Origin of the sequence: Kordia sp. (assembly GCF_965283645.1) — a bacterium.
Classification (GTDB): domain Bacteria; phylum Bacteroidota; class Bacteroidia; order Flavobacteriales; family Flavobacteriaceae; genus Kordia.
Map to the genome: position 1 here is coordinate 1,888,701 of NZ_CBDIPG010000001.1, position 57,671 is coordinate 1,946,371.

A 57,671-nucleotide genomic window follows, 5' to 3' on the forward strand; every position below is an offset into this window, starting at 1 on the left:
TTCTACATCTTCCGCAGACGAGTTCGGAATGTGTCCATACACTTCTCCATTGGACGGATTGTAATTGTCAATCCATTCGTTGCTTTTGGGTTCAACATAACTTCCGTTGATATAGTTTAGAATCTTTTTCACAGGTTTTATTTTATTGTTTTTTGTACGCTACCACCTTTATTTCAACAACCAAATCAGGATGCGGCAATTGATGCACGGCAACTGTCGTTCGTGTTGGCCCTGTAGCTTTGTCAAAGAATTCGCCATACGCTTCATTGTATCCTGCAAAATCATTCATGTTTACTAGAAATGAAGTTACATCTACCACATCAGCCAAACTTGCACCGACATTTTGTAAATTTCTGTCTATGTTTTTCAAGACTTCGCGTGTTTGTGTGCCAATGTTTAGGTGTTTCGTGCCCATTTCGTCAATGATATCGACTCCAGCAATCGTATTATCTGGTCGTCGTGAACTTGTTCCTGATACAAATATAAAGTCGCCCACACGCTTTGTATGTGGATATGCGCCTCTTGGTGTTACTTTTTTTTCTTGCATTTTTTGGGTGTTTGGTGTTAAAATATTCTTTTCAATTTAAAATTCAACATTTGACATTTAACATTTTAACTTCGTTATTCGTTATTCGTTATTCGTTATTCGTTATTCAAAAATACTTTTACATTTAAAATTTAGCATTCAACATTTATAATTTAAAAATCATTCCTCCATTGCTTCCGCGAGATGTAACAATTTATAAATCGTTTTCCAGTTTCTTGTCGTTGCTTGTGTGTTAAGTTTGCGTTCGAAGAGATTGTTTGTCAATTTACTTCTTCCGAAACCGTTGGGACAATAGAGATATACTTCCGAATTGATGATTTGAAAACGATCTTCTTTGCTATCAATTTCAATCGTTGTTTCTTCTGGTGTTGTTGCTAAAAACGTAATCGCTTGTTTGGAAATGTCTGCTTCCGTAAAAGGATTGTTCGCCATTGCCGTTTTCCATTGTGCAATTGTTTTTACCAATACAGGCACCTCATAATCGTACTGATTTTTGATGGCTTCCGCAATTTGACTTCCTAATTTTTCTTGATTTTTTTCTTCTGACTCAAATACTGCGTTTCCACTTTGAATATAGGTTTGCACTTCCGTTAAACCTAGCTCTGACAATAAGGTACGAAGTTCCGCCATAGGTAGTTTTCTACTTCCTGAAACGTTGATTCCGCGTAAGATGGCAATGTAAATCATGTTGGTTGGTTGTGTGCGTTTCAAAGATACATTTTTTTGGTTGGATTGTTTCGACTTTCAGATCATTGGAATATTAGACCGTGATTGCTTAGACGTTTTAAAATCCTATTCCTTCGAGAAGGTTTTGTAAATGATTTCATTGAATTTGTTGGTGATTACGGAAAACCACATTGTGTATGTGTAATCTTTGGTTTACTTTTAATAAAATGACAAGAGATTATTATAAAAAATGCTTCCGTTATTTCTTAAAATTTGATATTAACAAGACATTTGTTACCAATAACAAAATCATTACTAAAGTAGGAAAAAATATCCGAGAATTATTAGATTTGGATAGATTTGAATTAAACTTCTGAGTGAGTATTGTTTACAACAATATATATATAAAACTTAAAACACACCACAAAAAAATAATTCTTATCTTTTCATCAACATTAAAACCACCACTTAAAAACGTTGCCATGAAAACCTTTACTACTATTCTATGTTCGCTATTTATATTATGTAATCTGAATGCGCAAAAAAAGACGAAAGATGTAAAAGTTGATAGTCATAAACTCCGTTGGCAATTAGATTATAATAAAGCAAGAAAGATTAGTCTGGAACAGAAAAAACCTATTTTGTTATTCTTTACAGGTTCCGATTGGTGTGGCGCGTGTATTCAGTTAGAAAAGGAATATTTTTCTAAAAGCTCCTTTATCAAACTAGCGCAAGAGTTTGTGCTTGTGGAGCTTGATTTTCCTTCTAAAGAAGAATTTGTCCGCAAAGCATATATTGAAGATTATATGATGCTCCGCAAAAAATACAATGCAAAAGCCTTTCCAACCGTACTACTTTTAGATACAAAAAGCAATGTTATTGGGCGCGTTTCAGGATTTAGAGGAAAAGACACAAAACGAATTTACACAAACTTACTCAAAGCCGCTTTGGAAGCTATTTTGTAATTTTTTGATATAAAGCCTAAGACACACTAAAACAACGTGTTTATTTCAACAATCCATTTACATTCGCTTTATACAATTTTCCAATAGGAATCGTATGATCAGCAATATGAATACGATTGCCTTCAATACTATGAATGCGTTTTGTTGCAACCGCAAACGATTTGTGCACTTGTAAAAAGTCATTAGTTGGTAATAAGGCAATGACATCCGAAAGCTTTTCGCGAATGGTAATCGTTTCTGAATCTGTACTAATTTTGGTATAATTTCCAGAAGCTTCCACATATAAAATAGTATTCGTGAAAACTTGCACATATTTGTTTTGTGATTTTAGAAATATACTTTGATGTGTTTCATCTTGTTTTTCCACTACTGTAGCTGTTACTTGCGCCGAAACATTCACCGTTTTGTTGATCGCTTTTAAGAAACGTTCAAAGGAAAATGGCTTGAGTAAATAATCTGAAATGTTCAGTTCGTATCCTTCCAAGGCATATTCTTGATATGCCGTTGTGACAATTACTTTTGGTGAATTCGCTAAAGTTTTTAAGAAATCGAAGCCTTTAAGTTTGGGCATATTCAAATCGAGAAAAATCAAATCAACAGAATGTTCATGTAAATATTCCATTGCTTCCAACGCGTTGTAACACTGTTTTTTCAATTTCATATTTGGCAACAAATCACAATATCCTTTTATAATGTCGTGCGCAATGTGTTCGTCATCTATAATTAGATATGTAATCATGAAAGTTTAATAGTTAGTTCCGATGTGTATATATTTTCTTTGCTCGTAAAAGATAGCGAATGTTTTTTTGGATAGACCAATTCCAATCGTCTTTGCAAATTTTTCAATCCAATTCCAGTTTCGTCTGCAACATCTTCTTCATCAAAATTGTTCTCAACAGCAAACTGAATTTCATTCGCATTTGCAACTAAATGAATCTTTACAAAAGCGTTTTCATGTAAATTTTCTACACCATGTTTAAAAGCATTTTCTAATAAAATGATAAACAACAACGGCATTATTTCACGGTTTTCATCTTGAATATCTGTGTTAAATTTGACATCAATTTCTTTGTGATAGCGCATTTTATGCAATTCGATATAATTCTTCAAATATCCAATTTCTTCCTTAATAGTCACACAACTTTTCTGTCCATCATAAATACTATACCGCATCATATCGGACAATTTCAAAATCAACGCTTGTGCTTTTTGAGAATCTTTCCCAACCAAACCGTATAAATTATTCAACATATTAAAGAAAAAGTGCGGATTTACCTGACTTTGCAAATGTGACAATTCCATTTGTTGCTGTTCCTTTCTTAATGTCAATATAGATCGAATTCGCTTATATAACCAATACAAACTAGATAATACTATGCATCCAAATACCATCATGTATCCATCAAGAATCCTTAAACTAATCGCAGGATTATAATCTCCTAAGAAGGTTACCGAATTTTTCCCTGAAGTTATAACTTCAAACACAGTAATGACTATCGGATACAGCAATATCGCGCTTCCGATACCAAATAGTATTTTTTTATAGTGTTTTATGATTGACATAACACAAATGTAACCGAAAACCATTCCACCACAAAAGAAGTTGACAAACGGCTAAATTTTGAGGTTCTTTTGATCAAAATATGTGATGAAATCATTTCAACCTCAGAAAAAATTTGTGCGTCACGCGTTACATGTTGTTGAACACAAATTCTTTTTTGACAAATATCCTACACATAGGTTTGCGGTAATCATAAATATTCATCATCATGAAAAAACGAATCTTACGATATGTCAAACATATCACAGTTACCATTTTATTTTTAGCGCTTAGCGCGATTTTTCTCGGATTGTATCATGGCGCTTCACTTCACTATGGCGATCATCCTTCGCGCATGAATTTGGACAAAGATGGTCCGTATGTTTTTTATGAAAATGATTCTACACTTAGCGTGAATTATCTCAGAGGAAACAAAAACGACGGTTTTTATACACAAACAAAAAACTATGCAAGCAACGGTTCAATTTTGGGTAGTTGTTATTTTCCGTTAGAAGATTCTTCGTTTGATTTTACGATTAATACACAGCTTGAAACTCCAAAAACAATCTACACTGACGGCAATCCGATTGTAGCAATTTCAGACATTGAAAGTGGTTTTAAAACCTTTCGCGATTTCCTGATTCAACACAAAGTGATTGACAAAAATTTAGATTGGATTTTTGGCAAAGGTCATTTGGTATTAGTAGGCGATTTTGTCGATCGTGGGTTTTCAACCACACAAGTTTTATGGTTTGCATACAAACTAGAACAAGAAGCCAAAAAACATGGTGGATTGGTACATTTTATCATCGGGAATCATGAATTAAAAAATATGCAAGCAAAATTTGGTGCGGCTTCTCAGAAATACCTAGCAGTTTCGGCAATTTTAGACAAACAACAACACGATTTGTACAGTCAGGAATCATTTTTAGGCAAATGGTTGTCAAGCAAAAACGCGATTGAAAAAATTAACGGGCATATTTTTGTCCATGGCGGTATTCATCCTGAAGTTGCTGCATTAGGGTTGTCATTGGAAGAAATCAATGATATTTCGCGAAAGCATTATTACAAAGCATATTTTCCGAAACCACAAAAAACTTCTGCCGAATTAATTAGTTCTACACGCAAAGGAATTTCTTGGTATCGTGGGTATTTTAGAGAAAATTTATCACAAGTACAGATTGATGCACAATTGGAAACTTTCAATGCAAAATCGGTTGTAGTTGGACACACATTACAATCAAAAGTAAAAACATTTTTCAACGGAAAAGTTATTGGAATCGATGTTCATCATCCAAAAGATTATAACAAAACTTGGCCAAATACACAATCGGAAGGTTTATTAATTGAGAATGATATCATGTATCGTTTGTTGCATGATGGAACTAAAAAAATGCTGTGATTATGATTGTTTTTGTGTATTATCTTGTGAATGTAATTATGAAATTAGTCTGAAACTAAAATAAAGCTGTCTCAATTTATTTAAAATAACTCTCGAATTGCTTAACTTTAGGACAACCTAAAAATTCTACAATTATGAGCGAGTTAAAAAAAGAAGATATTAAACAGGAAGTATTTGATTTGTATGACGATTATGCACACAACAAAATTGGGCGTCGTCAGTTTGTAGAACGCCTTTCGTTGTATGCCGCAGGAAGCATTACGGTTGGCGCATTGATGAGTTTTATGTCGCCGAATTACAAGACAACTTCGGAAGTTGCAAAAGATGATCCAAATTTACAATCGGATTATATTATGTATGATTCTCCAAAAGGTGGCGGAAAAATTAAAGGATTGCTTTCGTTACCAAAAGATATAAAAACCAAAGTTCCAGGTGTTATTGTTGTTCATGAGAATAGAGGTTTAAATCCATATATTGAAGATGTTGGCAGACGTACGGCGTTGGATGGTTTTATCAGTTTGGCACCAGATGCATTGACACCTTTAGGCGGTTATCCTGGCAATGATGATGACGGACGCACTATGCAAAAGAAACGTGATCGAAACGAAATGTTGGAAGATTTTATTGCCGCATTTGAATACTTAAAAAAACATCCAAATTGCAACGGAAAAGTGGGCGTAGTCGGTTTTTGTTTTGGCGGTTGGATTTCGAATATGATGGCTGTAAAATTAGACGATTTAAAAGCGGCTGTTCCTTTTTATGGAAGACAACCAAATGATGAAGATGCGGCAAAAGTAAAAGCTCCATTATTGCTTCAATATGCTGCCTTGGACAAACGTGTAAATGCAGGTTGGGAAGCGTATGAAAAAGTACTAAAAGCCAATAAAATAGATTATGCCGCACATTTTTATCCAAATGTAAATCATGGCTTTCATAACAATACAACTCCGCGTTATGACAAAAAAGCGGCAACCTTAGCTTGGACACGGACAATTGACTTTTTTAAGGAGAAGTTGGTGTAGATTTCGTCTATGATTGTGAAATGGATACCGAAATGAATTTATCTTTAGTTACGGCTTCCACGCTTTTAAACATTCATGAAGCATTTAAAGAATCTAGGCATGAAAAGTTTCCGCATGTATTATTCCGCGATATTGTATTAAACGAAGAACGCATTGTAAAAGCACTCAGTAAATAATTTATAAACAGTATAAAATTAATTGATATTTTCCTGTTTACGAACTCAAATGTAACATTCACTCATTCATCATTTTATCTTTTCAAAAAACCCTATACTTTTTAAATAAAATAAATATTTAATCGTTATATGTGTAAACCGAATAGAGATGAAAAAACAATTACTAATTTTAATCATTTTGGCATCTAGTGTAGAAACATTTGGTCAAAGTGGAGAATTTACCACGCATGAAAATGGCTTGATTTATAACAAATTAACCATGAATAAACTTTCGCACATTGTAGATTCTTTAAATCTTCAATACAAATACTGTGATCTTACGAAAGTGTATTTAGCAAAAAGTCAGACCATTGGCCATTATATCGATCTTTCCAAAGGAGACCTAAAAAGTGCTATAAAGGACATTGAAAATAAAATTGATTTTGAGGCATTTATCAAAAAATATCCAGAAGCTACCGTTGAAAAAGAAGTGCTTTTTGTACGGTATGAATATGAAAATTATAAGGATGAAACTGTCATAGAATTTAGTGAGGTTGATATGGCTCACGGTTCTGGAATTGAAATTCAGAAAACTAAGAACTTAGAGCAATACAGAAACTTAAAAGCTGGAAGTTGGGTGCTTCAAAAGTATGATAAAAAGTACTATTCAAAAGAATCAATAACTGCATTTTACTTTCCAACTACATTTACATCAGAACCACTAGTTGAAAAATATGCTACAATGGTTGGTTATGCAAATTGCTTGATTGATACAACAGCGACCAAATTTAAGGAAGATGCCGAACTTGGTTTCTATGCGGGTTTGCCAAAAAATTGGCAGCAACTTCCCAAAAAAGAAAAGTCAGCTTTATTAGAAAAAATGCGAAACACCAAAGTAATGGGAAGTTGTAGTATGGATTCAAGTCCAAGAGATCATGCCGCAAATATTGCTGTGTTAGCCGCTGAAACCATTAATTGGGAAATTTTCCTTCGATCGCATTTAGACATTATGAACGATCGTTTTGATAGAGTTTCAGATGGAAGCTATGCGCAAGCAAGACGAAAAACCTATATCCGCGAATTGGAAGAATTAAATATTAATGTATCTGATTTAATTTTTGGTATTAGTTTGCGCATTGAAAATCCTGTCGAAAATCATTACTTTGGAAGTATCAGTAGAACTGGAAGAGCATTATCTGAATCGAAAAATAGAGAACAGATTGAAAAAGCAATGTCGGAAATGATCAAAGACACACAATTGGATGATTACAATAGAGTGTTGATTTATTTCTTATATAGAAATTATATTCATCATCTTGAAGATGAAGGATTGAAAAAGCGAAATACCGAAAAGTTGAAAAATGCTGTGGCAATGCTTCCAGAATATTTAAATACAAAGGCTATTTTTGAGGAAAATTAAAATAGAATCTTTTGATAGAAACTAATTCGTATATCTCCAGTTTAGAGAAAAATGGTTTTGCTGTGTTAGATCGAATGTATTCAGATACAGAAATTGAGGCCATTAGTTCATGTATTGAAAAAGCAAGTACCACACAAAAACTTGCTGAAAGTTCGGTAAATTTATTTGCGATAAGACAAGTTGTTACCAGAATTCCTGAATTGAAATCGTTGTTATTTACTGAAAAGCTTCACAAATTGTTAGCTTCTCTTTTTGATGAATCTTATTTTTTGACAAAAGCTATTTATTTTGATAAACCAAGCGAATCTAATTGGTTTGTTGCGTATCATCAAGATATAAGTATTTCGGTTGACCGAAAAGAAGCCGTTTCAAACTATAAAAATTGGACGTTCAAAAAAGGGCAATTTGGTGTACAACCACCAATTGAAGTTTTGGAAAACATCATAACTCTCAGAGTACATTTAGACAAAACCGAAAAAGAAAATGGTGCCTTAAAAGTGATTCCAAATTCACACTTGAAAGGAATTTACAGACCTGAAACTATTGATTGGAACACCGAAACCGAACATGTTTGCGAAGTTGAAAAAGGCGGTATTATGCTCATGAAACCGTTAACACTTCATGCTTCCGAACGCACTACAAATCATAAACAAAGACGTGTTTTACATTTAGAATTTAGTACTAAGAAGTTGAAGAAACCGTTACAATGGTTAGAATATTGTAAAATTTAATGCAGATGATATTAGTATGATATCTACGCCTATTTTTAAAGGAAATTTTAAAACAGAAGTACACTTCAAAGTTGTTGGAGCGTATTCAAATGTATGTATAGGAAGGATTAATGAGCAACAATTTATTCTTTCTACATTCTAAAACTTGCTAATGTTTGCAGGAATTCCCTATATTGCAATTACCCAAATTGATTTTAATAGCCCTATAATGAAATTTAAAAGCCTACTGCTTTGCCTGTTGATTACGTTTAGTATCAGCTGTGAAGCAACACACAAACCTCACTATGATGCACTTTCAGGTCCATCACATCCTGATACTGTATTCCCTATTCCTGTTGGATTTATAAATGATTTTGATAATATTTTATCAGATGAGCAAGAAGCAACTTTGCTGCATTTAGTAAAGCAACATGAAGCAGAAACAACCAATCAAATTGCAATTGTAACACTTACGTCCATTCAAGGATATGAAGGGTTGGAATCGTATTCCTTAGATTTAGCTAATAATTGGGGAATTGGTCAAGAAGACAAAGATAACGGCATTCTCATTGCCTTATACATGAAAGATCGTCGCATTTGGATTCAGAATGGAAATGGTGTCATGAATAAGCTTACCGATGACAAAACGCTTCAAATCATCAATAAAATAATTGTTCCTGAGTTTAAAAAAGATGACTACTTCTCTGGTTTTGAAAAAGGAATTAAAGAAATTATTCGTGAGCTGAAATAATCATGAGAAAATCTGGTTGCTACGCTATCCTACTTTTTCCATTTACAATTTGTACTGAAAAAGTAGTAAAACGACTCGGAAAATAATTCGAAAAACTTCAAATTAAACTTAGTGTTTCTTCAGTTAAAAAAAATACACATTCAATTTTTCATCTTTTTTAATATTTTAAACTTCAACAAATCAACCATTTAATAGACTGAATTATTAAAAAAGACAGCCCGTTACGGAAATCCACAAAGAAAGCATCTTAGATCATGATAAGTTTGTAATTGATTAATTAACACGAACAAATCAATTATTAAAAATTACTTGATCTCATGAAGAAAAAACTACTTTTCTTATTCATTCTATTCTTTACAGCTTTTGGATTTGCACAGAAAAAAACAGTTGCCATCTCCACTTTTGAAGCTTCTAACAACGTTACCATTGCCAATACATATGTAAAAGCAATCGAAGACAAAGTGAAAGCAGCTATCAAAAACACCAATCGTTTTAAAATTGTCGATCGTGCAAACTATAAAAAACTACTTGCAGAAAGAGAGTTTCAAAAGAAAGAGGAGTTCATTGATGGTAAAGTTACTTCGGAAAGTTCTTTTGAAGGAGCAGAACAGATTGTTACGGGTAATATTAGCAATGTAAGCATCACAAAGAAAACATCAAAAAGCTCTATATATTACGTCTGTAAAATATCATTCTCGTTAGAAGTAATAGACATTGCCACTGGAAAAGTAATTGCTAGCGAAATGATAGAACCTAAGCAAACATTCTTGGGTAGTATTGTAAGTTCATACGATACAAAAACTCCCGAACAAGCGTTTTTCAACTCACTCAAAGGAACACAAAAAGCAATTGACAAGTTTGTCGCTGAGAACTTCCCTGTGACGACTCAAATTATTGAAATTACAAAAGCTTCCTCTAGTAAAGCGAAATCAGTATTGATTAATACAGGAACTATTAATGGCGCAAGAAAAAAGCAAGAATTTAAGGTTGTTGAACTTGTAAAATTGATGGTGAATGGTAAAGAGCTAACAAGAAGAAAAGAAATAGGAACATTAAAAATTACGACGGTTGAAGGTGATGAAATTTCAGAAGCAAAAGTTGTGAAAGGTGGCGATCTTATTTTAGCAAAGTTTAACTCAGGCACAAAAATTGAATGCTACTCAAAAAATTAATCTTATGTATAAAAAACTTATCATTCTAAGTATCACAATGCTTTTCGTTGCAAGTTGCGGACAAAAAGTGTATACACCACTAACGGCAGAATTGAGCGTTCTTACGGAACAAAAACATAAAACAATTGAAGTCCGAAGTTTAGGATATGGAAGTACGGAAGGCGAAGCTATTGGTGATTCAGAACGAAAAGTATTTGAAATTATTTTCTTTAGAGGCATTCCAAATACAAGTGTTGAAAAACCATTAATCGGTTCAAACGAAGCGTCTATAACTTCCCAACACAAAGCATATTTCACAAATTTCTTTAAAGAACGGTATCGTTCTTTTATCACTAGTTCGTACGTAAGTTCTGCATATAACAAGAGAGATAAAGTATTTACAGGAACAAATGATGTGAAAATTAACCTGCTTTCACTGAAGAAAGATTTAGAAGAATATAAAGTGATTAGAAAATTTGGACTTTAATACACAAGCAATCATGAAAATATATATATCATTACTTTTTTTAACGATTATCTGTGCTACGACAACACTTCAGGCACAAGAAAAAGTAACACAAGTTCAACCGACAATCATGGTCATTCCTTGGGTGAAAGAAGGACAAGATATTCGTACCATTCTCGAAGATGATTTTAACAAACGAATTGCAATCGCGAAAGTGAAAGAAGCTTTTGATGATCGTGGTTTTACGACGTATGATTTTACACAAAAACTAAAACAAGCTTTGAATGAAATGGCATTAAAATCTGACGAGAAGACAGATCTAAAATCCGAAGTCATTCGTTTGTCTACTGCTGATATTATTATAGAAACGGAAGTATTTGTACAGAAATCATCAACGGGTAATTCTGTGAAGCTGATTTTAGAAGGAAAATATGCTATAAATGCACAGTCGCTTTCAAATAAAATTGGAGAATCTGGAAAATTCTATACAGATGATATTGCCAAACTATCTAAAAAAGCTGTGGAGAGTTGCATCGAAGATTTTTTAAATACGATGAATGATAAGTTTGGGCAAATTGTAGAAAATGGAAAATCAATTCGAATCAATATTGGGTTCATCGAAGATTCTGAATATGACATGGATTCTGAAATTGGTGATGAAGGCGATATATTATCTGATCTCTTAGAAGAATGGCTTGAAGAAGAAGCTCACAACAATTATTTTCATCTTGGAGGAATCACTCCGAATTCTATGATCATTGATGATTTTAGAATTCCACTAAAAGATCCAAAAACAGGACGAAATTATAGAGCAACAAAAGTATCAAGCAAGTTGCGGAAATTCATAAAAAACAAATTCGGTTTAGCCGTGAAACAGGGAAAACGAAGCGAAGGCGAAATTAACATTATAATTCAATAGTCATGATTAAAAAAACAATACTATGCCTGTTATTTCTAGTATTTAACAGTGCTTTTTCGCAAAATTCAGATGCAGATTTAAATTCTCTTTCTTTGTCCGTGATATTGCCTGATAATTCTGAGTATTTGACACAGAAGACGTTATCAAAAATAGAGACAAAAATTCAACATATTGTCACAAGAAATGGTATTTCGGGAAGTGGATATTCGAATGAATTTTTAATTTATCCAAAATTTGAAATCTATGATGAATCTACCGTTACGGGAATGCGAAATTTGATTTCTATTGAAGTCGATTTTAGTTTGTTTATTCAACAATATAGTACTAGAAAAGTATATGCTTCGTATTCAAAATCGTTGAAAGGTAGCGGAACTTCTAAGCAAAAAGCGTTAAACAATGCCATTTCAAAGATTTCTACTTCCGATCCAAAACTGAAAGATTTTATCCTATCAGGAAAAGAAAAAATACTAGCGTATTATGAAAGTAATTGTGATCAGCTTACAAAAGATGCTGACGCGCATATTCAAATGAAACAATACAATCGCGCCATTGCTGTGTTGTCAACAATTCCTAGAGAAGCAAAAAAATGCTACGAAAGTGTGCAGCAAAAGTCTGTGGAAGCATATAATGCCTATCAAAAACAATTGTGCAAAAAGAATATGTTAGCCGCAAAAACGAAACTAGCTGCAAACGATTACAAAGGAGCATTACACACACTTCGCTATATTGATCCAAGCTCGCCTTGCGCTAAAGAGGCTGAGAGTTTAATCACAAAATCAGCGAGTAAAATAGATGAAAAGGAACGCAAAGAATGGAATCTGAGATTAAAAGTATATAACGATAATTATAATCTTAAGAAATATCGATTGCAAACCATTAGAGATATTGCTAAAGCATATTTCAATTCTAAACCACAAACCGTTATTTATAAAAGTCTTTTTTAATGTTTCATAGTCTTCGCAACATTATCTTCGTCTAAGATTTCGTTGGTTTCGGCTTGTACTTTTTTAAGGATTTCTTGTAAGTTTCCTTCTGTATCAATTTCATCATCAGCAATTAAATTAAGCAATGCTTTGTCTTGCGCACGCCCGATTTCCATGGCTTTGCTGTATGGGATGTCTTCGTTGAAGGTAACCATTGAGTATTTAGAGAAATACTGATCAGGGAAGTTTTTTTCCAAATCCATTTCTAGCTTTCGCTTTTCTTTAAAGATCGGATTTGCCACATGATCGCGCATTTCATAATAGTTATCAATTGCTAAATCGGCAATAGCATCTGTGTCTTTTTTACGCGCTTTTTCATACGTTTTAAAGACCGTTTCCCAATCGCCTTCATGTTTGTCTAAGATTTCATTAAAAACGACCACATCTTCAAAAGAAGCATTCATACCTTGTCCGTAAAACGGAACAATCGCATGCGCTGCATCACCCATTAAAAGTGTGTTATTCTTATATGACCAAGGCGAACATTTAACCGTTCCTAATGGTGCTGTTGGGTTTTCGAAGTATTCTTTTGTGAGTTCTGGAATTAATGGCACTAAATCTGGAAATTGGGTTTCAAAAAATTCCTGAACTCTTTCGTCTGTTGTTAAATTATTGAAATTGTATTCGCCTTCATCATACGACAAGAAAAGCGTTACCGTAAAACTACCATCTAAGTTTGGCAAGGCAATGATCATAAAATCACCTCTTGGCCAAATGTGCAAGGCATTTTTTTCTGTACGGAATCCGCCTGTTTTTGTTGGCGGAATGCTTAATTCTTTATAGCCATGACTAAGGTAATTCTGCGAATAGCTAAATAAAAATTTACGCTCTAAGTAATAACTTTTACGCAAAATGGAACCTGCACCATCTGTTCCGATAATTACAGCTGCTTTGACTTTTATTTCTTTTTTAGTCTCGTAACAATAGAAAGTTGCAATATTCTCTTCAATATCAATTGCCGTACATTTTTTGTTGAATGTAATATCAACCGCTTCATGTTCTTCTGCTTCTGTAAGTAATAACGCATTTAAATCGCCTCTAGAAATAGAATTGATATATTCATCATCACGACCTGAGTAGTTTGACATGAATGTATTTCCTTCCACATCATGAACCAAACGTCCGTGCATTGGAATACACAATGGCATTACTTTGTCGGTAATTCCAACCATATTCATGGCTTTGATTCCTCTGTCTGAAAATGCTAAATTGATTGATCTTCCTGCAGAAATATCTACTTTTCGTAAATCGGGACGACTTTCCATCACCGTAACTTTATAACCGCGTTGTCCTAAACGTAGTGCTAAAAGTGAACCGCATAATCCTGCGCCAACAATAAGTATATTTTCTTTCGTTTGCATATTACAAGCATTTTTTTAATTCGTCTACCATTCTGTAAACATCTTCATAGGTATTGTATAATGGAACTGGCGCGCAACGAATTACATCTGGTTCACGCCAATCGGAAATGATATGTTTGTCCATTAATTTTTGATGTAATGATTTATCAGCATTTTTAACTTGAATTGATAGTTGGCAACCTCTTTCTTCAGGATTTGAAGGTGTAATTATTTTGATATGATCTGTACCAATTTCATTAATTAAGTATTCAAAATAGGCTGTTAGTTTCAGAGATTTTTCGCGTAAAGCGTCCATTCCAACTTCATTAAACATATCTAATGAAGCTTTGATTGCCGCCATTGATAGTATTGGCGGATTGCTTAATTGCCAACTTTCCGCACCAGGAATTGGATTGAACTCATGACGCATGTTAAAACGTGTTTCCTTATCGTGTCCCCACCAACCAGTAAATCGATTCAATTCTTTATTGTGCGCGTGCTTTTCGTGTACAAATAATCCGGCTAAACTTCCTGGTCCAGCATTGAGATATTTGTACGTACACCAAGCCGCAAAATCCACACCTGAATCGTGTAAGTTTGGTTGAATGTTTCCAGCACCATGTGCGAGGTCAATTCCGACCATAGCGCCTTTTGCATGTCCAAGTTCGGCTATTTTTTTAATGTCAAAATATTGTCCTGTATAATAGTTTACGCCTCCAATCATTAACAAGGCAATTTCGTCTCCTTCTGCTTCTAATATTGCTTCTAGGTCTTCCATATGAAGCAATTCTTCACCGTCTCTTGGTTTCCATTCCAGCAAACCTTCTTTAGGATCGAAACCATGAAATTTGAGTTGTGATTCTACTGCATATCGATCTGATGGAAATGCATCACTTTCAATAACTATTTTGTATTTTGTTTTTGTAGGTTGGTAAAACGAAACCATCAATAAATGTAAATTCGTAGTAAGCGTATTCATAATTACGACTTCAATTGACTTCGCTCCCACTATTTTTGCCATGTTTTCTGTTAAGAATTCATGGTATGGCATCCACGGATTTTTTGCATCAAAATGTCCTTCTACACCTAAGTTTGCCCAATCATTTAATTCTTGCTGAATGTATTCTTGGGTTACTTTTGGTTGCAGTCCGAGTGAATTTCCACAGAAATAGATCCATTCGTTTCCGTTTTTATCTTTCGGAATGTGAAATTTATTTCGGTAACTTTTTAGAGGATCTTCTGCGTCTTGTTCTTGAGCGTACGCCAATGTATTTTGAAACATATTGAATGCTATTTTCATCAAAAATACGTATTCCATTTTGTAATAAAAAGATATCTATTATTTTATAAATCACTTTTTATTGTAATCGTTTTTTAATTGATATTTTTGCAGAAACATTTATGCTATGCACTTTATTCCAGAAGCTTTAGATAATTATGTTGTGGCGCATTCTGCCGATGAACCTGAATTATTGAAAGCGTTGACGCGTGAAACGTATCAGAAGGTTTTACAACCACGCATGCTTAGTGGACATTATCAAGGTCGTTTGTTGAGTATGTTGTCTAAATTAATTCGCCCAAAAACCATTTTAGAGATTGGAACGTATACAGGATATTCTGCTTTGTGTTTGGCGGAAGGAATGCAACCTGAAGGCGAATTGCACACTATTGATATTAACGAAGAACTGCACGATTTTCAACGCAAGTATTTTGATGCTTCTCCATTTGGAAACCAAATCTATCAATACACAGGAAATGCCTTGGAGATTATCCCTGACTTAGACAGAACGTTTGATTTGGTGTTTATTGATGCCGATAAGCCAAATTATCCTGCTTATTTTCATATGATTATGGAGCAAATGAATCCGAATGGAATTATTCTGTCGGATAATGTATTGTGGAGTGGAAAAGTGATTGAACCTTTACAGAAAAACGATATTTCTACGAAAGCTTTGTTGGAATATAATTCACTTTTAAAAAATGATCCACGCGTGGAAACCGTTGTGTTGCCTATTAGAGATGGGTTGACAATTAGTAGGGTTTTGTAGGTGTTTGGAGTTTAAAAATTCAATATTTATAATATAGCATTTTAACTTTGTTGATTTTTGGAGAAAACTGTATCGAGATCCTCTATGATACGATGAACATTTTACATTTAAAATTTTCAAAATTTGATATATCATTGTAAGGAAGAATGACGAAGCAATCTGTATCTACATCGGATACAACGTAGTTTTTGGAACGAGCAGATGCCACGAATTTTTTGAGATTCTATTCTTCAACGAGATTATTTCAATGATTTAAAAATAAAATCATTGAAATAAAAAAACTCTCGCCATTACGACGAGAGTTTCTCCCTATTTACTAAACTAAATATGCCAACTGTTCTATTGAACTGCTTGCAATGCATTTATATTTCCATATCCATACTGAGAGTTTTTGTTTGGATAGAAATCTGCAGATTGTTTCAATCTGTTTAATACTTGATCTTTTGTCCAGCTTGGATGTCTTGACCAAACTAAGGCTGCAATTCCTGCTGTTGTCGCTGTTGCTACAGACGATCCGCCTACGTAATCTGTTTGATTGTTATAATACCCCAATACTGGTGTTGTTCTATTTCCGTTTCCGTCACGTTGCATTACAATCGTGAAGTCAATCTTGCTTCCTTTGTGGCAAATATCACATTCTTTGTAACTATTTGCATCAGTTACTCCTGTTACAGCAACTGTTTCACTCATACTTGCAGGAAATATTACTCCTACAAAGTTAGTAAAAGTTGTTGAAGTTCCACCAGCTGCGAAGATTAATTTTCCTCTATTATTTGCATATCGTACCGCATCGCTGATTCTACCTATAGAAAATATGTTTCCGATAGACATAGAAATAATTTTTACATCATTTCTTCTACCAAGAGCTGTTAGTGCATTTGCAACACCTTTTTGCTCATGATAACCATCTAAAAGTACATTTTTTGTTCCACGATAGCTAATTAAATTTGCATTATATGCTACACCAACTGGCATTCCATTATTATTTCTTGGTGCAGTTGCTACAGAAGTCATACTTGTTCCATGCCCACATTGATCATTTGGTCCATCTGTACTTGACGACCATGGCCACCATGAATCTACAAAAGTTCCATATTTTTGAACGTAACGTCCAGAAGAATATCCATCATTGAAGTTTCCATTCATTAACGTGTTGTTTGGCGTTAATCCTGTATCAATAACTCCAATTCCAACTCCTGAACCTGTACTGTAGTTCCAAGCTGCTGGAATGTTATGTGTATTAAAATTCCAAGGTAATTTTGCTCCTGGAGCAATTGTTGTATAATCAGCTGCATTTAATGTTGCGCCATCATATCCACATCCTGCACCTGATTCTGGCGTTCCTTGATACTGCCAATATCTGTATCCTGCTGGTTCAATGTAACGGATTCCTTCTGCGCTTAACAAATTTTCAATTGTTGCTAAGTTTTCAACTTTTACATCAATGATATTTAGTTTGTCATCTTCATCTATTAAGATATCTGATGTTTTTTGCGCTCCAACTTTTTCATCTATAGCAATGTTTTTCAACAATCTATCTTTGATATCATTTGCATTGGAATTTTCTTTGTTGAAATCGTTATCATCAGCGCCAAATCCGACAGTAATAATATTGTCTCCATGAACAGCTGCACTCCAAATCATGTGTGCTTCCATGTTTTTCCACTCAAAATCAATACGCTGCTCAATGGTTTCGTTAATTTTCGCATTAATTTGCTGTGGAGTTAGTGCTTCTCGTTGTACAACAACTACACTTTCTTCTTCTTGTAGGTTTTCATTAATTTTCGCGTCTTTTGAACATGCAATGATGCTTAAAGCAGTCATTACTAAGACGAGTCTTAGGTTAAGATTTTTCATTCTTTTTTGGTAATTGGTTAAAATTTTAACGAATATATTAATAAATTCGTAATTTTACTATGCGCGCATTGCAAATTCGATGAAATGCAAACCCAATTAAAGTTCCAACAATAATTCCTGTTAAGATATCAGAAGGATAGTGAACTGCAAAATACAATCGACTATAGATAAATAATAATGGCCAAATGTATAGCAAACGTATGAACGGAAATACTTTTCGCATGACTAAAACTAGATAAGTTGTTAGTGCAAAAGAAACCGTTGCGTGTCCTGAAAAGAAACTATAATTGGTTGGTTTGATGATGATATTTAAGAATGGTGCAACAGTTGGGTTGTTGCATGGACGAAGTCGCTCTATACCCATTTTAATAAATTCTACTAAGAATAGAGAAAAGAACAAGATAAATAATCCGTATCCTATAATATATCGTGCTTGATGTTTGGGGAGTTTTTTATAAATTTTATAGAAAATGTATAGTAGTAATGGTACCCAGTAGATAAAACTTGTGACGTATATCCAGAAAACATCATATTGGATTTCGCCTAGATTGTTTAGGTAAATCAGTAATTCCTTGTCATATGAAAGTAAATCATCCAGCATTAAAATTGCCTTTTGATAGGACCAGACATGTCTTCGATATCTTCTTTAACTTTTTTTATTTCTTTTTGAATATCGCCTGTAATGTCCGTATCTAAACCATTATCCTCTGCACTTTTTTGGATTTCGTGTTTTATTTCATTGGTGGCATCTTTCAATTGACGCATTCCTTTCCCAAGTCCTCTTGCTATCTCTGGAATTTTGTCAGCACCAAATACCAAAACCACGATTAACATAATTACGAATATTTCTCCTCCACTAATGAATAATGCCATGTGTTCTTGTATTATTATGCAAATATAGTCAAGTTAACATTATGGAATAAAAAAACCAGCAATTAAGCTGGTTTTTTATGAATATGTTTTAAATATTACTGTTTTACTTTATTTTCTTTAAACTTCTTGAAGTCTGTATTTCCTTCTTCACTTGGCCAAGCATTGTTTGATGTATCAATGTCAGCTGTTTCAAGTTTTGGATCTAATTGAAGTGTTTTGATAGCCTTGCTAGATGAGATTACAATTTTTGCACTGTTATCATTCTTTCTCCATATTTGAACAGGATATTTCATCATTTCTGTAGTTCCATCTTCATATGTACATTCTACAATAATTGGCATTACCAATCCACCAGGCTTGTTAAATTTAACTTCATAGAAGTATTTAGGGTTTTTCATTGAAGCTCTTTCTTGCTCAGAAAAATTGTCCATTAAGTATTCTTTTAATGGTACATTTTGTTCCATACTTAATATCGCTTGTCCTTCATTATCTTTTTTGTATCGTTCATCATCTTCACCAACGAAATATACAAATCCTCCATTTTTACTTTCTCTTGATGCAACTTGATATTTTTCTACACTTTCAATTCCTATGTCAACATAATCTGTTGTGTAAAACCATCCTCTCCAAAACCAATCTAAATCGATTCCTGATGCATCTTCCATTGTTCTGAAGAAATCTTCTGGACTTGGATGTTTGAACATCCAACGCTGTGAATATGTTTTGAATGCATGATCAAATGCTTCTTTTCCCATAATTGTTTCACGCAAGATATTTAATCCTGTTGCTGGCTTTCCGTAAGCGTTTGGTCCTAATTGGTGTACATTTTCAGGATTTGACATGATTGGTGATAGTCTTGATTGACTTCCTTTCATATACGGAACTATTTTTGACGCTTCACCTCTACGTGAAGGATATTTTCCACCTGTTGATGCTACTGATTCTGGGTATTCTTTTGCGAATTCTTGCTCAGATAAATATTGCATAAATGTATCTAAACCTTCATCCATCCATCCCCATTGACGCTCATCAGAGTTTACAATCATTGGGAAAAAGTTATGTCCAACTTCGTGAATAATTACACTAATCATTCCAAATTTTGTACGCTCAGAGTACGTTCCGTCTTCGCTTGGACGTCCATAATTCCAGCAAATCATTGGATATTCCATTCCTTGATTCTTTGCATGTACAGAGATTGCTTTGTGGTATGGATAGTCGAATGTGTGTTTTGAATATGTTTCTAAAGTACTTGCTACTGCTTTTGTTGAGTATTCTTCCCAAAGTGGATTTCCTTCTTTAGGATACATTGATACTGCCATTACTTTTTTACCGTTGATATCAACAGCTTGCATATCCCAAATAAATTTACGCGACGTTGCAAAAGCAAAATCTCTTACGTTTTCAGCATAAAATTTCCATGTTTTCTTTTTGTTAGAAAAATCTTTTTCAGCTGCTGCTGCTTCTTCTTGTGTTACAATGATAACTGGTTTGTCGTACGACTCTAATGCTTGATCGTAACGTTGCATCATCTTTTTAGAGAAGACACTTTTTCTATTTTGTAATTTTCCTGTCGCGTCTAATATGTGATCCGCAGGAACTGTAATGTTTACTTTGTAATTTCCGAATGGTAATGCAAATTCTCCATTCCCCCAAAACTGATAGTTTTGCCATCCTTCTACATCATTATATACAGCCATTCTTGGGAAAAACTGAGCAATTACATAAGCATTGTTACCATCTTTTGCAAAGTGCTCATATCCTGAACGTGCTCTGTTTGTAACGTGGTTGTTTACATTATACCACCATTTGATTGTGAATGATACTTTGTCACCAGCTTCTAATGTTTCTGGTAAATCAATACGCATCATTGTTTCATTGATGGTAAATGATAGTGGTTTTCCTCTATCATCTCTTACGTAATCAATATTAAAACCTCCATCAAAAGGATCAGCCACATAACTTTTTACAAATGTAGAAGTTCTTTGTAAACGCGGAATTCGTCCTCCATTTTTTAGAGAAGCTTGTGAGTTTTTCGCTCTTACATTTTGATCTAACTGTACCCAAAGATAATCTAAGTCGTCTGGCGAGTTATTGGTATACGTAATAGTTTCAACTCCGTATAATTTTTGAGTCTTATCATCAAGTTCAATATCCATTTCATAGTCTGCCTGTTGCTGATAGTAAGCACTTCCAGGCGCACCAGATGCTGTTCTGTACATGTTTGGTGTAGAGAATTCTTGATATAACTGTCTAAATTTGTTTTGATTGATGTGTCCTTGCGGCTTCTTGTCGTCTTGATTTTCCTGAGCTGTCGCTAGGTTCGCTCCTATAAATAGAAATGCGAGAATGTAAAAATGTATTCGTTTCATTAGGCTTGTTAATAGGTTTGTGTGATTCAATTTGTGAAATTAATTATTTTCAATAGTTATTGTGAAAAATTTAACAAACCTTTATCATTTTCTTTAACTAATAATAAGCTTTTACGTTGATTCTTTACTTTTACATGCACTAAATTCTGCTGATCTTCTTCTAATTCGTATAAGATGTCGTTTTCGACTTCTATAGAAGTTACATTTTGTATGTTTGCTATTTCTAGATAACAAATAGTCACATCATCTTCATATCTTTTTCCAATGAATGTGAATTCTTTTTGTGCTCCATTTACCCAAAACTTTAGTTTTTTCTTTAGGTATTTTTCCATCAATTGCTCTACTTCTTTTGCGTTTTTTTCTGTAGTGAGTTCTTCTTTTAAGTCATATCGCATTTGCATAACTTTTTGAAAATCATCAATAAAAATTCGAGTTGTAATTTGTAATGAGTTGTCAAGATTACTGTGTTCTATATTGGTAACGCTTACATAGAATTTATGAGCTGCCACAAAAGATAGCAAAGGAAGTATGAAGAGTAAGACTAGTGATTTGTATGATTTCATTGATATGTTTTATCTTTATTTTGTTGTGACAAAGATATCCAAAAAGCGTTCCAAAAAAAGGTTTCAGCAAATTAGTCTAGCCTTTAGTTTTTATAGATTTCAAAAATGTTTTGCTATTTTTCACCATAAAATCAATCATTAAGAATTCGTTTTTCGTTGCGAATATCTTTTCTGATGGCATTTGATCATCACAATAGTATAGAAACATCACTATTTGATCTTCTGGAATGCTCAAGCTTTTGGTAAAGAATTCATCCTCGTAACGCGAACGAATTTCATTAAAACTTGTACGCTTATGAATAGGTCTAATTATTTCTTCCTCTATTGGTGCATCATCTCTATCTCCTTTTCCAAAAATTGCTGTTACCAGTAACCCTATAAGTCCAATAGCATCAGCTCCTTGAAAGCTTGCTTCATTTAAAGCTTCATTTCTCACCTTGGAATATCGATCGTCCGCATATTGATAATCTTTAAATTTCAAAATTTGTTCTTCTTGAAAATTTAGAAATTTCTCTTGATTTTCTGGACTAATTACAACAGTATCTAATTCTTCAACCTTTTCTTTTACCTCAACAACTAATCGATTATTTTGAAGAATCTCTTTTGTAATTGAAAGTTCTTTTATTGTATATTGAATTGAAGAAAAAACTAGAATATCACCTTCCTTGACTAGAATTTCATATTCTCCTTTTCCATTGGTTGCCGTTCCTTTACTTGTAGTATTATTTACAACATTTACACCAACTACATTTACATTTCTATAGATAACTTTTCCACGCAGAATTTTTCGCTTTGTGTTTTGAGCTACCAGTATTGTTGAAATTAATAGACATATTAAAAGTAAATTTTGTTTCATTTAGTTTTTGGTAAAAAGGTATTGTTATAATTAGGGTATATAGCAACGAACTATTGTCCTCAAAAAATGTATAAACAGGCTTGTTTTATACATATGAGTTAGAAAATTTAGTTTTTGGTTTTAATGGATTTCAAAAACTCTTTACTGTTTTTTACCATAAAATCAATCATTAAGAATTCATTTTTCGTTGTAAATATATCTTCTGATGGCAATTGATCGTCACAATAGTATAAAAAAGCACTTATTTTATCTTCAGGAATGTTTAAGTTTTTGGTAAAGAATTCATCTTTGTAACGCGAACGAATATCATTAAAACTTGTACGCTCGTATATTTTCTTTTCTTTTTCTCTTTTCTTGCCTTTTCCTATAATAGAATTCAGCAACATACCAACAAGTCCAAGTATGTTAGCTCCTTGAAAGTTTGCTTGATCTAATGCTTCATTTCGCACTGCAGAATAGCGATCGTCTGCAAATTGATAATTTTTATATTTCGCAATTTGCTCTTCTTGAACATCGAGAAATTTTTCTTTATTTTCAGGACTTACAACTACTTCATCTAATTCTTCTACTTTTTCTTTTACCTCAACAACCAAACGGTTATTTTGAAGAATTTTATCAGTGATCGTAATTTCTTTTATAGTATATTGAACCGAAGAAAACACCAAAATATCTCCGTCTTTCGCTAAAATTTCATATTCACCTTTGCTGTTCGTTGCTGTTCCTTTACTCGTCGTATTATTTACAACATTTACACCAACTACATTTACATTTCTATAAATAACTTTTCCGCGCAAAATTTTCCGATCAGTATCTTGCGCTATTGCTATTGCTGAGATTAAGAGACATATTAAAAGTAATTTTTGCTTCATTTAGGTTTGGTATTATTGGTTAAATAGGTGTCGTTAAATTTAGACTATAAAGAAATTAATTATTGTCCTTAAAAAAATGCCAACATCCATTAAACTTTTGTTAAAAACTTATTATGATTACTTTTACATTTTAGAAAAAACACAAGCTTTTACGCCTTATGAAAAATATGATCATCGCTAGTACTTCAACAGTTCACGGAAGTGGATATTTAGCCTATATTCTTGATGAACTTGCTTCACTATATAAAGATACGGAAGAAATTTTATTTATTCCCTATGCAAGACCAGGCGGAATTACACATGATGAATATACTGCAATTGCCGCGAAAGCTTTTAAAACGATTGGAAAAACTGTTAGAGGTGTGCATGAGTTTGATAATCCGAATGAAGCTGTAACAAACGCTAAAGGAATTTTTACGGGTGGCGGAAATACATTTTTGCTTGTTTCACAATTGTATAAAACACAAGTTATTGTTTCACTTAGAGAAGCTATTTTTAATGGAATACCTTATTTGGGAACAAGTGCAGGAAGTAATATTTGCGGACTTACAATGCAAACAACGAATGATATGCCAATTATATATCCGCCGAGTTTTAAAACGTTGGGAACAATTCCTTTTAATATAAATCCGCATTATTTAGATCCGGTCGAAGGTGACACACACATGGGAGAAACGCGTGAAACACGCATTAAAGAGTTTCATAAATTTAATACACTTCCAGTAGTTGGCATAAGAGAAGGAAGCTGGATTCGTGTTGTTGGTGATTCAATTACCTTAGCTGGTTTGCATTCAGCACGTATTTTTGAACATGACAAAACACCGTATGAACTAGCTTCTGGAAAAGAATTAGTTTTTTAAAACTTTACAACATTTCTTTAAAATATTGAGCTTGTCTTTTAAACTTCTCACAATTGAGTTTCATGAATAAAAAAAGCCGATTCAAATGAATCGGCTTTTTGTTGAGCGAAAGACCGGGTTCGAACCGGCGACATTCAGCTTGGAAGGCTGACGCTCTACCAACTGAGCTACTTTCGCATTGCGGGTGCAAATATAGAGAAACATGCCTTTATTTACCAAACATTTTTTTAGATTTTTTTCAAAAAATGATAACCTCGTGCTATAAATCCCTGATTATTATAGAATTTATGTGATGGAAAATTTTCCACATACGTATTCAATTCTATCGTGCTAACACCTTTTTCTTTCCCATACACTTCAATCCAATCAAATAATTGCTTTCCAATTCCTTTACTTCTGTAGTTTTCTTCAATGTACACATGATCGGGTTCAAAACTTCTTCCACAATAATGACGTGTCATACTCCACAAACCAAAACAACCAATTAACTGTGTATTATCATAAATTGCAAAAGCTTCATAATTCTGCTCTAGCATTTCTTCAAAACGTTCTTTTAATAGTTCCATTGGAACTTTTTGAGCATTCATAATATCCAAATATGGCAAAATGATGCCTGCTTCTTCCGTCGTAAGCAATTTGAAAGTAATTTGCATAGTGTAATTTTTTATTCAAAATTAATTTATTTCTATAAAAATAGACTCCAAAATTAGTTATACTTTTGAATATTTGAATAAATTTTGTGATTATGAAAGTCAACGAATCGTTCACTATAAAAGACATTACGGCAAAAAAAGCATACGATGTACGGCATCCTGTGTTGCGTGAAGGAAAACCAATAGATTCTTGTCGTTTTGATGGAGATGATTTGTCTACAACGTTTCATTTGGGATATTTTACAGAAGATCAATTGGTTGGCGTTGTTACGTTATTAGAGAAAAATCATGCTACTTTGGTTACAGAAAAAGCATTTCAGTTGCGTGGAATGGCAGTTTTGACAAGTTTTCAAAAAAGAGGAATTGGTGATGCGTTGGTAAAAAAAGCAGAAGAAATGATTCAAGAACGTGGTGGCACTTTTATGTGGATGAATGCACGTGAAATTGCTGTTCGGTTTTATGAAAAATTAGGCTATCAAAAACATGGCGACCCATTTTCTATTCCAAAAATTGGATTGCATTTTACGATGGTAAAAACACTTTAACAAAAAAGATTAACGCCCTTTTAACGCTTTAGAGAAAGTAAAAGAACTACTTTTTCATCCTAATACTATTTCATCAATCAAACTGTATTTATTATGAGAAAAATGATCCTCTTACTCGTTTTTGCGAGTACACAACTTTTTGCGCAAAAGCAAGCTGACATTACTTTCAAAAACGATTTCAATACACCTGAAGTTTTTATACACCTTCCCGATTTTAAAAATATTAACGTGCGCGATATGGCAATTTCGCCAACAAATGATGAAATCTTCTTTACACTGGATGCGCCAAAAAGTGCATTCAGAACAATTTTAACATCAAAAAAAGTAAACGGCAAATGGACTTCGTTTAACATTGCTTCCTTTTCAGGAAAGTTTCATGATATTGAACCTGCATTTTCTCCAGACGGAAAACAATTGTTCTTTGCTTCCAAACGCCCAAAAACTATTGAAACTTCTCCAAAAAAAGATTATGATTTATGGGTTGTAACGAATGTAAATGGCACATGGAAAAACCCAAAACGTTTGCCTAATAGCATCAATTCTGATAAAAACGAATATTATCCATCCATAGCAACTAACGGAACTATTTATTTTACTGCAGAACGTGAAGATGCCAAAGGAAAAGAAGATATTTATAAAAGTGAATTTAAAAATGGAGCGTATCAAACTCCTGTGAGTTTGGAAGGTGTTAATACAAAAACGTATGAATACAATGCGTTTGTGAGTGCGGACGAATCGTTTCTAATTTTTGGTTCGTATGGTCGAAAAGGCAGTTTGGGACGTGGTGATTTGTATATTAGTTTTCGTAAAAATGGTGTTTGGCAAGAAGCTGTTTCTTTGGGGAACTTAGTTAATTCTGATCAGATAGATTATTGTCCGTTTGTGTCTTTTGATAAGAAATATTTTTTCTTTACGAGTGAAAAAAGCACGATTGAAACTACGTATGATAATTTAAACCTAAAAAAATTAAAACAAGTTATGAACGAAGGAAGCAATGGAACTTCAAAAATTTATTATCTTCCGTTTGAAAAATTATTAAAATCAATTCAACTTGAATAGATCAAATTTTATGAAGCTTCTCGGATTAGCAACTGTTGCATTGCACAGTTTACCTAGCATGGCTTTTACTACACAAGATTCAAAAAAATTAGAGTTAATAGGCAAAGGAAATCCAGCTGTTTTTGGCAACGGATTTTCATTGCGAAAAGAAGCGTATGATGCGTTTGTAAAAATGCGTACAGCGGCGGAAAAAGATGGAATTTCAATTCATGTTGTTTCTAGCTACCGTAATTATGCGCATCAAAATCGTATTTGGGAACGCAAGTACAAACGTTTTACCAAACAAGGTTTATCACCTATAAACGCGATTAAAAAAATTATAGAATATTCTACAATTCCAGGTACTTCCAGACATCATTGGGCAACTGATATTGATATTATTGATAAGAATGCTTCGTATAGTGGTGACGTGTTAGTTCCGAAAAAGTTTCATGGTGACGGACCATTTTGTAAACTTCGTGAATGGTTGGAAACCAATGCCAATTCATTTGGCTTTTATATTGTGTACACAGATCGTGCTGATCGCAAAGGTTTTAAGTACGAACCATGGCATTATAGTTATGCACCAATTTCGAAACCTATGTTACAGGAATACAAAAAATTGGATATTAAAAAGATGCTTCAAGCAGAAAAATTACTAGGAAGCGAGCATTTTGACGAAAATTTTATCAATTCATATATAAAAGAAAATATTTTAGATATCAATCCAGAGCTATTAGGCTAACTTTTGTATTTTTATACATCATCAATTTTAACAATTATGAGAGGAAATAAGTTCAAAATCCGTTTGTTGATCGGAGTTGCTATTGTGGCTTTTGCATATTTTAAAAAATGCTCTAATCAAGAAACAAATCAGTATACAGGTCGCACACAAACAATTAGCATGTCTACTGAAGAAGAGATTGCTTTAGGTTTTGCAAATCGTGATGCAATGGCGCAACAACATGGTGGTTTGTATCCTGATGCTGGTGCGCAAGCGCGTGTTGATTTTATTGGTGAAAAGTTAGTTGCTAACAGTATGGCGAAAGAATCTGACTATCAGTTTGAATTTCATTTACTTGCCGATAATAGAGCCATTAATGCTTTTGCGTTGCCTGGCGGACAAATTTTTATTACAAATGCATTGTATAGTAAACTGGATGATAATCAATTGGCAGGTGTTTTAGGTCATGAAATTGGACATGTTTTAGGACGACATTCTGCAGAACGAATTGCTGAAAGTGATTTTTGGAAAACGGTTTCTACTGGTGCTTCTGTTGGTGCTGATATGGGCGGAATGGTGAATGGAATTGGACAAAAAACTTTACTAAGTAATGGTAGAGATGACGAATTGGAAAGTGATGAATTAGGTGTTGTGTTGATGTTGTATGCTGGTTACGACCCAGAAGCTATGATTGAAGTGATGAAGATTTTAAAAGCGGCCGCCGGACCAAATAGAAGTCCAGAGTTTCAAAGTACACATCCTGATCCTGAAAATAGAATTCAACGCATTAAAGAAGCTATTGAGAAGTATCGTCAGTAGTAGGTTTTAGGTTTTAGGTTTTAGGTTTTAGGTTTTAGGTTTTAGGTTTTAGGTTTTAGGTTTTAGGTTTTAGGTTTTAGGTTTTAGGTTTTAGGAAAAATACTTTTACACTTTACATTTAGAGTTTTGTCATTTGTTATTTGAATACAATCTTACCCAAAATTCAACATTTAGCATTTAGCATTTAGCATTTAGCATTTAGCATTTATAATTTCGCTTTTACATTTTACATTCTACATTTAGAGTTTTACATTTAACATTTACAACTTCCCAACACTACTTTCATGATGGTAAAACAGTACTATTGTTACTACATTAATAGTTATATTGTTCATTGTTATTAACTTAAAAACTATAACCATGAAAAAAAAGAGAAACCAATTACAGTTAAACAAAAAGCAAATTAGTGTTTTAAATCAGAAAACAATTTCTGGAGGAAGACCACAATTTTCCGCACAATGCCCTGTAGTAACAATACGAATTACAATATGTTACGGTGGAAATGTATGCCAAAAATGGCCAGATCAAGATTAATTGATATTTCTAAAACAGAAAAAAGCCGTTTCTTCTCAGAAACGGCTTTATTTTTAGAAAATATTGTAATTATTTTGATGCTGCTACTAATACTTTTTTTACTTCTTTTGCTTTAGCTGATTCTGCATAATCAATAGCATTTTGTCCATTATCGTCTTTTGGAGTAAGTCTTGCACCATTGTTCAATAATAATGAAGCAATTTTTACTCTATTGTAACGTGCCGCATACATTAAAGGTGTTTTTCCATTTGATCTTTTGTTTACATTTTCTCCAAATTGGATCATTTGTTTTACAGTATCAAAATCACCTTTTGCGATTGCTACACAAAATGGATTTACTTTAGAAATTTTAGTAACTTCTACTTTGTTAGTTACTGTTTCGTTGCTGTTTTCAGTTGCGTTTGCCGTAGTAAATGAAGCTCCTACTATAAGAGCGATCATAAAGATTGTTTTTTTCATAATGATTGTTGTTTTTTAATTTGATGATTGTTGATTTTTGTAATTTGATTACAGTAAATAGACGACAGCTAGCAGAAATTGTTGCAATGTTTTTTCTATTATAACACATTCTTAACTATTCTGACAGAAATTTGTTAAAGTCGTCTTAAAAAGAAGTCTTCCGTTAAGGTTTTATAAGTAAATTTTTAAGAATTACTTAACATGCTTTTCTTGATGTTTTATAAGAAAAAACAGCCTTTTAGTATGAATATCATAAACCTTCTCAAAAAAGCGTCATTTTTTGAGTTTCCGTTGTTATTATGTAATCAAATACACTTATTTTAGTTTTTTAAATAAAGAATAATCTCGAATGAATAAGAAAGTTATTTTAATGATTTTGGACGGATGGGGAAAATCGCCCAATCCTGCCGTTTCTGCTATCGCGAATGCAAATGTTCCATTTATCAATAGTTTATACACAAAATATCCAAATGCAAATTTATTAACAGATGGAATGAATGTTGGACTGCCTGAAGGTCAAATGGGAAACAGTGAAGTTGGACACATGAACTTGGGCGCAGGACGTATTGTATATCAAGATTTGGCAAAAATAAACTTGGCGATTCAAAATGATACACTAAAAAATGAAGCTGTCTTAAAAACTGCATTCGAACATGCAAAAGCCAACAACAAAGCAGTTCACTTCTTAGGATTGGTTTCTAATGGCGGCGTGCATTCACACATCAATCACTTAGAAGGATTGGTTAATATTGCAGATTCCTACGGATTATCAGATGTATTGATTCATGCATTTACAGACGGAAGAGATGTTGATCCAAAATCTGGTAAAAACTTTATTGCGCAAACAGAATCTTTCTGCAAAAACACCAATGCACAAATAGCGACGATTACAGGACGTTATTATGCAATGGATAGAGATAAACGCTGGGAACGTGTGCAATTAGCTTATGACGCATTGGTACACGGAAAAGGCACATTGAGTTCAAATGCTACGGAAAGTATTCAAAAAAGTTATGATGCAGATGTTACGGATGAATTCATCAAACCAATTATCATGGCGGATGAAAACAATCACCCTGTTGGAACTATTAAGGAAGATGATGTAATTATCTTTTTCAACTTTAGAACCGATCGTGGTCGTGAATTAACAGAAGTATTGTCACAGCAAGCTTTTCCTGAGTTTGGCATGAAACCACTTCCACTCTACTATGTAACGTTGACAAACTATGATGCTTCGTATAAGAATGTTCATGTGGTATTCAACAAAGAAAACATCAAAGATACCTTAGGTGAAGTTTTAGCAAAACATGGTAAAAAGCAAATTCGTATTGCGGAAACTGAGAAATATCCGCATGTTACGTTCTTCTTTAATGGTGGACAAGAAACACCTTTTGATGGTGAAAAACGCTTGTTATGTCCATCACCAAAAGTTGCAACCTACGATTTACAACCAGAAATGAGCGCGTATGATATTCGTGATGCTATTATTCCAGAATTGAAAACTGGAGAAGCTGATTTTGTATGTCTAAATTTTGCCAATCCAGATATGGTAGGGCATACAGGAGATTTTCAAGCAGCTGTAAAAGCCTGTGAAGTTGTAGATGATTGTGCAAAATCTATTATTGAAGTAGCGCAAAAACATGGGTATAGCACTATTGTGATTGCCGATCATGGAAATTGTGATACAATGATCAATCCGGATGGAAGTCCAAACACAGCGCATACGACAAATCCTGTTCCTATTATTTTGGTTGATGAAGATCTCAAAACGATAAAAGACGGTGTTTTAGGAGATATTGCACCAACAGTTTTACACATGATCGGAATTCCACAACCTGAATTAATGACACAAAAATCACTTATCTAATGAAACGAATTTTATACATATTAGTAGCACTTGCTTTTTTTGCATGTAAAGACGAAAAGAAAACAACAACGCCTGAACCTATTCAAGAAGAAACGACTGCAACTACAGAAGAAGCTACTTCAGAAACAGAAGAGTCAGCAGAAAAATTACCAATTTTGACAGGAATTCAATCGCGAGAAGCAATTGCAACAGCTCCATATGACAGTTGGTTTGGAGCAACATACGCAGTATATTCGGTTGATAAAGAAACTTTAGACACTGTAAAACCATTAACTAACGATGTAAAAATCAAAATATTTATGGGAACTTGGTGTGAAGACAGTCAGCGTGAAGTTCCACATTTTTATAAAATTGCTGATGTTTTAAAATTAGATGAGAAAAACATTGAATTGATTACGGTTGATGAAGAAAAAGAAACACCTGAACACTTAGAAGATGGTTTCAATATCACCAACGTTCCGACGTTTATCTTCTTCAAAGACGGAAAAGAAATAAACAGAATTGTAGAATTCCCTGTAACTTCTCTAGAAAAAGATATGCTACATATTTTATCTGGCGAAGCATACAAACACAGTTATGCTGAATAAGACACGAATTCTTTGTAGCTTTGCAGTCCAAAATAGGAAGAATAATGATTGCTAACGAGAGCTTATTAATAGCGGTTGATTTTGATGGAACTATTGTAGAAGATGCATATCCTAAAATTGGTGCTCCTCAACTATTTGCGTTTGAAACGTTAAAGCGATTGGAACAAGATGGACATCGTTTAATTTTATGGACGTACAGATCTGGAAGAAAATTACAAGAAGCTGTTGATTTCTGTAAAGACAACGGTATTGTTTTTTATGCTGTAAATAATAGTTATCCAGAAGAAATATTTGAAGGCAACGTAAGCAGAAAAATTAATGCGGACTATTTTATTGATGATAGAAATATTGGTGGGTTTATAGGTTGGGGCGAAATTTATCAATTGCTCACCAAAGAAACACCGAACGTACAATTAAAAAAGAAAAAAGGATTGTTTTCCTTTCTGAAAAAATGATCATAGCAAAGACAAAAGAAGAAATAGAATTAATGCGAGAAAGCGCATTAGTTGTTTCCAAAACATTAGGAATGTTAGCCAGTGAAGTAAAACCTGGTGTTACAACATTATACTTAGACAAATTAGCAGAAGAATTCATTCGTGAAGAAGGTGCAATTCCTGGGTTTTTAGGTTTGTACGATTTTCCAAATACACTATGTATGAGTCCCAATGCACAAGTTGTACATGGAATTCCAAACAATACTCCATTAGTAGAAGGTGATATTATCTCCATAGATTGTGGCGCTATTAAAAATGATTACTACGGAGATCATGCATATACGTTCCCTGTTGGAGAAGTGCCAATTGAAGTAACCAAATTATTGACCGTAACGAAAGAATCTTTATACGCAGGAATTCGCGAATTGAAAATTGGAAATCGTGTTGGTGATGTTGGCTACGCAATTCAGCAATATACAGAAGCACATGGGTATGGTGTTGTTCGTGAGTTGGTTGGTCATGGATTGGGAAGAAAAATGCACGAAGATCCTGAAATGCCTAACTACGGTCGTCGCGGACGTGGAAAAAAATTCATAGAAGGAATGGTCGTTGCCATTGAACCTATGATTAACATGGGTACAAAAAACATAAAACAATTACGTGATGGTTGGACAATTTTAACACGTGACGGAAAACCAAGCGCACATTTTGAACACGATGTTGCTATTGTAAACGGAAAACCTGAATTACTTTCAACCTTCCAATATATTTATGATGCGTTAGGTATTAAAAGTGACGAAGAAGCAGAATTTAGATCCTAAATCGCTTTTGTGAAAAACCTTTTTAAATACATATTAAATACAATTCCAAGACCACTTTTGATAAAGATGAGTTATTGGGTTCGTCCAATTATTACATTTGTATTAAAAGGAAACAGATTCACCGATCCTATTGATGGGAAAAGTTTTCGAACGTTTTTATCGTATGGATATGCCATCAATCGTGAAAATGCATTATCGCCAAGCACGCTGTCTTTAGAACGTCATAGACTGTTGTGGTTGTATTTACAAAGAGAAACCGATTTCTTTATAAAACCACAAAAAGTATTGCATTTTGCTCCTGAACAAGCATTTTACAAACGGTTTAGAAAGCAAGAAAATTTAGACTATACAACTACAGATTTATTTTCACCATTAGCAGATGTAAAAGCTGATATTTGCGATTTGCCGTTTGAAGACAATTCGTTTGACACCATTTTATGCAATCATGTGTTAGAACATATTCCAGATGATACAAAAGCCATGCAAGAATTGTATCGTATTTTGAAACCTGGCGGCATGGCAATTTTACAAATTCCACAAGATTTAGAACGTGACGTTACCTTTGAAGACGATTCTATTACAGGAGAAAAAGAACGTACGGAAATTTTTGGTCAGTACGATCATGTGCGCGTCTATGGACTTGATTATTTTGATAAACTTCGAAGTATCGGATTCATTGTAAAAGAGGAAGATTATACGGCTACTTTCACCGTTGAAGAATTAGATAAGTATTGCTTAATGGAAGGTGAAATTATTCCTGTTTGCTTTAAAAAATAGTAGTGAGTAATGAGATTTTGGTATTGAGTTCTTTATAGTGGCTTTGCTGAATGCTATTTTTTTTCGTTTTTTTGAATTAATTTATAATCTCAATCTTTGGAGTTACAATATGAATCACATCTTTAGAACGACCTTGTTTTATGATTTCATTATTTCCTTTTGACGTATTATCTACACCTTTTTCAGTTTTCGTTTTTCCTGTTATTCTTACTTTCTTTCCGTTTAATTTTTTCACTTCGTCATAATCTATCTCAACAACATATCCATTTATGTATATTCCGCCTTTTGTTGCGTTGCTACTATCAATTACAGCTATAAAGGAAATTTCTTTTTTCGAATCATTTTTTTCTTCACACGAAGTCAGACTACATAGCATAGAAATTATTATAAATATGCTCATGACAGTTCTGATTATTTTAAGGATACTTGTCAAATTAGTAAAACTTGACATCACACAAACATAAGTTTTCTTCACTCTACACAATGTATTTCGTTTTCATATCTAACTATTTCAGAATATAAGATAAAAAATAACCACTAAACTTTACAAATCTAGTGGTTACTATTTTTAAGTTACTATCATACAATTAACAGATTCCCATTTGTGGGCACGAGCAAGATAGAAATAGACTTGGACAGTTAATTGTTTGTGGCGGACAGCCATTTGTTGGCGGACAAGTATTTGTCTGTGGACAGTTATTGGTAAAGTTGCAACCAACGGTTTTAGCACAATTTGTATCAACATCTATAAGGCAAGAATTTGTCGCGCCTCCTTTTACATCTGCTGATTTCAAACTAGATATAATGCTTTTGTTTAAATTTAGTCCCTTGTGATTTAAATTCTTTTTTTTCATGATTCTATTTTTTATTTGGTTTATACTTATAATTTAAGCTATCCCAACTAGTTTTAAGAACATAAGACCATACTAAATAATATGTAAAACCATACTTAACATTTTTTATACTAAACCAAAAAAAGAGAATCCATCGAGGTAGATTCTCTTTTAAATACTAAAGAAAGTTTTCACTTCCTTCCCCTTTTAAAAAATATTTTTCTGTATCCTAATTAATCCATCACTTTGGAAAGTTTTACCGTTTCGCCACACATATCACTTGTGATTTTGAAAATTATAGCTCCTTTTTTTCCTTTGTTAGCCCAGTGCACCGTTTTTCCAACTTTACAAGAAATGCTTGTTTTGCTTCCTTTGTTTAAGGTTACATATCCAGTTCCTGTGTAGATGTAAATTTTATTTTTTGTATCGTTTATAAGCGAAAAACTACGTCCGTAGATTTCTGCTGTATTTTCAATTGTTGGTATAGCATCTTGCTGTATTTCTACAAAAGAAAGCATTGCCAATATACTTACTGTGATGAGTGTTAATTTCATATAGATTGTTATTAAGTTGTTTTATTTGATTCGATTTTTGAAAAAACAATCGAACTGCTATGTTTCAATCCGATTGCTTTTCCCAGAAATGGCTTGCAATTGTTGGCTTGGGCATTATTGTTTGATGATACGTTTTGTTATGAGATCACCATTGATTGTTTCTATGTTCATCATATAGATTCCAGTTTGCAAGTTTGAAACATCAAATGCAAGTTCACTTGTTGTAAATATTTTTGCTCCTATAATGGAATGAATGGTTATTTTTTTTATTGCGATTTCTGATTTAATTTTTAAAATGCCTTTCGTTGGATTTGGATAGATTTTTATGATCTTATTTTCCACGTCAAGTGTTGTTAATCCCAGTGTTGTACCATCATCAACATCTCCACTCATCGTACTAATAGCATCTGGGCAAAACCCAGCACTTTGCCAATTTCCAGAACTAATATCTGGTGGATTCGGATGTGAAGCTGTTGTGCTGAAGTATAAAATCCCTGTTGAATAATTTGGCATATTTACGGGGCCATCATTGTCTAATTGCATTTCCCATCTATCTGCTACATCATTCCAAATAATTCGCATTTCGCAAACTCCTGCAGGACAACTTTGCCCGAAGTTTAGCGGTGTACTTTCGTATGTATTTCTAACAATACCTGCATCTGTGTTTGTATCAGTATTGGTTAACACAAAGTCTTGTGATCCCATAGCACCTGTACAACCTCTAAACGTAATTTGCGCGTGTCCTTCTAAACATAGCAAACTAAGGAGCGTAAAAACAATGTATATATTCTTCATGTAGCACAATTTTGTCAGTTAATTAAGCGAATCTACTTGTTGACTCTTAAAAATGAGCTTAGCAGTTTCTGAAAGTCATTTTTCAACTGCTAAACCAAAAAAAACCTGCAAGTATTATTAGCACTTACAGGATTTATACAATAATGTAAACTATAAATTATTGCTTGATAAAACGTTTGGTAATTTCTGCACCTTCTACGGAAGTAATTTTCAAAATGTACATTCCTTGCGAAAGCCCTGTAACATTTATATTTGTTTCTGTAGCTTGCAATACTTTCTTTCCTAATAGATTGTAAATTGCAACACTTTTTATGATACTATTGGTTTGAATATTGATACTATTTGATGTCGGATTAGGGTAAATTTTTACGTTATCTTCTAAAAGCTGTACATCAGTTGTACTTAGTGTAGCAAAGTTAAATGTACTCATTCCTGAAACTGCTGATGCGCTTGAATCTACTACATTGATGTACTGCGCTGATCCATCGTCTACCATATCTGCTTGCATAAACGATTTTAGTGATGTGACTGAATTTGCCAATGCTGAGTTGTTTTCTAAAATTTTTAATTCTCCATTTACTGGATTACCATTTACAGTGAATGTAAACATGTCTGAATTTGTAGCTGCAGATGGCGCGGCTAATGATACAGGACTCCCTAAAGTTTCTGTAACTAGGTATCCATCAATGTTAGGCGCTCCTACATTATTGCCATCAAAAAATGTAGAACTCGCAGCTCCTCCTAACGAAGATACCGTTGTAATGGTAACACCATCTGGTAGTACTAATGTGAATCCGTAACTCTGCACCGAAGTAGCAAAATTATTAGCACTTGTATTGGGCACTGCTTGTACTGTAAAACTATAGCCACTGTTGTGCTGTAAAGTATACGTATATCCATCTTGTGCATATATTTGATGCATAAAACATGTACACATCAGTGTTAGTAGACTTAATAATATATTTTTTTTCATCGTATTTTGCTATCTAATTGTAGTATTTAATTTTTTAATTTTCTGGAAGTTGTTCTTGAATTTGATACGTACTAAAGTTTAAAAAGTTTCCTGGATGCGCTAATACGTTTTGAAGAATTAAAGGCGTATCAGGTGTAGTTCCTGTGTATTGTGTATTACCATCCATATTGATATCATGAACATTGTAACCTTCTGATATATATGTAGGGAAATTGAGGAAGTTTCCTGCATCATTTAATACTTGTGATAAGATACTAGGAGTATCTGGAGTAGTTCCTGAATATTGTACGATATCATCACCATTTACATTTCCTGCCCACATTGCAGTTATGCCGCTTGGCATCCCAAAAGTAGTTTGTGAGTTGCTTCCAAACGTGATTTGATTGTTTGCGTCTGTAAAGTCTACTATCGCAGTTGTTCCGCTTAAACTAATGGTATTATTTGTCATAACTCCTAAGTGGTTTCTGTGTTTTAGTACTACGTAATAGCTTCCTACCGATTGATTGAAGAGTAAAGAAGAAGTACCATCTACTGCAACGACATCACCATCACGTTGTAGTAATGCTGATTGTGAATCTAAGATTATTGTATTGGTTGTAACGTCTCTTAATTCTACCCAAATCCAATCTATAATAGCATCATTTCCTGTCACAGTAAATACAGCAGCATCACATGTGGCTCCATCTGCGTACGGAGATGTTGTTGGCAAATCATTTCCGGCTCTTAAATCGTCATTCATAATAGCATTTCCTCCTAACATTGGTCCTTGTAAAAAGACTCTTGGCGATAGCAATACTGAAGTTGCTGCAGCGTATTCGTACGCTCCTATGTCTACCGTTGTATCTTCTACACGATTGTTGTTCGCTACATCTGTTGTACCAATTACAAACGTATTGTTTCCGGCATTGATTGCTGGCGACGAAGCTGTTAATGTGTAATCTCCATTAGCTGCATCTGTGAACAAAGGATTTGCGTTGGATGTATTTGTTTGACTTCCAGCTGGAACACCTACAAAGTTATTTTCATCTATTGCGTTATTTACTGTAATCGAATTAGCAATGATCGTATGACCGTTTGTGATTACACGAGTAACAGCATTGTTAGCACCTCTATTTCCGTAAAATACTGAATTAGAAACTACAACCGTATGATTTGCTGTACCAGAACGACTTGCGCTGAATGTTCCTCTGTTTGTTGATGCACGCGTTCCGATATCTGTGTTGTCCACAAATGTACAGTTGGTTACTGTTGACGTTAATGAACTACTTGTACCATTGGCACGTAACCAAACAGAACTTCCTGTAAATCCTAGGTTCGATCCTGAGTTTCTAGTTGTATTGTTATAGAATAAACTGTTTGCAAGTGTTACTGTATAACTAACATTGTTTCCGTTTATAGCGTATAATCCTGCCGCATACGTACCTAAGTTATCATGAAAGATACTGTTCAACACACTTATTGTTTCTCCATTGGCACAACGCGCAAATATTGAAGAACCACCAATGGATACATTGTTACGAAATTTACTGTTTGTAACAACTAAATTATCAACACCAACATCTTTGTAGATTCCTGCACCAAAACGATCGTCTCCAGAACTTGCAGTTGCTTGTCCTCCAGAAATTACTATTCCGTCAAGGGTAAGACTTTGTCCAGTAACCTCAACAACATGATATAAGTTTTCATTACGTCCGCCACCGCTGAAAGTAACTACAGTATCATCATCATTTACATCACCAGAAAGAATAGTTTCATTAGCTCTAAAATCGCGCTGAGAGAGTTGTGTTTCCGTTCCGTTGAATCCTCCATAAATTGTTAGGTTGTCATTTGTGATCATGAAAGAGTTTAAACGACTTGTTCCTGCTGGTTTGTAGGTTCCGGCAGCCACCCAAATTACATCATCATTACTGGCAACAGTCAAAGCAGTTTCGAGTGAAGTATATGCGTTTGTCCAGCCACTTCCATTGTCTGCGCCAGTAGCACTTGCATTTACAAAGATTGGCACTTTAAACCCTAGCGTATGTAATTCGTATGCGCTTGGACTTCCTGAACAGTTTGCACGTAAGTAAATGTCATAAAAGTTAGAACTTAATCCTGTAAGTAATTGACTGTTTCCAGAGATTCCATTGATTGTTGTTCCGCTTCCAATTGGCATTCCGCTTACAACGTATACTACATCAAATGTATCTCCTGAATCAAACGGATGATTCCAAGTTAGTGTAGCTTCTGTAGCAACGGTTGCACTTGGTGTAAGTGTTATGTTGAAGAATTCGCCACAATTCGCGGTAAATTCATACGCTCCCATATCTACAGTAGTGTCAAAAATACGTTGATTTCCATCTATGTCTTCTGTAATATCTACAGGCAAAAAGCTATTATTCCCTGCGTTAATTGCTGGTGAATTCAGTTGTAATGTAAAGTCGGTAGCACTTGTAAATAAAGGATCTAGATTAGTTCCGCCTTGTTGTCCGCCTTCTACAATTGAGTTGTTTACTGGTGGAAATGGTGCTGTAACAAATTGTAGTGGCGTACTGCTTCCGTTTCCATAAATAATACAGTTGCTAATTGTTGATAATTCTGCAGCTCCAGAAGCTGTAATTACTTGTCCGCTTTGCGCTGAATTGTTTGTGAATGTTGAGTTGATAACGTCTACTTGTACTACGCTTGCCGAACCATTTACACGTCCAATTCCTAAGCATGAACCTGTATTTCTAGAGGTTGGTGTTGTATTGTTTGTAAATACGCTGTTGACTATTTGACCTGAGATTGTTGCACCATTCTGTCCATAATATAACATTATTGGTGCTAATCGACTGTAATTGGAACGTATTTTAGAATTTGTAAAATCTACTTGGTAGCTTACAGAAGCATTTCCGTTTTGTATGTATGTTCCAAAAACGGCTCCGTTATCTCCTGTATTATTTTCTAAGATACAGTTATTAAATTTAGCTTCTACTCTTTCAGCTGTATTTACCAAGGCTACGTATACTGCACCACCAGTTCCATTATTGATACGGTTTGCTACATTTCCTGTAAAAGTTCCTCCTCCAGAAGGATTTGCATCTGAAATAGTAAGACCATCTACTACTACATCTGTCATGTCTTCTCTTAGTGATATGATATGATATGCATTATCTGTTCGTGTCGTTTCTGTGGTTGTAAGTGTTCCGTTGTCATTTCCTTGCAAGTCTCCGCTAAGTTTTGTGATATTGATTGCAGGATCACGTTGTGACAACATGGTTTCTGTTCCGTTGAAACCTCCATATATTTTTACGAGTGTTGGAACGGTAAATGTTGCCATTCTTGGATCTGCATTTGTGGTTGTTGGTGTGTATGTTCCATCAGCTATCCAAATGGCGCGTTCTGTTCCAACAGGAATTCCTGAAAGTGCATCATTTAAGCCTGTATACGCATTTGCCCAGCTAGAACCATCATTAGCACCTGTTGCATCAATATCAACATAGATTATTTCTTGTACGGCAGTCGTTGTGATTGAAGCTACATCTGACCAACCTGATAAGATTCCGTTACATGTACTCCTTACATAGATATCATAAGCCGTTGTAGGCAATAAACCGTTTAATGTATATGGACTTGCACCAACATTTGAAACGATGGTTCCTGTGCTAGGATTGCCACCTGAAGTTGTATAGGAAACGTCCCAAGAAGTTTGATCTGGTGTTGCCATCCAAGATAAATCGACTGAACTTGATTGTACATCCGTTGCAGTTAATTGCGTTGGAATACAACTATCAGCATCATTGTATAATGCGTTTACTTCTGCCGAACTTAAGGTTCTGGTGTAGCGACGAATGTCATCAATAGCATCTCCGTACACACGATCGGAAATTAGATTTCCGTTTCTGTTATTTCCTGCTGTAATTCGTTCTAAAGTAGATAATTGACCATAAATTTGTCCTGATTGTGCCGGCGGCGTACTTGTTCGTGTTAATGTATTGTCTAAAACACCATCGATGTAAAGATTGTATTCATAGTGTATGTTTCCGTTTAGTGCGCCATTGTCTATGGTTAGTACGATATGATGCCAGTCGTTATCAGCTACAAAAGCATTACTACGAAAACCGTGTGCTCCTGTATAGAAGGTACTTTCAGAGGCTTGCATGAAGTTATATCCGTAGCGATAATTTGCATTGAGATCAATTTTCCCTTCATCTAAGGCTAAAAAGAAACCAATTTCTGTACTTGTTGGAATTCGCGCATTACGTTTGTGATAATCAATTATTGCGCGATCAAATGTATCGTTTGTATTTGTTTTAATCCAAAAACTTATGGAAGCTCTATTGGTTGGCGCTACTTGCGGTGTGAATAGAAAAGAGTTATTTAGTTCGATAGCATTTGTTGGCGCGCCTTCACGGTCTGCCACTGTTGCTATTGTTCCGCCAGATTGCGTTAAGTTATCAGACCCAACAGTTGTGTTGTAGCTTCCGTTTGTAAATAGGTATTCATGTGTTAATCCGCTGGTTGGAATTTGTGCAAATGAGATACTTATTATAAAGAGAAATAGGGAAAATACTTTTGTCTTCATTATAATATAATTTATAGTTTATGAAGCAAAAGTATCTGGCTTACTATATGTATTTCTTATGATCTTCTGAAAGTTAGTTTTGAGTTGCTAAACGTTTTTCAGTATTTTTTTGAGAATGATTTTTTCAGATTTATCTAAAGTGTATTTGCGTTTTTTCTTTCAAAAAAAGCTATCCAATGTTTTGAACAATAGCTAGAAACTCTTCTTTTTTATCTTTTGAGATGGAAACTGTTTCGTTATTATCCATGATGATATAACCGCCATCTTTTTTGATATATTCTTTGATGTATTTGAGATTGATAAGGTAGGAACGGTGTGGTCTGTAGAATGTTTTTACTTTTATGAGTAAGGAAACGAAGTGTTTTAATGGCTTGCTAACTAAGATTCCAGATTCGTTGACAGTGGTTATTTTGGTGTACATTCCATCAGCTTCTAATAAGATGATTTCGTTGAAGTCTACAAATTTGAAACCGTCCGAAAATGGCAACCCAATTTTGTTGAAGTTTGATGATGCCAAGCTTTTTTTGAGTTCTTCTAGTTTGATGTTGATTTGCGATTTTCCAATGTGTTTGAGTGCTTTTTCAACAGTTTCTTGAATTTGTGTTGCGCGTACAGGTTTTAGTAAGTAATCAATAGCTGAGAGTTGAAATGCTTTGATGGCATATTCGCTGTACGCAGTTGTAAAGATAATTTCGAAATTAAAGTTGTCTTTTTCTATAAAATTTAAGATTTCTAACCCAGAATGTTGTGGCATTTCAATGTCTAAGAATACAATTTGTGGTTGCTCTTTTTTGATCAATTCAATTCCTGATAATAAATCTTCAGCTTCAAAGATTTCTGTGATTTTAGGACAGTTTTCAGAAATTAAGATATTGAGTAAGTTTCTAGCTTTTCGTTCGTCGTCTATGATAATTACTTTCATTCGTTTATTTCTATATGAACTTATGACTTTAGTTTTGTGATTGGAATGGTAATGATTACTTTGGTTCCGTTTGGTTGTTTTGTGTGATCATTATACAAATCTTCAATGGAAACTCCTACTTGCTTTTCTTTTCCGTAATTGAGTAAATCCAATCGATCTTGTGTGGCTTGTGTACCAAAAGATTTGTGTATTTTATCTTTTTTCTCTTTTATTTCTAGTGCTTTTTTTCTACCAACTCCATTATCTTCTATAATACAAATTATAGTATCATTTTTATCGGAAGTTTTTAATGAAATTTTAAGGATCCTATTGTCTTTTTTGTGTAACAATCCATGTTTTAAAGCATTTTCAACATATGGCTGAATTAACATTGTAGGAATCGTAGTTGCTTCTGTATCTATACTTTTATCAATCTGAATTGAATAAATGAGCTTGTCTTCAAAACGTAATTCTTCTAATTCTAAATACATTTCTAAACAGTCAATTTCATCCTGTAAAGAAATAACACCTCTGTTACTGTGATTGAGATAGGTTCGTATTAAATCGGCAAATTTCCCTAAGTAATCACTTGCCAGATTTTTTTTGTTGAGAATAATGTATTCTTGAATCGAGTTTAGCGCATTGAATATAAAATGCGGATTCATCTGTGAACGCAAGTTTTCTAATTTTAAAAATACCAATTCGCGTTCTTGTGCTAGTTTTTCGAGTTCTTTATTTTTTTGCTTGTCACGTTTTTTAAGAATGTTTTTGTAGTAGAGGATTATCAACAATAATGCAGATATTACAGCACTCAGAATAAACCAAGGGCGTTTCCAAAAAGGATTTTTTATCGCAATTTGAATCGATTCAATTTCAGATTCACCTGCCAACGAGGTCGATTTCGCTTTTACCTGAAACGTATAATTTCCTACTGGCAAACTATTGTATTTTACAAAATCGATACCTTCATCAACAGGAATCCAATCGTCATTAAACCCTAACAATCTACTTGTATAACGAATGTGTTCTTTAGATCGAAAACCATTTGAATTGAAACTTAGTTTTATCGCATTTTGATAATGTGGAAGTGTGTATTTTTTTTGAAGTAGCGTATCTTTTTCATTGATTTGAATGCCTGTAAAGTATATTTCTGGTTTGGCTCTTTGTTGAAAGGCTGTTTCCCTATTAATTGAAAAAATACCATTATTGGTAGAGAAGATAACGTTGTTTTTAAAAGGAATAATTCCGTTAATTAAATATGTCCTTATGCCATCACCTTTGGTTAGTATTTTGAACGTTTTTGCTTTAACATCTAGCAATTGAATTCCTTTGGTAGTAACAATCCATAATGAATTTCCATCACCTTTTATTTTTTGAGTAAAATTGGAAGCCAATCCATTTTCCGTTGTATAACTTACAATAACACTATCGTTTTTAATACCATACAAACCATCTTTAAAGGTTGAAGCCCAAATAGTACCATCGTCCGTTTTTGTAATATCTACAGCATGAATTTTTTTCCCTTTATCGTAAATCTTTTTTGCGCTTAATGTTGAATCATATTTTATTAAATCGTCCATATAAGAAACGTAACTGTTTTTACTAATGGTATCATGAAAACCAAAATATGATCTTGAAAACCCTAACCGAGCTTCTTTCCGATTATTTTTCATTCTAACTGCACCTCTGTAATCGGCAATAAGAAACGTATTTTCGTCTACATACGATAAACTTCTTGCATTGAAAAAATCACGATTTGTCGTTATTTTTTTTGTCTCAAAATCATACACAATTCCTTGATCTTGCTGACTGATGTACAGTTTTTTGTGTGCTTTATGGTAAAAAACGGCTTTTATTGGTGTATGCTTTTTCAGATCAATGAGCGTTATTTTATTGGTATTGATATTGTACAATCCTGCTTTTCCGTTAGCCATTCCAAAGAAAAATGATTCTTCATCTATTTTTTCTATACATTCAAAACCATCAATACCATCTAACATATTGTAGTCACTATTGTTGATATTTGGAATTACAAACACACCATTTCGAAGCGTTGTAGCCCAGTAATTTTCACTTCTATCAATGATTACTTTTGAAACATATTCATTTCCGAAATACCTATTTTTATACGTTATTTTCCCGTTTTTCAAAGTATATATCCAAAGTCCACTAGAAGACGAAATCAACATTTCATCATTGTAAAAACTAATCGTAGCAATCTCACTATTTTTCAACGCTGCTTCCAATTTAAGTTCTTCATACTGACCTGAATTTAAATCGAATAAATATAGATACGACTGACTGTTTCTATCAATAAATTTTAGATACATTTTCCCCTTGTATCCCGTAACTAAGGGCATTCCTATACTTCGCTTTGACAAGTCGTTATAAATGGCTTCTGAGGTGTTTTTTTTGATTATATTTAATTCTAAATCTAAGGCAACAATGCTTTCTCCTGCGGTTACATATATTTCGTTTCCATATCTGTAAGGATTTCCTAATAGAGGATATCCAATTTCCATACGTGTTTCAATTTCCCTTGTTTCTAATGAAATTTTATAAATTGCTTGATACGCAAATACCAATAAGTGTTTATCAGTAATAAAAAAACTTCCAAGTCGCCCTTTGACTTCTTTTTTTAAATCAATAAACGTGATGAGTTTATCATTTTCTACATAAAAAAATTGTCCAGAAATGTTAGTACACCAAATTTTTCCTTCAGAATCTTCTACTGGCTCAAAAACTGACAAACCTCTTTTTTCTTTGTTTGTGTAGAGTTTAAATTGATTTCCATCATACCGATAGAATCCTTTATTGGCTGCCAACCAAATAAATCCTTTTGAATCTTCTATACTATTGTAAAACTCAATATCTGGCAAACCGTCTTTTTCAGAAAACTGTATGTATGTTGGATGTTGTCCAAATACGGAACCTGCAAATAGAAGTATGAATAGGTAGTATATATTTTTTATCAATTTGTCTAAAATATTATAATTTTCAAAATTACAATTTTAAAAGTCATGTTTGTAAAACTTTTTGCAGAACACCTGTATTAGCTTCTAAAGATTGGATAATATATAACTATATAGCGTTTATTTATTTTCTAGGTTGTTGAATAACTGAAAGAATCATCTTTTGCAAGCGGCATACTGATCGTTACTTTTGTTCCTTTTGACTCTTCAGCATCGTACAAATCTTCTATTTGAACTCCTATTTGATTCGTTTTTCCATAGTTTAATAAATCTAATCGTTCTTTGGTTACTTTTGTTCCAAATGACTCGTGCATTTTACTTTTCATCGCTTTTATTTCTGATGCTTTTTTTCTTCCTATTCCATTGTCTTCAATAACACAAATAATGTTATTTTCATCTAGCGCATTGAATAAAGACACTTTTAGTTTTCGATCATTTTTTTTATGTAATAATCCGTGCTTTAAAGCATTTTCTATATATGGTTGAATTAACATTGTTGGAATAAACGTTGTACATATGTTTACATCTTCAGCAACATCAATCACATATGTTAGCTTTTCTTCAAATCGTAATTCTTCTAATTCTAAGTACATTTCTAAACACTTCAATTCTTCTTCTAAAGGAATTAAACCTTTGTTACTATGATTTAGGTATGTTCTAATTAAATCAGCAAATTTACCCAAGTAATCACTTGCTAAGTTTTTCTTATTTAGAATAATGTATTCTTGGATTGAATTGAGCGCATTAAATATGAAGTGTGGATTCATTTGTGCTTTTAATGCTTTTAGTTCTGAATCGCGATATTGCTTTTCTATGACGAGTCGTTTTTTAGTCTCTTGAAGTTCTAACAATGCTAATTCAGCTTTCTTTTTAACTCTTAATCTACTAAAATACAATAGCGATGATGTTACAATAAAGATCATCAATAAAAGCGCTCCTATGAAACGATTTCTATTTTTTTGATTTTCTAACGTTGCAATTAATGCTGTTTGTTCTGCTAGATCTTTTTCTCTTTCAATTTTTTCAGTTTTGTATAAAGCTTCGTAGTTTGCTATTTCCTTTTGTTTCTCTATGTTTAGTAATGAATCTTTGATTATTGCTTCTTTTTTAGCAAAATTTAATGATTTTTTATAGTCACCTGTATCTTCATAAAGCGCTGAAAGCATTTCGTAGTTATGCCATAAAGAGTTTATGTTATTTCCTTTTTCTAGTAATTCATTCGATTTTAATAGAAAGGATTCTGCTTCTTTATATTTTTTTAGTTTCGTTAAGTTGTTTCCAATGTTGTTGTAACTTTTTTGAATTCCATGCGCACTTTTTAACGTAGTGTATTTTTCAAGTGCTTTTTTAAAGTAGACATCTGCTAATTCATGATTCTTCTTTTTTTCATATATCGCGCCTATATTCGTATATAAGTTTGCCAGACTTCGCGGTTTTTTCACAAATTCTAGAGCTTCTTTCGCATATTTTAGAGCTTCATCTAATAGATTTTGTTTCGTTTTAACACCAATAAGATTGATACAAATACTGCTCAATATTATTTTATTTTTTTTCGTAAATGAATCATTATATACTTCCTCAAGATACTTATCACTATTTTTCCAGTCTTTCATTGCAATATAAACTCCCGCTAAATTATTTTTAACCATTAAAAGTTCTTTCTTGCTTTTATCTCCTTTCTTTTCAAAAAATATGATTGCATCATTGAAAATAGTAATTGCCTGCGAGAAATCTCCTTTCGCTTTCAACACATTCGCTTTGGACATTTTAGCAACTAAAACTCCCGAAGAATCTTGGAGTTTTCGGTACATTTTTATTGAATTGTCATAGTGTATGATTGCAGAGTCTAGTTGTCCTCTTTTGCGATAATAAACTCCCAATTCTCTTGTTATTTTGGCACTTCTTCTTATATCATTTTCTTTCTCACTTTCAGCTAATCCTTTGTTTATAAGATAGTAATGCAACTTGGCATCTCTATTTCTATAATAACTTAATAATTCGTTGTGACGCACTATTCGCACAGAATCAATTTTTATTTTAGATAATACGTTTTTAATACTATCCACTTTCTTTTCCTGAGAAAATCCAAATTGGATGAAACATAATGTAATACAAAATAGAAGCTTCGAATTCATATATTCTTGTTAAAACATATAAAGATGATCGTTTTCTTCACGAAACTTACTTACCAACTTCTGAAGTGATCATATGAACTTCTAAAGTGATTTATATTTCACTTTTAAGAATAGCTTCAAAATAAAAAACGACCTTTAGTAAATTGTACTAAAAGTCGTTTTAACTAATGATTAGATGTTATTTTCTTAGCAAATTCCTACTGGCTGACAAGATATACTTGGTTGACAGTTTGCTGTCGGAGGGCATCCATTTGTTGGACAAGCCGCACTTGGACAGGCATTTGTTCCACAGACTACAGTAGCGCAGTTAGTATCTGCATCAGCTAAACATGAACGTGTTCTTCCTCCTTGCAATTCTGCAGATTCTAGGTTAGAAATAATGTTTTTGTTTAAAGTAAGTCCATTGTGTTTTAGATTCTTTTTTTTCATGATTAATTTTTTTTATAGGTTAATACTATAAAGTTACTTGTATTCCCCTGTGTTATTTCATAAAAAACCTCACAACTTTTACTTGAAAACCTTAGTTAACATTTTGTTATGTTAATTAGCAAATTCCTGCTGGCTGACAAGAAATTGATGGAATACATAATTCTGTCGGAGGACACGTATTTGTGTATGGACAACCTAAAGCTGTAAGGCATGTACCTGTTAAGGCTCCGCAATTGGTGTCAGCATCAGCAAAGCAAGAGAATGTTCTTCTTCCTCCACCTTTTACTTCATCTGAAGAAAGATTAGAAACTACCTTTTTGTTTAATTTGAGTCCTGTGTGTTTGAAGTTCTTTTTTTTCATGATATTATATTTTAAAAGTTAATACCACAAGTTACTTTTATTTAAATTTTATCACACATAAAAAACCCGACTAATAGTACTCTAAAACCCTAATTAACATTTATTTACATAATGACTTTAGATTGTTACGGAATGATCAAATCTTGAAAACCTTTGGTAACGTATTTTTGAATGTTTCCGTATTGATCTCTGCTTACCACATATGCATCTACGTCTTTTAATTCGCTTAAAAGCTTCTTTGTTTTATCGTATGGCATTACCATAAACGCCGTTGCATATGCGTCTGCTATCATACAACTTTCTGCAACTACAGAAACACTTAACACATTATTTTTCATTGGATATCCTGTTTTTGCATTTAGGATATGTACGTAGTAATCACCCGTTTCTGGATCTATTCTGAATTTTCTATAGTTTCCAGAAGTTGCCATTGCTTTGTTTTCCAACGCAATTAATTCTATGTATTGACGTTCGTCACTATCTTGAATTGGACTGTCAATAGCAACCGTCCATTTTTTTACTTTTTGTGGGTTTTTCCCTTTTGTTAAGATTTCGCCACCAACTTCAATGATATAGTTTTTAACACCATTATCATCAAACATTTTACCTATTAAATCGATAGCATATCCTTTTCCAAGCGCATTAAAATCAAATGTTATGGAAGAATGCTCTTTAATTACTTTTCCTTCATTGGTAACTCTTACTTTATCAAATCCAGTAAACGTCATAATACTATCTAATTGTTGTGGCGTAAGATTGTTGATTGGTTTTTCTGGACCAAATCCCCAAGCATTTACTAATGCACCCACACTTGGATCGAAGAAACCATCTGTTTTTTCATAGACTTCTCTTGAAAAATTATAGACCGTTTTGAAATAATTATCAATCGTAACATTTTTTTCTCCTCTGTTAATTCTGGAAATATCAGAAGTTGGCAAATATGCAGAGATTGATTGATTTACTTCATGAAATACATTTTCTATTTCATTTTGATAGTTGATGTCTTCTTTTGACGTTTCGTACTGAATCGTATAAGTAGTGCCTAATGCAAAACCTGTATTAGTTTGCATACTAATATCCTGCGGCTTTCCACAAGATAATACGAGAAAGGCTATACATGTGTATAGGGGTAATGTAATTGCTTTCATTGATTACGTTATTTGTATTAAACCATCATAATCTAATATGTATGGCTGATTTTTTACTATTTCTTCTAATGGATTGTCTGCATTTCCAAGTCCAACACCTGCAAAAAATAATTGTGCTTCAAACTTTTCTACATGTTGCTTAAATGTTTCCATCCATATAGCATCGTATTCTTTTGGATCTTCCGGATAGGTGACAGCTTTTACGAGTACAAACTTCTTTTTATTGTTTTTATCAATACAAACAAATTGTGGATGCTTGTTTAGTTTGCTATTTACCGCTAGAAATTCATATCCTTTTTCTTCCAATTCTTTTCCTACGATGTTCATTGCAAGATTATGCAATTCTTGTTTTGTTAGTTTTTCCATAGCATATATGAATTCCAAACCAACACTAGCGAAAGTATTGGTTAATAGCCGTGTATCACTTTTTTGTGTTATTTCTTTCACAAATATCGATTAAATGCACTTTTCGTCGAACAAATTCAATATCAATGACGCACACTACTAAATATTATTTTATGCAAAGGTACTTGCAATACTATTACTTTCCGAATTTTATAGAATCTAATCATGTTTAGGATAGTGATACAGTATAAACAGTTGCTATTTTTAAAAGTGTAGTATCTATTTTGAAAATAGTTATGGTTTTTGTTTTTCTAAATCGTACCCAAAGTTGATTCCTTTTTCTGTTCTTGGAATTCCTTTTGTCATCCACATTGGTGCAGGTGCATCTTTTAAATAATGATCAAAAAACTGCATTAATCTAATAGAAAGGTCTTGTCTGTTTTTCATTTTACGCAATCCATGACTTTCATTATCATACACAAGTAACCACGCTGGTTTTTGCAATCTTCGCATTCCCATGAAGAGTTCTATTCCTTGATAATATGGAACAGCACCATCATTGTCGTTATGCATAATAAGTAAGGGCGTTTGTACATTGGGCAAACCAAATAATGGTGAACTTTCTACATATTGATCAAATCCTTCCCATAGATTTTTTCCAATACGACTTTGTGTTTTTTCATATTGAAACATCCTACTGAGTCCTGAAGACCAACGAATTCCTCCATACGCAGACGTCATATTACTTACTGGTGCGCCTGCCATTGCCGCTTTAAATTTGTTTGTTTTTGTGATGAGATATGCTACTTGATATCCGCCCCAACTGTGTCCTTGTATTGCCATGTGATTGCTATCTACAAATCCTTTCTTTTCCATGGCTTCTACACCTGAAATAACACAGTTATACGCATCTTTTCCAGGTTGTCCTTCGTTGTACACAATGTCTGGAATAAATATAAGATAATCGTTACTTAGCGCATACGATATATTTACGATAGAATAGGTTGGCTGTGGGCTTCTGTAGTAGTTAAGATCGTCAGCACTTTTTTCATAGAAACGTACAATCATTGGGTATTTTTTGGAAGGATCAAAATTTTCTGGTTTAAATAGTATTCCTTCTAATTTTGTTCCATCATATGCCTTCCAAGAAACGAGTTCGGAAGTTCCCCATTTAAAATCTTTTTGATGTGGATTGGCATTTGTTAGTTGCGTGTGCGTATCAAAATTATCTGTAGTTAGATGCACATCTTCGTAAGTTGTAAAATTTTCTTTTCTGAAAACTAAAACATTTGCTGATGCAGCTTTTTGTAATCCATTAATTAAATACGAACCCGATTTAACTTTTTCTATACGTTTGCCATCATCATCTAATAAATATATTCCGTCAGTTTTTGTTTTTTCACTGAAACCGCTTAGTAGTAATTTCTCTCCAAGATAAGTTGCTGACAAACGATTTTCAGTGTCTAATTTTTTTATTCGAAATCTTATTTTTTTCTTTCTCCCATCACGTGTTATGTTTTCTGGCTTCTTTTTACCATCAAGTGAAACACTCCAAATATCATACTTATCGTATACTAGTAGGTTTCCATTTTTGTCAAAATCGCCAGTACCATAAGCTCTTGCTAACGCAGGAACATCATTGTCTTCATTTTCAAAAGCAACATTGATATTTTTTGTTAAATTATATTTTTGAAGTGTTTCTAAATGTACAGAGAACCAGTTTTTAGCTTCCAAATCAAAGTATACAACATAATCGCCGTGCAACGTAATATAAAGTGATGAGCTTGCTCCTTTTACGAGTAATTGCTTTTTTCCTGATGCAACATTGACGCTGTAATAATCCGTTTTCCATGGAATGTTCCAAGTTTCTAATACATAAGGCTTTCTATCAAAACCTAATACATATTTAGTAGCATATTTTCCGCCTAAATTAATACCATCCAACGTATCATCCTGCAATTGTACAAAACGTTCTTTTTTAATATCAAAATAACGTAGTCGCGTATCTTCTTTCAAAAATTTCTCATTTGCTTTCTGTCTTGGTTGTATAACTTTGTCTTGCCAATTCCAAACATCTACTTGTGGAATTTCATCATCAGTGAGTGTTGTATCTTTTTTGTGTTCGCTTTTTAGTTTTGAGAAAAAGTATAATCGATTTCCATCTTGTGAGAAAAAAGGACCAGATTCAGCACTTAATGTTTGTTTGTTTCCTAAGCGCGCTTCTTCGTTTATTATTAATGGTAAGCGTTTGTTTTCGCTATAAAGGAATAATTTTAAGGGGACAGAATCAGTTTTTGTAGAGTCTCTTTCGGCAAGATATGCTAGTTGATCTCCTTTTTTATCTACACTAAGTTTTTTGTAATCATACAAAGAAGTATCTATTACTTTTTTAGATTTAGACGCTGTTTGATATGCATATATTCCATGTGCTTTTTTGTCGTTCTTTTTATCTTTTGTAGTGTAGTAAAATGTTGTTCCTTCTTCTGGTATGATAAAATCCTTTACATCAAAAATAGTGTCTTGTTGTTTTGTTTTTAGATGATATACAAGTGCATAATTATTTTTCCACGCTGGTAAACTATCACCTTTGATGGAATCTTTTTTGTTTTTGAATTTTTCAATGACAATATAATCGCTATTCTTTTTAGGCAAACTATATTTTTTTACCCTGAAAATAGAATCATATAATTCATTGTTTGAAACATCATAAATGTATAGAATGTCTTTTTGCTTGTTTTTATCTTTTACTTTTTTCTTTTTTTCAGCTCTTTTTGTGAGATAATTTGCTGGTTTTTGAAAGATCACAAAGTTTTCATCTTTTGATATATCACTAGATACACCGTTGAAATATGTTGCTTTTTTTTGGGTTTCTGTGTTGTAAATTTGAAGATAGCCATCTCCTCTATTTGTTCCCGTTCTTATGGTGGACACAATTAGTTTTCCGTTGTTTGAAACTTGTGTGTTTGTTACACGTTTCCATAAATCATAATCATCATGTGTAATTGATCTTTTTTGTGCAAACGTAATTCCGACTGTAAAAAAGCAAAGTAGCGTAAGTATTTTGTATGTCATTGTCTTGGTAAGATATTTAGTACTTAAATATAATTAGATTATTTTTTTTTACCGCTTTTTTCTTCAATCTTAACAATATTTCTGACAAAAAAAAGATCGTTTACAGTGCAAACGATCTTTTTTATATGTTTTGAATGGTAATTTCTATCCTCCGAAGTCATCAAATCTGATGTGTTCATCAGGAATTCCGAAATCTTCTCCCATTTTCTGAACAGCTTGGTTCATTAATGGTGGCCCACAGAAATACAATTCAATATCTTCTGGTGATTCGTGGTGATTTAAGTAGTTATCAATTACACAATTGTGAACGAATCCTACAAAACCATCACCTTCATCATTGATATCTTTTTTCACTTTCCAGTTATCTTCTTCTAATGGTTCAGATAATGCTAAGTAGAACTTAAAGTTTGGAAATTCTTTCTCTAAATCATAGAAATGATCTAAGTAGAATAACTCACGTTTAGAACGTCCTCCGTACCAATACGTAACTTTTCGTCCCGTTTTTAAGGTTTTGAAAAGGTGGTATAAGTGTGAACGCATTGGTGCCATTCCTGCTCCACCACCAACATATAACATTTCTGATTCAGACTCGTTGATGAAGAATTCACCGTAAGGCCCTGAAATTGTTACTTTATCTCCTGGTTTTTGTGCAAATATGTATGATGATGCAACTCCTGGATTTACATCCATCCAAGCGTTTTTGGCTCTGTCCCATGGTGGCGTTGCAATACGAACGTTTAGCATAATTTCACGTCCTTCCGCTGGGAAAGAAGCCATTGAATATGCACGTTCAACAGTTTCGTTGTTTTTCATTACTAAAGGCCATAATCCAAATTTATCCCATTCTTTCTGAAATTTGTCTGGAGTTTCATGCTCTTCAGGGTGCGCAGTGATATCCATATCACTGTATTTTATTTCACATTCTGGAATTTCAATTTGAATGTATCCACCTGCTTTGTACCCCATATCTTCAGGAATTTCAACTACGAATTCCTTAATAAATGATGCTACGTTATAGTTCCGAACAACGGTTGCTTCCCACTTTTTAATTCCGAATACTTCTTCTGGAATTGTAATGTTCATGTCTTGCTTCACTTTTACTTGACAAGCTAAACGTGCTCCGTGTTTTAATTCTTTTCGTGTAAAGTGCGGAACTTCTGTTGGCAATGCTTCTCCTCCACCTTCTAATACGTGGCATTCGCACTGAATACATGTTCCACCACCACCACAAGCTGATGGTAAAAATATTTTTTCTCCTCCTAAAGTAGTTAAAAGTGTACTTCCTGAAGCTACTTCTATTTCACGTTCACCATTAATTGTAATTTTTACAGGTCCTGATGGTGATAATTTTTGCTTTACGAATAGCAATAGAGAAACCAATACTAAAGTGATTAGTAAAAAGGCCGCTACGGTTGCTACTACTGTTCCTAATGTACTTGCTGCTAATATCATATTACTCAATTACTTTTGTATTGTTAGCGATTTCATTTGTAGTACTGTTATCTTTTACAGTTTCAATTTGAGCTCCATCTTTATTTTCTAAAGCTTCGCCTTCTTCGTCACCACCTGTTAACATTCCTCCAAAGCTCATAAATCCAATTGCCATTAAACCAGTAATGATAAATGTAATTCCTAAACCTCTTAATGCTGGTGGCACGTTAGAGTATCTAATTTTTTCACGAATAGCTGCAATTGCTAAAATTGCTAAGAACCATCCGATTCCTGAACCAATTCCGTATGTAGTAGCTAATCCTAACGTTGCAATTTCTCTTGATTGCATGAATAGTGATCCTCCTAAGATAGCACAGTTTACAGCAATTAATGGTAAGAAGATACCAAGTGAGTTGTATAATGATGGAGAAAACTTCTCTACAATAATTTCTACTAATTGTACCATGGTTGCAATGGTTGCAATGAACATGATAAACGATAGGAAACTAAGATCGTAACTCGCATATTCTTCTCCTAACCAAGATAATGCTCCTGGTTGTAAAATGTATTGATCTAATAGCCAGTTTAAAGGAACTGTGATCGCAAGTACAAAAATAACTGCGGCTCCAAGTCCAACGGCTGTAGACACTTTTTTAGATACGGCTAAGTACGAACACATTCCTAAGAATGTTGCAAATACCATGTTATCTATAAATATTGATTTGAAAAATAATTCTATATGTTCCATATATTTTAGTCTTGAGTGTTGAGGAATTAGCGTTGAGAAATTCAATTCTCATATCTAATAGCTCACTACTATTTTTAGTCTTCTATTAAAGCTTTGTTCTTTGTACGTTGAACCCAGATAATGATTCCAACTACTATTAATGCCATTGGCGATAGTAGCATGAAACCGTTATTTTCGTATCCGTAAGCGTATAATCCCGTTTTTGCTACAGGATCTCCAAGAATTTTAATTCCTAGTAACGTTCCAGAACCTAATAATTCTCTAAAAAATCCTACTATAATTAAGATAACTGCATATCCTAATGAGTTTCCAATTCCGTCTAAGAATGATCGCCATGGTCCGTTTCCTAGGGCAAATGCTTCAAAACGTCCCATAATGATACAGTTCGTAATAATTAATCCAACAAATACAGAAAGTGTTTTACTTAGTTCATAAGCAAACGCTTTCAGTACTAAATCTACTATAATTACAAGTGTTGCAACAACAATTAACTGTACAATGATTCTAATTTTTGAAGGAATGATGTTTCTCATTAAAGAGATGACAACGTTTCCTACTGCCAATACAAATAATACGGATATAGACATTACAATAGAAGCTTCAAGTTCTGCAGTAATTGCCAATGCTGAACAAATCCCTAATACCTGAATTGTAATTGGGTTATTGTCTGCTAATGGGTCTAAAATTAATTTACTATCTTTTCCCATAACTTATTATTTGTTTTTTAGGTTTTGAAAATATGGTAAGTACAACTTCAAATCTTTTTTAATCATAGCTGTAACTCCATCACCTGTGATGGTTGCTCCAGCAATGGCATCAATTTCATAATCTTCCTTATCCGCATTTGTAGGATCTGCATTTGTTTTAGAAATTGTGATTCCTTTAAACGCTCCAGATTCAGTAAGTAGATGTTCTCCGTAAAAATCGTCCATAAAATAACGTTGCTTGATGTTTGCTCCAAGCCCTGGTGTTTCTCCTTTGTGATCGAAATATACACCTTGAACGACCATGTTTTCGTCCATAGCTACATATCCCCAAATGGCATCCCAAAGTCCTTTTCCTCTAATTGGTGCAATGTAGAATTTCTCTCCATCCTTTTCTCCCACAAATAATGGAAGCTTTCTATTTTTACCAGCTTTGGCTCTCGCTTGCTGTTTTTTTACATCAATTAAATACGGCTCTTGTCCAGCATTTTTTTCTTTGTATTCTTCTCTAGAAAGTTCACTAACAATTTTTCCGTTTTTTACTTCTAATACAACCTGCTCAGTGATGTACTGTGCAAACTTCTTAGGAGCTTCATCTGTAGACACAAAAGTAGCACTACCTTCTTCGTTATTATTGATTCCCATAGCATACAAAATGTTTTGTTGCTTTTCCAAACGCTGATTTTCAGTAATCATTGGTTTTAATGCAGATGCTAAATACGCTAGTAACGCACCTACGACCAATACCATTCCAATAGCGAATATTATGGTATATGAATTTTTATCTGTTCTCTTTTCCATCGTTAAGCTGTTTTTACTTTTAGACGTTTCATTCTTTTCTTCACATTTCCTTGAACTACATAGTGATCAATTGTTGGTGCAAATACGTTCATTAATAAGATCGCTAAGAAAACACCTTCTGGATATGCTGGGTTGAATACACGAATCATTATTGATATGAAACCAATTAAGAAACCGTAAATCCACTTTCCTTTGTTTGTTTGTGCCGCAGTTACGGGATCAGTTGCCATATACACGGCTCCAAATAAAATACTTCCTATGATTAAATGTTGCCAGAAAGGAACGCTCATTAATCCGAAAAATTTGCTCGTTTCTGGAATCCATCCTGCATCTACAACTCCGTTAAAAATTAATCCCATTGTTAAAGCACCTACTAACGTACTTAGCATAATTCTCCAACTTCCTACTTTCGTAAAGATTAAGAATAATGCTCCAATGATGATTAAGAATTTTGAAGTTTCACCAACAGAACCTGGTATTAATCCCCAAAACATGTCTGAATATGAATATAATTCTGCGGCTCTGTCACCATATGTAGTTACAATTTCCGATCCGCCGTTAGTGCCAGCAATCGTTAATTCTTGTCCTGCTTTTGCGTAATATCCTAAAACTGTTTCTCCTGAAATTGCATCTGGCGTTCCAGCACGTTCAACAGCTCCATGAACCCAAACTTTATCTCCAGACATCCACGTTGGATATGCAAAGAATAAGAAAGCTCTAATGGTTAAGGCAGGATTTAAGATGTTCATTCCTGTTCCTCCAAATACTTCTTTTCCAATTACAACTCCAAAAATTACAGCTACTGCTAACATCCATAACGGAATATCAACTGGAACTATTAATGGAACTAACATTCCTGTTACTAAGTATCCTTCTTCTACTTCATGATTTTTAATCACAGCAAATAAGAACTCCACAGCCAATCCGACTCCATAAGATATAACTACCAATGGCAACACTTTCCATGCGCCAATTAACAAGTTATCTAGTGTCCAAAATGAACCTCCTAAAAATCCGCTAGCTGCTTCAATTTGACCTAAAGCAAGATAATGTTGGTAACCTGCATTGAACATTCCGTAAATTAAACATGGAACTAAAGCCATGATTACAGTGTTCATCGTACGCTTCAAATCGTCTGCCGCTTTAATGTGCGTTCCGTTGTGCGTAGTTTCGTTAGGTAAGTATAAAAACGTATGCAATGCATTGAACGCAGGCGCCATTTTGGTTCCTTTATACTTTTCTTTTAAATTATGTAATTTACTTTTTAAGCTCATAGTGTTATCCTATTTCTTTAAGCATTAAGTCTAAACCTTCTCTAATAATTTTCTGATGT

General features: G+C 33.6%; 59 protein-coding genes and 1 tRNA gene (2 of these 60 cut by a window edge). 23 read left to right on the forward strand and 37 right to left on the reverse strand.

Features of this window, described 5'->3' with window-relative positions; all coding sequences use genetic code 11:
* The 3 genes from ACQ654_RS08155 to ACQ654_RS08165 form a co-directional block, all read right to left on the reverse strand.
* A protein-coding gene (locus ACQ654_RS08155; protein WP_430409824.1) for an aldehyde dehydrogenase crosses the window boundary here: on the reverse strand, positions 1-132 show its 5' portion. It extends 1,314 nt beyond the left edge of the window; 132 of the gene's 1,446 nt are visible here — the first part of the coding sequence; its start codon is at positions 130-132; its stop codon lies beyond the left edge, outside the window.
* Between the two features lie 10 nt (positions 133-142).
* Positions 143-547: a RidA family protein gene (locus ACQ654_RS08160; protein ID WP_430409825.1), complete on the reverse strand. Its 405-nt coding sequence runs from the start codon at positions 545-547 to the stop codon at positions 143-145.
* Between the two features lie 159 nt (positions 548-706).
* Entirely contained in the window at positions 707-1,258 is a 552-nt protein-coding gene (locus ACQ654_RS08165; protein WP_430409826.1) for a DUF1697 domain-containing protein, read from the reverse strand.
* Between the two features lie 437 nt (positions 1,259-1,695).
* On the opposite strand from ACQ654_RS08165, the gene ACQ654_RS08170 reads away from it, so the two are divergent.
* Positions 1,696-2,178 carry a thioredoxin family protein gene (locus tag ACQ654_RS08170; protein WP_430409827.1) on the forward strand — a complete coding sequence of 161 codons (483 nt, stop codon included), beginning with the start codon at positions 1,696-1,698 and terminating at the stop codon, positions 2,176-2,178.
* A gap of 40 nt (positions 2,179-2,218) precedes the next feature.
* Here the strand turns inward: ACQ654_RS08170 and ACQ654_RS08175 are convergent, their stop codons facing one another.
* Together ACQ654_RS08175 and ACQ654_RS08180 are read right to left on the reverse strand one after the other, a co-directional pair.
* Positions 2,219-2,917 (reverse strand): LytR/AlgR family response regulator transcription factor, encoded by a 699-nt coding sequence (locus ACQ654_RS08175; RefSeq protein WP_430409828.1) that lies wholly within the window; start codon positions 2,915-2,917, stop codon positions 2,219-2,221.
* A complete protein-coding gene (locus ACQ654_RS08180; protein ID WP_430409829.1) occupies positions 2,914-3,741 on the reverse strand; it encodes a sensor histidine kinase in 828 nt (275 codons plus the stop codon). The genes ACQ654_RS08175 and ACQ654_RS08180 overlap by 4 nt, the downstream gene beginning before the upstream one ends.
* 206 nt (positions 3,742-3,947) lie before the next feature.
* Between ACQ654_RS08180 and ACQ654_RS08185 the strand changes: the two genes are divergently transcribed.
* From ACQ654_RS08185 to ACQ654_RS08230, 10 genes are all read left to right on the forward strand, one after another.
* The gene (locus ACQ654_RS08185; protein ID WP_430409830.1) at positions 3,948-5,120 is read left to right on the forward strand and encodes a metallophosphoesterase; all 1,173 of its coding nucleotides are present in this window, start codon (positions 3,948-3,950) and stop codon (positions 5,118-5,120) included.
* 134 nt (positions 5,121-5,254) lie between these two features.
* Positions 5,255-6,142, forward strand: a complete 888-nt coding sequence (locus ACQ654_RS08190; protein WP_430409831.1) for a dienelactone hydrolase family protein — start codon at positions 5,255-5,257, stop codon at positions 6,140-6,142.
* 32 nt (positions 6,143-6,174) lie between these two features.
* Positions 6,175-6,318 (forward strand): hypothetical protein, encoded by a 144-nt coding sequence (locus tag ACQ654_RS08195; protein ID WP_430409832.1) that lies wholly within the window; start codon positions 6,175-6,177, stop codon positions 6,316-6,318.
* A gap of 148 nt (positions 6,319-6,466) precedes the next feature.
* Complete coding sequence (locus ACQ654_RS08200) at positions 6,467-7,717, forward strand: hypothetical protein (protein WP_430409833.1); 1,251 nt, start codon at positions 6,467-6,469, stop codon at positions 7,715-7,717.
* An 11-nt stretch (positions 7,718-7,728) separates the two neighbouring features.
* Complete coding sequence (locus tag ACQ654_RS08205; RefSeq protein ID WP_430409834.1) at positions 7,729-8,448, forward strand: phytanoyl-CoA dioxygenase family protein; 720 nt, start codon at positions 7,729-7,731, stop codon at positions 8,446-8,448.
* A gap of 151 nt (positions 8,449-8,599) precedes the next feature.
* Entirely contained in the window at positions 8,600-9,178 is a 579-nt protein-coding gene (locus ACQ654_RS08210; protein ID WP_430409835.1) for a TPM domain-containing protein, read from the forward strand.
* Positions 9,179-9,495: 317 nt separating this feature from the next.
* The gene (locus tag ACQ654_RS08215; RefSeq protein ID WP_430409836.1) at positions 9,496-10,350 is read left to right on the forward strand and encodes a CsgG/HfaB family protein; all 855 of its coding nucleotides are present in this window, start codon (positions 9,496-9,498) and stop codon (positions 10,348-10,350) included.
* 4 nt (positions 10,351-10,354) lie between these two features.
* Complete coding sequence (locus ACQ654_RS08220) at positions 10,355-10,816, forward strand: hypothetical protein (RefSeq protein ID WP_430409837.1); 462 nt, start codon at positions 10,355-10,357, stop codon at positions 10,814-10,816.
* A gap of 13 nt (positions 10,817-10,829) precedes the next feature.
* Positions 10,830-11,714: a DUF6175 family protein gene (locus ACQ654_RS08225; protein ID WP_430409838.1), complete on the forward strand. Its 885-nt coding sequence runs from the start codon at positions 10,830-10,832 to the stop codon at positions 11,712-11,714.
* Between the two features lie 2 nt (positions 11,715-11,716).
* A complete protein-coding gene (locus tag ACQ654_RS08230) occupies positions 11,717-12,658 on the forward strand; it encodes a hypothetical protein (RefSeq protein ID WP_430409839.1) in 942 nt (313 codons plus the stop codon).
* Here the strand turns inward: ACQ654_RS08230 and ACQ654_RS08235 are convergent.
* Entirely contained in the window at positions 12,655-14,058 is a 1,404-nt protein-coding gene (locus ACQ654_RS08235) for an FAD-dependent oxidoreductase (protein WP_430409840.1), read from the reverse strand. The genes ACQ654_RS08230 and ACQ654_RS08235 overlap by 4 nt on opposite strands.
* Before the next feature lies 1 nt (position 14,059).
* Positions 14,060-15,355: a kynureninase gene (kynU, locus tag ACQ654_RS08240; RefSeq protein ID WP_430409841.1), complete on the reverse strand. Its 1,296-nt coding sequence runs from the start codon at positions 15,353-15,355 to the stop codon at positions 14,060-14,062.
* Positions 15,356-15,443: 88 nt separating this feature from the next.
* Between kynU and ACQ654_RS08245 the strand changes: the two genes are divergently transcribed.
* A complete protein-coding gene (locus ACQ654_RS08245) occupies positions 15,444-16,085 on the forward strand; it encodes an O-methyltransferase (RefSeq protein WP_430409842.1) in 642 nt (213 codons plus the stop codon).
* A gap of 339 nt (positions 16,086-16,424) precedes the next feature.
* On the opposite strand, the gene ACQ654_RS08250 is transcribed toward ACQ654_RS08245, so the two are convergent.
* The 7 genes from ACQ654_RS08250 to ACQ654_RS08280 form a co-directional block, all read right to left on the reverse strand.
* Positions 16,425-17,942 carry a S8 family peptidase gene (locus ACQ654_RS08250; RefSeq protein ID WP_430409843.1) on the reverse strand — a complete coding sequence of 506 codons (1,518 nt, stop codon included), beginning with the start codon at positions 17,940-17,942 and terminating at the stop codon, positions 16,425-16,427.
* 37 nt (positions 17,943-17,979) lie between these two features.
* Positions 17,980-18,543: a phosphatase PAP2 family protein gene (locus ACQ654_RS08255; RefSeq protein ID WP_430409844.1), complete on the reverse strand. Its 564-nt coding sequence runs from the start codon at positions 18,541-18,543 to the stop codon at positions 17,980-17,982.
* Entirely contained in the window at positions 18,543-18,815 is a 273-nt protein-coding gene (locus ACQ654_RS08260) for a Sec-independent protein translocase subunit TatA/TatB (RefSeq protein ID WP_430409845.1), read from the reverse strand. The genes ACQ654_RS08255 and ACQ654_RS08260 overlap by 1 nt, the downstream gene beginning before the upstream one ends.
* A 95-nt stretch (positions 18,816-18,910) precedes the next feature.
* Positions 18,911-21,184, reverse strand: coding sequence for a M1 family metallopeptidase (locus ACQ654_RS08265; protein WP_430409846.1), 2,274 nt, complete (start codon positions 21,182-21,184; stop codon positions 18,911-18,913).
* A 56-nt stretch (positions 21,185-21,240) separates the two neighbouring features.
* The gene (locus ACQ654_RS08270; RefSeq protein WP_430409847.1) at positions 21,241-21,747 is read right to left on the reverse strand and encodes a DUF6702 family protein; all 507 of its coding nucleotides are present in this window, start codon (positions 21,745-21,747) and stop codon (positions 21,241-21,243) included.
* Positions 21,748-21,823: 76 nt separating this feature from the next.
* Positions 21,824-22,603, reverse strand: coding sequence for a carboxypeptidase-like regulatory domain-containing protein (locus ACQ654_RS08275; RefSeq protein WP_430409848.1), 780 nt, complete (start codon positions 22,601-22,603; stop codon positions 21,824-21,826).
* A gap of 107 nt (positions 22,604-22,710) precedes the next feature.
* Entirely contained in the window at positions 22,711-23,472 is a 762-nt protein-coding gene (locus tag ACQ654_RS08280) for a carboxypeptidase-like regulatory domain-containing protein (RefSeq protein ID WP_430409849.1), read from the reverse strand.
* Positions 23,473-23,630: 158 nt separating this feature from the next.
* Between ACQ654_RS08280 and pepE the strand changes: the two genes are divergently transcribed.
* Positions 23,631-24,332 carry a dipeptidase PepE gene (gene pepE / locus ACQ654_RS08285; RefSeq protein ID WP_430409850.1) on the forward strand — a complete coding sequence of 234 codons (702 nt, stop codon included), beginning with the start codon at positions 23,631-23,633 and terminating at the stop codon, positions 24,330-24,332.
* Between the two features lie 104 nt (positions 24,333-24,436).
* On the opposite strand, the gene ACQ654_RS08290 is transcribed toward pepE, so the two are convergent.
* Together ACQ654_RS08290 and ACQ654_RS08295 are read right to left on the reverse strand one after the other, a co-directional pair.
* A tRNA-Gly gene (locus ACQ654_RS08290) sits at positions 24,437-24,509 on the reverse strand.
* Positions 24,510-24,559: 50 nt separating this feature from the next.
* Entirely contained in the window at positions 24,560-24,985 is a 426-nt protein-coding gene (locus tag ACQ654_RS08295; RefSeq protein ID WP_430409851.1) for a GNAT family N-acetyltransferase, read from the reverse strand.
* A gap of 92 nt (positions 24,986-25,077) precedes the next feature.
* Here ACQ654_RS08295 and ACQ654_RS08300 point away from each other — a divergent pair, with 92 nt between their 5' ends.
* From ACQ654_RS08300 to ACQ654_RS08320, 5 genes are all read left to right on the forward strand, one after another.
* Positions 25,078-25,530 carry a GNAT family N-acetyltransferase gene (locus tag ACQ654_RS08300; RefSeq protein ID WP_430409852.1) on the forward strand — a complete coding sequence of 151 codons (453 nt, stop codon included), beginning with the start codon at positions 25,078-25,080 and terminating at the stop codon, positions 25,528-25,530.
* 93 nt (positions 25,531-25,623) lie between these two features.
* Positions 25,624-26,589 carry a TolB family protein gene (locus ACQ654_RS08305; RefSeq protein WP_430409853.1) on the forward strand — a complete coding sequence of 322 codons (966 nt, stop codon included), beginning with the start codon at positions 25,624-25,626 and terminating at the stop codon, positions 26,587-26,589.
* On the forward strand, positions 26,582-27,313 hold the full coding sequence (locus tag ACQ654_RS08310; RefSeq protein WP_430409854.1) for a M15 family metallopeptidase: 732 nt from the start codon (positions 26,582-26,584) through the stop codon (positions 27,311-27,313). Before ACQ654_RS08305 ends, ACQ654_RS08310 begins: the two co-directional genes overlap by 8 nt.
* A gap of 36 nt (positions 27,314-27,349) precedes the next feature.
* The gene (locus ACQ654_RS08315) at positions 27,350-28,111 is read left to right on the forward strand and encodes a M48 family metalloprotease (RefSeq protein WP_430409856.1); all 762 of its coding nucleotides are present in this window, start codon (positions 27,350-27,352) and stop codon (positions 28,109-28,111) included.
* A 360-nt stretch (positions 28,112-28,471) separates the two neighbouring features.
* Positions 28,472-28,645, forward strand: coding sequence for a hypothetical protein (locus tag ACQ654_RS08320; RefSeq protein WP_430409857.1), 174 nt, complete (start codon positions 28,472-28,474; stop codon positions 28,643-28,645).
* A gap of 69 nt (positions 28,646-28,714) precedes the next feature.
* On the opposite strand, the gene ACQ654_RS08325 is transcribed toward ACQ654_RS08320, so the two are convergent.
* Complete coding sequence (locus ACQ654_RS08325) at positions 28,715-29,104, reverse strand: ankyrin repeat domain-containing protein (RefSeq protein WP_430409858.1); 390 nt, start codon at positions 29,102-29,104, stop codon at positions 28,715-28,717.
* A gap of 349 nt (positions 29,105-29,453) precedes the next feature.
* Between ACQ654_RS08325 and gpmI the strand changes: the two genes are divergently transcribed.
* The 5 genes from gpmI to ACQ654_RS08350 are packed head-to-tail and all read left to right on the forward strand — an operon-like array spanning position 29,454 to position 33,590.
* Positions 29,454-30,971: a 2,3-bisphosphoglycerate-independent phosphoglycerate mutase gene (gpmI, locus tag ACQ654_RS08330; protein ID WP_430409859.1), complete on the forward strand. Its 1,518-nt coding sequence runs from the start codon at positions 29,454-29,456 to the stop codon at positions 30,969-30,971.
* On the forward strand, positions 30,971-31,558 hold the full coding sequence (locus ACQ654_RS08335) for a thioredoxin family protein (RefSeq protein ID WP_430409860.1): 588 nt from the start codon (positions 30,971-30,973) through the stop codon (positions 31,556-31,558). Before gpmI ends, ACQ654_RS08335 begins: the two co-directional genes overlap by 1 nt.
* 44 nt (positions 31,559-31,602) lie before the next feature.
* Positions 31,603-32,013: a BT0820 family HAD-type phosphatase gene (locus ACQ654_RS08340; protein ID WP_430409861.1), complete on the forward strand. Its 411-nt coding sequence runs from the start codon at positions 31,603-31,605 to the stop codon at positions 32,011-32,013.
* Entirely contained in the window at positions 32,010-32,813 is an 804-nt protein-coding gene (gene map / locus ACQ654_RS08345) for a type I methionyl aminopeptidase (protein WP_430409862.1), read from the forward strand. The genes ACQ654_RS08340 and map overlap by 4 nt, the downstream gene beginning before the upstream one ends.
* A gap of 9 nt (positions 32,814-32,822) precedes the next feature.
* A complete protein-coding gene (locus ACQ654_RS08350) occupies positions 32,823-33,590 on the forward strand; it encodes a class I SAM-dependent methyltransferase (RefSeq protein ID WP_430409863.1) in 768 nt (255 codons plus the stop codon).
* Between the two features lie 76 nt (positions 33,591-33,666).
* Here ACQ654_RS08350 and ACQ654_RS08355 read toward each other — a convergent pair whose 3' ends face one another.
* From ACQ654_RS08355 to ACQ654_RS08450, 20 genes are all read right to left on the reverse strand, one after another.
* On the reverse strand, positions 33,667-33,990 hold the full coding sequence (locus ACQ654_RS08355; protein ID WP_430409864.1) for a GW dipeptide domain-containing protein: 324 nt from the start codon (positions 33,988-33,990) through the stop codon (positions 33,667-33,669).
* A gap of 187 nt (positions 33,991-34,177) precedes the next feature.
* Positions 34,178-34,444: a hypothetical protein gene (locus ACQ654_RS08360; RefSeq protein ID WP_430409865.1), complete on the reverse strand. Its 267-nt coding sequence runs from the start codon at positions 34,442-34,444 to the stop codon at positions 34,178-34,180.
* Positions 34,445-34,656: 212 nt separating this feature from the next.
* A complete protein-coding gene (locus tag ACQ654_RS08365; RefSeq protein ID WP_430409866.1) occupies positions 34,657-34,977 on the reverse strand; it encodes a hypothetical protein in 321 nt (106 codons plus the stop codon).
* Positions 34,978-35,091: 114 nt separating this feature from the next.
* Positions 35,092-35,772 carry a T9SS type A sorting domain-containing protein gene (locus ACQ654_RS08370; RefSeq protein WP_430409867.1) on the reverse strand — a complete coding sequence of 227 codons (681 nt, stop codon included), beginning with the start codon at positions 35,770-35,772 and terminating at the stop codon, positions 35,092-35,094.
* Between the two features lie 157 nt (positions 35,773-35,929).
* The gene (locus ACQ654_RS08375; RefSeq protein WP_430409868.1) at positions 35,930-36,745 is read right to left on the reverse strand and encodes a T9SS type A sorting domain-containing protein; all 816 of its coding nucleotides are present in this window, start codon (positions 36,743-36,745) and stop codon (positions 35,930-35,932) included.
* 34 nt (positions 36,746-36,779) lie between these two features.
* On the reverse strand, positions 36,780-41,291 hold the full coding sequence (locus ACQ654_RS08380) for a choice-of-anchor Q domain-containing protein (protein ID WP_430409869.1): 4,512 nt from the start codon (positions 41,289-41,291) through the stop codon (positions 36,780-36,782).
* Between the two features lie 169 nt (positions 41,292-41,460).
* Complete coding sequence (locus ACQ654_RS08385; protein ID WP_430409870.1) at positions 41,461-42,213, reverse strand: LytR/AlgR family response regulator transcription factor; 753 nt, start codon at positions 42,211-42,213, stop codon at positions 41,461-41,463.
* 20 nt (positions 42,214-42,233) lie between these two features.
* Entirely contained in the window at positions 42,234-45,167 is a 2,934-nt protein-coding gene (locus tag ACQ654_RS08390; protein WP_430409871.1) for a histidine kinase, read from the reverse strand.
* Positions 45,168-45,295: 128 nt separating this feature from the next.
* Positions 45,296-47,299, reverse strand: coding sequence for a tetratricopeptide repeat-containing sensor histidine kinase (locus ACQ654_RS08395; RefSeq protein WP_430409872.1), 2,004 nt, complete (start codon positions 47,297-47,299; stop codon positions 45,296-45,298).
* A gap of 186 nt (positions 47,300-47,485) precedes the next feature.
* A complete protein-coding gene (locus ACQ654_RS08400; RefSeq protein ID WP_430409873.1) occupies positions 47,486-47,728 on the reverse strand; it encodes a hypothetical protein in 243 nt (80 codons plus the stop codon).
* 115 nt (positions 47,729-47,843) lie between these two features.
* On the reverse strand, positions 47,844-48,089 hold the full coding sequence (locus ACQ654_RS08405; RefSeq protein ID WP_430409874.1) for a hypothetical protein: 246 nt from the start codon (positions 48,087-48,089) through the stop codon (positions 47,844-47,846).
* 125 nt (positions 48,090-48,214) lie between these two features.
* Positions 48,215-49,237: an FAD:protein FMN transferase gene (locus ACQ654_RS08410; RefSeq protein WP_430409875.1), complete on the reverse strand. Its 1,023-nt coding sequence runs from the start codon at positions 49,235-49,237 to the stop codon at positions 48,215-48,217.
* A gap of 3 nt (positions 49,238-49,240) precedes the next feature.
* Positions 49,241-49,684, reverse strand: a complete 444-nt coding sequence (locus ACQ654_RS08415; protein ID WP_430409876.1) for a Na(+)-translocating NADH-quinone reductase subunit F — start codon at positions 49,682-49,684, stop codon at positions 49,241-49,243.
* 192 nt (positions 49,685-49,876) lie between these two features.
* A complete protein-coding gene (locus ACQ654_RS08420) occupies positions 49,877-52,654 on the reverse strand; it encodes an alpha/beta hydrolase family protein (RefSeq protein WP_430409877.1) in 2,778 nt (925 codons plus the stop codon).
* A gap of 144 nt (positions 52,655-52,798) precedes the next feature.
* A complete protein-coding gene (gene nqrF, locus ACQ654_RS08425; protein WP_430409878.1) occupies positions 52,799-54,106 on the reverse strand; it encodes an NADH:ubiquinone reductase (Na(+)-transporting) subunit F in 1,308 nt (435 codons plus the stop codon).
* Position 54,107: 1 nt separating this feature from the next.
* Complete coding sequence (nqrE, locus tag ACQ654_RS08430) at positions 54,108-54,833, reverse strand: NADH:ubiquinone reductase (Na(+)-transporting) subunit E (RefSeq protein ID WP_430409879.1); 726 nt, start codon at positions 54,831-54,833, stop codon at positions 54,108-54,110.
* 74 nt (positions 54,834-54,907) lie between these two features.
* Complete coding sequence (locus tag ACQ654_RS08435; RefSeq protein ID WP_430409880.1) at positions 54,908-55,540, reverse strand: NADH:ubiquinone reductase (Na(+)-transporting) subunit D; 633 nt, start codon at positions 55,538-55,540, stop codon at positions 54,908-54,910.
* Positions 55,541-55,546: 6 nt separating this feature from the next.
* Positions 55,547-56,338 (reverse strand): Na(+)-translocating NADH-quinone reductase subunit C, encoded by a 792-nt coding sequence (locus tag ACQ654_RS08440; protein WP_430409881.1) that lies wholly within the window; start codon positions 56,336-56,338, stop codon positions 55,547-55,549.
* Between the two features lie 2 nt (positions 56,339-56,340).
* A complete protein-coding gene (locus ACQ654_RS08445) occupies positions 56,341-57,612 on the reverse strand; it encodes an NADH:ubiquinone reductase (Na(+)-transporting) subunit B (RefSeq protein WP_430409882.1) in 1,272 nt (423 codons plus the stop codon).
* A 4-nt stretch (positions 57,613-57,616) separates the two neighbouring features.
* Positions 57,617-57,671 carry the 3' portion of a Na(+)-translocating NADH-quinone reductase subunit A gene (locus ACQ654_RS08450; RefSeq protein WP_430409884.1) on the reverse strand. It continues 1,295 nt past the right edge of the window, so only the last 55 of its 1,350 coding nucleotides appear in the window; the start codon falls outside the window, past its right edge; it ends in the stop codon at positions 57,617-57,619.

Coding starts and splice junctions, on each gene's coding strand:
- ACQ654_RS08260 (WP_430409845.1), bottom strand. CDS start 18,815: ATGGCATTATTCATTAGTGGAGGAGAAATATTCGTAATTATGTTAATC.
- ACQ654_RS08315 (WP_430409856.1), top strand. CDS start 27,350: ATGAGAGGAAATAAGTTCAAAATCCGTTTGTTGATCGGAGTTGCTATT.
- ACQ654_RS08305 (WP_430409853.1), top strand. CDS start 25,624: ATGAGAAAAATGATCCTCTTACTCGTTTTTGCGAGTACACAACTTTTT.
- ACQ654_RS08370 (WP_430409867.1), bottom strand. CDS start 35,772: ATGAAGAATATATACATTGTTTTTACGCTCCTTAGTTTGCTATGTTTA.
- ACQ654_RS08440 (WP_430409881.1), bottom strand. CDS start 56,338: ATGGAAAAGAGAACAGATAAAAATTCATATACCATAATATTCGCTATT.
- ACQ654_RS08375 (WP_430409868.1), bottom strand. CDS start 36,745: ATGAAAAAAAATATATTATTAAGTCTACTAACACTGATGTGTACATGT.
- ACQ654_RS08180 (WP_430409829.1), bottom strand. CDS start 3,741: ATGTCAATCATAAAACACTATAAAAAAATACTATTTGGTATCGGAAGC.
- ACQ654_RS08230 (WP_430409839.1), top strand. CDS start 11,717: ATGATTAAAAAAACAATACTATGCCTGTTATTTCTAGTATTTAACAGT.
- ACQ654_RS08420 (WP_430409877.1), bottom strand. CDS start 52,654: ATGACATACAAAATACTTACGCTACTTTGCTTTTTTACAGTCGGAATT.
- ACQ654_RS08220 (WP_430409837.1), top strand. CDS start 10,355: ATGTATAAAAAACTTATCATTCTAAGTATCACAATGCTTTTCGTTGCA.
- ACQ654_RS08340 (WP_430409861.1), top strand. CDS start 31,603: ATGATTGCTAACGAGAGCTTATTAATAGCGGTTGATTTTGATGGAACT.
- ACQ654_RS08215 (WP_430409836.1), top strand. CDS start 9,496: ATGAAGAAAAAACTACTTTTCTTATTCATTCTATTCTTTACAGCTTTT.
- ACQ654_RS08225 (WP_430409838.1), top strand. CDS start 10,830: ATGAAAATATATATATCATTACTTTTTTTAACGATTATCTGTGCTACG.
- ACQ654_RS08405 (WP_430409874.1), bottom strand. CDS start 48,089: ATGAAAAAAAAGAACTTCAAACACACAGGACTCAAATTAAACAAAAAG.
- ACQ654_RS08385 (WP_430409870.1), bottom strand. CDS start 42,213: ATGAAAGTAATTATCATAGACGACGAACGAAAAGCTAGAAACTTACTC.
- ACQ654_RS08175 (WP_430409828.1), bottom strand. CDS start 2,917: ATGATTACATATCTAATTATAGATGACGAACACATTGCGCACGACATT.
- ACQ654_RS08200 (WP_430409833.1), top strand. CDS start 6,467: ATGAAAAAACAATTACTAATTTTAATCATTTTGGCATCTAGTGTAGAA.
- ACQ654_RS08395 (WP_430409872.1), bottom strand. CDS start 47,299: ATGAATTCGAAGCTTCTATTTTGTATTACATTATGTTTCATCCAATTT.
- ACQ654_RS08435 (WP_430409880.1), bottom strand. CDS start 55,540: ATGGGAAAAGATAGTAAATTAATTTTAGACCCATTAGCAGACAATAAC.
- ACQ654_RS08190 (WP_430409831.1), top strand. CDS start 5,255: ATGAGCGAGTTAAAAAAAGAAGATATTAAACAGGAAGTATTTGATTTG.
- ACQ654_RS08185 (WP_430409830.1), top strand. CDS start 3,948: ATGAAAAAACGAATCTTACGATATGTCAAACATATCACAGTTACCATT.
- ACQ654_RS08280 (WP_430409849.1), bottom strand. CDS start 23,472: ATGAAGCAAAAATTACTTTTAATATGTCTCTTAATCTCAGCAATAGCA.
- gpmI (WP_430409859.1), top strand. CDS start 29,454: ATGAATAAGAAAGTTATTTTAATGATTTTGGACGGATGGGGAAAATCG.
- ACQ654_RS08410 (WP_430409875.1), bottom strand. CDS start 49,237: ATGAAAGCAATTACATTACCCCTATACACATGTATAGCCTTTCTCGTA.
- ACQ654_RS08270 (WP_430409847.1), bottom strand. CDS start 21,747: ATGAAATCATACAAATCACTAGTCTTACTCTTCATACTTCCTTTGCTA.
- ACQ654_RS08300 (WP_430409852.1), top strand. CDS start 25,078: ATGAAAGTCAACGAATCGTTCACTATAAAAGACATTACGGCAAAAAAA.
- ACQ654_RS08210 (WP_430409835.1), top strand. CDS start 8,600: ATGTTTGCAGGAATTCCCTATATTGCAATTACCCAAATTGATTTTAAT.
- pepE (WP_430409850.1), top strand. CDS start 23,631: ATGAAAAATATGATCATCGCTAGTACTTCAACAGTTCACGGAAGTGGA.
- nqrE (WP_430409879.1), bottom strand. CDS start 54,833: ATGGAACATATAGAATTATTTTTCAAATCAATATTTATAGATAACATG.
- ACQ654_RS08170 (WP_430409827.1), top strand. CDS start 1,696: ATGAAAACCTTTACTACTATTCTATGTTCGCTATTTATATTATGTAAT.
- ACQ654_RS08160 (WP_430409825.1), bottom strand. CDS start 547: ATGCAAGAAAAAAAAGTAACACCAAGAGGCGCATATCCACATACAAAG.
- ACQ654_RS08255 (WP_430409844.1), bottom strand. CDS start 18,543: ATGCTGGATGATTTACTTTCATATGACAAGGAATTACTGATTTACCTA.
- ACQ654_RS08265 (WP_430409846.1), bottom strand. CDS start 21,184: ATGAAACGAATACATTTTTACATTCTCGCATTTCTATTTATAGGAGCG.
- ACQ654_RS08320 (WP_430409857.1), top strand. CDS start 28,472: ATGAAAAAAAAGAGAAACCAATTACAGTTAAACAAAAAGCAAATTAGT.
- ACQ654_RS08275 (WP_430409848.1), bottom strand. CDS start 22,603: ATGAAACAAAATTTACTTTTAATATGTCTATTAATTTCAACAATACTG.
- ACQ654_RS08355 (WP_430409864.1), bottom strand. CDS start 33,990: ATGAGCATATTTATAATAATTTCTATGCTATGTAGTCTGACTTCGTGT.
- kynU (WP_430409841.1), bottom strand. CDS start 15,355: ATGGAATACGTATTTTTGATGAAAATAGCATTCAATATGTTTCAAAAT.
- map (WP_430409862.1), top strand. CDS start 32,010: ATGATCATAGCAAAGACAAAAGAAGAAATAGAATTAATGCGAGAAAGC.
- ACQ654_RS08400 (WP_430409873.1), bottom strand. CDS start 47,728: ATGAAAAAAAAGAATCTAAAACACAATGGACTTACTTTAAACAAAAAC.
- ACQ654_RS08380 (WP_430409869.1), bottom strand. CDS start 41,291: ATGAAGACAAAAGTATTTTCCCTATTTCTCTTTATAATAAGTATCTCA.
- ACQ654_RS08325 (WP_430409858.1), bottom strand. CDS start 29,104: ATGAAAAAAACAATCTTTATGATCGCTCTTATAGTAGGAGCTTCATTT.
- ACQ654_RS08250 (WP_430409843.1), bottom strand. CDS start 17,942: ATGAAAAATCTTAACCTAAGACTCGTCTTAGTAATGACTGCTTTAAGC.
- ACQ654_RS08360 (WP_430409865.1), bottom strand. CDS start 34,444: ATGAAAAAAAAGAATTTAAATCACAAGGGACTAAATTTAAACAAAAGC.
- ACQ654_RS08195 (WP_430409832.1), top strand. CDS start 6,175: ATGAATTTATCTTTAGTTACGGCTTCCACGCTTTTAAACATTCATGAA.
- nqrF (WP_430409878.1), bottom strand. CDS start 54,106: ATGATATTAGCAGCAAGTACATTAGGAACAGTAGTAGCAACCGTAGCG.
- ACQ654_RS08445 (WP_430409882.1), bottom strand. CDS start 57,612: ATGAGCTTAAAAAGTAAATTACATAATTTAAAAGAAAAGTATAAAGGA.
- ACQ654_RS08365 (WP_430409866.1), bottom strand. CDS start 34,977: ATGAAATTAACACTCATCACAGTAAGTATATTGGCAATGCTTTCTTTT.
- ACQ654_RS08235 (WP_430409840.1), bottom strand. CDS start 14,058: ATGCAAACGAAAGAAAATATACTTATTGTTGGCGCAGGATTATGCGGT.
- ACQ654_RS08245 (WP_430409842.1), top strand. CDS start 15,444: ATGCACTTTATTCCAGAAGCTTTAGATAATTATGTTGTGGCGCATTCT.
- ACQ654_RS08335 (WP_430409860.1), top strand. CDS start 30,971: ATGAAACGAATTTTATACATATTAGTAGCACTTGCTTTTTTTGCATGT.
- ACQ654_RS08295 (WP_430409851.1), bottom strand. CDS start 24,985: ATGCAAATTACTTTCAAATTGCTTACGACGGAAGAAGCAGGCATCATT.